At 67.8% G+C, this 53,371-nt stretch carries 42 protein-coding genes and 1 tRNA gene (1 of these 43 cut by a window edge); 2 read left to right on the plus strand and 41 right to left on the minus strand.

All coding sequences use genetic code 11. The features are described 5' to 3' along the window. The 11 genes from gap to polA form a co-directional block, all read right to left on the minus strand. A protein-coding gene (gene gap / locus E3O42_RS14285; protein WP_104166280.1) for a type I glyceraldehyde-3-phosphate dehydrogenase crosses the window boundary here: on the minus strand, window positions 1-441 show its start. 564 nt of this gene lie to the left of the window's left edge; the window shows 441 of its 1,005 coding nt (coding positions 1-441); the start codon lies at window positions 439-441; the stop codon falls past the left edge of the window. 81 nt (window positions 442-522) lie between these two features. After that, on the minus strand, window positions 523-1,149 hold the full coding sequence (locus tag E3O42_RS14290; protein ID WP_134454566.1) for a superoxide dismutase: 627 nt from the start codon (window positions 1,147-1,149) through the stop codon (window positions 523-525). A 158-nt stretch (window positions 1,150-1,307) separates the two neighbouring features. Next, entirely contained in the window at window positions 1,308-2,288 is a 981-nt protein-coding gene (gene whiA / locus E3O42_RS14295) for a DNA-binding protein WhiA (protein WP_134454567.1), read from the minus strand. A 57-nt stretch (window positions 2,289-2,345) separates the two neighbouring features. Continuing rightward, on the minus strand, window positions 2,346-3,221 hold the full coding sequence (gene rapZ, locus E3O42_RS14300) for an RNase adapter RapZ (protein WP_134454568.1): 876 nt from the start codon (window positions 3,219-3,221) through the stop codon (window positions 2,346-2,348). 59 nt (window positions 3,222-3,280) lie between these two features. Then, entirely contained in the window at window positions 3,281-5,239 is a 1,959-nt protein-coding gene (uvrC, locus tag E3O42_RS14305; RefSeq protein ID WP_134454569.1) for an excinuclease ABC subunit UvrC, read from the minus strand. Window positions 5,240-5,251: 12 nt separating this feature from the next. After that, window positions 5,252-8,119 (minus strand): excinuclease ABC subunit UvrA, encoded by a 2,868-nt coding sequence (gene uvrA, locus E3O42_RS14310; RefSeq protein ID WP_241984845.1) that lies wholly within the window; start codon window positions 8,117-8,119, stop codon window positions 5,252-5,254. Between the two features lie 69 nt (window positions 8,120-8,188). Beyond that, complete coding sequence (uvrB, locus tag E3O42_RS14315; RefSeq protein ID WP_134454571.1) at window positions 8,189-10,252, minus strand: excinuclease ABC subunit UvrB; 2,064 nt, start codon at window positions 10,250-10,252, stop codon at window positions 8,189-8,191. 9 nt (window positions 10,253-10,261) lie between these two features. Beyond that, window positions 10,262-10,906 carry a dephospho-CoA kinase gene (coaE, locus tag E3O42_RS14320; RefSeq protein ID WP_134454572.1) on the minus strand — a complete coding sequence of 215 codons (645 nt, stop codon included), beginning with the start codon at window positions 10,904-10,906 and terminating at the stop codon, window positions 10,262-10,264. Window positions 10,907-11,010: 104 nt separating this feature from the next. Then, window positions 11,011-12,468, minus strand: coding sequence for a 30S ribosomal protein S1 (gene rpsA / locus E3O42_RS14325; RefSeq protein WP_134454573.1), 1,458 nt, complete (start codon window positions 12,466-12,468; stop codon window positions 11,011-11,013). 309 nt (window positions 12,469-12,777) lie between these two features. After that, window positions 12,778-14,454, minus strand: coding sequence for a DUF885 domain-containing protein (locus E3O42_RS14330; protein ID WP_134454574.1), 1,677 nt, complete (start codon window positions 14,452-14,454; stop codon window positions 12,778-12,780). Window positions 14,455-14,479: 25 nt separating this feature from the next. Beyond that, a complete protein-coding gene (polA, locus tag E3O42_RS14335) occupies window positions 14,480-17,170 on the minus strand; it encodes a DNA polymerase I (protein WP_134454575.1) in 2,691 nt (896 codons plus the stop codon). 70 nt (window positions 17,171-17,240) lie between these two features. Between polA and E3O42_RS14340 the strand changes: the two genes are divergently transcribed. After that, complete coding sequence (locus tag E3O42_RS14340) at window positions 17,241-17,678, plus strand: PaaI family thioesterase (RefSeq protein ID WP_134454612.1); 438 nt, start codon at window positions 17,241-17,243, stop codon at window positions 17,676-17,678. A gap of 91 nt (window positions 17,679-17,769) precedes the next feature. On the opposite strand, the gene E3O42_RS14345 is transcribed toward E3O42_RS14340, so the two are convergent. Continuing rightward, window positions 17,770-18,375: an ANTAR domain-containing response regulator gene (locus E3O42_RS14345; RefSeq protein WP_066595563.1), complete on the minus strand. Its 606-nt coding sequence runs from the start codon at window positions 18,373-18,375 to the stop codon at window positions 17,770-17,772. A 38-nt stretch (window positions 18,376-18,413) separates the two neighbouring features. Between E3O42_RS14345 and E3O42_RS14350 the strand changes: the two genes are divergently transcribed. Further along, window positions 18,414-18,499 (plus strand) — tRNA-Leu (locus E3O42_RS14350). Window positions 18,500-18,770: 271 nt separating this feature from the next. Here E3O42_RS14350 and pyk read toward each other — a convergent pair. The 29 genes from pyk to pyrR all read right to left on the minus strand — a co-directional run bounded on the left by pyk (window position 18,771) and on the right by pyrR (window position 53,120). Further along, the gene (gene pyk / locus E3O42_RS14355) at window positions 18,771-20,216 is read right to left on the minus strand and encodes a pyruvate kinase (RefSeq protein ID WP_134454576.1); all 1,446 of its coding nucleotides are present in this window, start codon (window positions 20,214-20,216) and stop codon (window positions 18,771-18,773) included. An 89-nt stretch (window positions 20,217-20,305) separates the two neighbouring features. Further along, on the minus strand, window positions 20,306-21,763 hold the full coding sequence (locus E3O42_RS14360) for a glutamate synthase subunit beta (RefSeq protein WP_134454577.1): 1,458 nt from the start codon (window positions 21,761-21,763) through the stop codon (window positions 20,306-20,308). After that, entirely contained in the window at window positions 21,756-26,333 is a 4,578-nt protein-coding gene (gene gltB / locus E3O42_RS14365; RefSeq protein ID WP_134454578.1) for a glutamate synthase large subunit, read from the minus strand. Before gltB ends, E3O42_RS14360 begins: the two co-directional genes overlap by 8 nt. Before the next feature lie 117 nt (window positions 26,334-26,450). Then, window positions 26,451-27,425 carry a prolipoprotein diacylglyceryl transferase gene (gene lgt / locus E3O42_RS14370; RefSeq protein ID WP_420897883.1) on the minus strand — a complete coding sequence of 325 codons (975 nt, stop codon included), beginning with the start codon at window positions 27,423-27,425 and terminating at the stop codon, window positions 26,451-26,453. Between the two features lie 109 nt (window positions 27,426-27,534). Continuing rightward, window positions 27,535-28,365 carry a tryptophan synthase subunit alpha gene (trpA, locus tag E3O42_RS14375; protein WP_134454580.1) on the minus strand — a complete coding sequence of 277 codons (831 nt, stop codon included), beginning with the start codon at window positions 28,363-28,365 and terminating at the stop codon, window positions 27,535-27,537. After that, entirely contained in the window at window positions 28,362-29,588 is a 1,227-nt protein-coding gene (gene trpB / locus E3O42_RS14380; protein WP_134454581.1) for a tryptophan synthase subunit beta, read from the minus strand. Before trpB ends, trpA begins: the two co-directional genes overlap by 4 nt. Further along, window positions 29,589-30,371 carry an indole-3-glycerol phosphate synthase TrpC gene (trpC, locus tag E3O42_RS14385; protein WP_134454582.1) on the minus strand — a complete coding sequence of 261 codons (783 nt, stop codon included), beginning with the start codon at window positions 30,369-30,371 and terminating at the stop codon, window positions 29,589-29,591. It abuts the gene before it with no gap. 4 nt (window positions 30,372-30,375) lie between these two features. After that, window positions 30,376-30,597 (minus strand): DUF6704 family protein, encoded by a 222-nt coding sequence (locus tag E3O42_RS14390; protein WP_134454583.1) that lies wholly within the window; start codon window positions 30,595-30,597, stop codon window positions 30,376-30,378. 57 nt (window positions 30,598-30,654) lie between these two features. Further along, window positions 30,655-31,266 carry a Trp biosynthesis-associated membrane protein gene (locus E3O42_RS14395; RefSeq protein WP_134454584.1) on the minus strand — a complete coding sequence of 204 codons (612 nt, stop codon included), beginning with the start codon at window positions 31,264-31,266 and terminating at the stop codon, window positions 30,655-30,657. Next, a complete protein-coding gene (locus E3O42_RS14400; protein ID WP_134454585.1) occupies window positions 31,267-32,790 on the minus strand; it encodes an anthranilate synthase component I in 1,524 nt (507 codons plus the stop codon). Next, window positions 32,787-33,164, minus strand: coding sequence for a phosphoribosyl-AMP cyclohydrolase (gene hisI, locus E3O42_RS14405; protein ID WP_134454586.1), 378 nt, complete (start codon window positions 33,162-33,164; stop codon window positions 32,787-32,789). Before hisI ends, E3O42_RS14400 begins: the two co-directional genes overlap by 4 nt. Beyond that, the gene (gene hisF, locus E3O42_RS14410; RefSeq protein ID WP_134454587.1) at window positions 33,161-33,925 is read right to left on the minus strand and encodes an imidazole glycerol phosphate synthase subunit HisF; all 765 of its coding nucleotides are present in this window, start codon (window positions 33,923-33,925) and stop codon (window positions 33,161-33,163) included. Before hisF ends, hisI begins: the two co-directional genes overlap by 4 nt. Before the next feature lie 2 nt (window positions 33,926-33,927). After that, window positions 33,928-34,767 (minus strand): ATP phosphoribosyltransferase, encoded by an 840-nt coding sequence (hisG, locus tag E3O42_RS14415; protein WP_134454588.1) that lies wholly within the window; start codon window positions 34,765-34,767, stop codon window positions 33,928-33,930. Between the two features lie 61 nt (window positions 34,768-34,828). Next, complete coding sequence (locus E3O42_RS14420; RefSeq protein WP_134454589.1) at window positions 34,829-35,092, minus strand: phosphoribosyl-ATP diphosphatase; 264 nt, start codon at window positions 35,090-35,092, stop codon at window positions 34,829-34,831. Between the two features lie 45 nt (window positions 35,093-35,137). Further along, window positions 35,138-35,803 carry a ribulose-phosphate 3-epimerase gene (rpe, locus tag E3O42_RS14425; RefSeq protein ID WP_134454590.1) on the minus strand — a complete coding sequence of 222 codons (666 nt, stop codon included), beginning with the start codon at window positions 35,801-35,803 and terminating at the stop codon, window positions 35,138-35,140. A gap of 36 nt (window positions 35,804-35,839) precedes the next feature. Beyond that, window positions 35,840-37,282, minus strand: coding sequence for an RsmB/NOP family class I SAM-dependent RNA methyltransferase (locus tag E3O42_RS14430; RefSeq protein WP_134454591.1), 1,443 nt, complete (start codon window positions 37,280-37,282; stop codon window positions 35,840-35,842). Then, window positions 37,279-38,196, minus strand: a complete 918-nt coding sequence (fmt, locus tag E3O42_RS14435; RefSeq protein ID WP_134454592.1) for a methionyl-tRNA formyltransferase — start codon at window positions 38,194-38,196, stop codon at window positions 37,279-37,281. Before fmt ends, E3O42_RS14430 begins: the two co-directional genes overlap by 4 nt. Further along, window positions 38,197-40,287 carry a primosomal protein N' family DNA-binding protein gene (locus E3O42_RS14440; RefSeq protein ID WP_134454593.1) on the minus strand — a complete coding sequence of 697 codons (2,091 nt, stop codon included), beginning with the start codon at window positions 40,285-40,287 and terminating at the stop codon, window positions 38,197-38,199. It abuts the gene before it with no gap. 66 nt (window positions 40,288-40,353) lie between these two features. Further along, complete coding sequence (gene metK, locus E3O42_RS14445) at window positions 40,354-41,547, minus strand: methionine adenosyltransferase (RefSeq protein WP_134454594.1); 1,194 nt, start codon at window positions 41,545-41,547, stop codon at window positions 40,354-40,356. 123 nt (window positions 41,548-41,670) lie between these two features. Next, window positions 41,671-42,936, minus strand: a complete 1,266-nt coding sequence (gene coaBC / locus E3O42_RS14450; protein WP_134454595.1) for a bifunctional phosphopantothenoylcysteine decarboxylase/phosphopantothenate--cysteine ligase CoaBC — start codon at window positions 42,934-42,936, stop codon at window positions 41,671-41,673. A 30-nt stretch (window positions 42,937-42,966) separates the two neighbouring features. Continuing rightward, window positions 42,967-43,224 (minus strand): DNA-directed RNA polymerase subunit omega, encoded by a 258-nt coding sequence (gene rpoZ, locus E3O42_RS14455; protein ID WP_066595628.1) that lies wholly within the window; start codon window positions 43,222-43,224, stop codon window positions 42,967-42,969. 138 nt (window positions 43,225-43,362) lie between these two features. Then, window positions 43,363-44,283 carry a guanylate kinase gene (gene gmk / locus E3O42_RS14460; RefSeq protein ID WP_134454596.1) on the minus strand — a complete coding sequence of 307 codons (921 nt, stop codon included), beginning with the start codon at window positions 44,281-44,283 and terminating at the stop codon, window positions 43,363-43,365. Further along, window positions 44,276-45,184: an orotidine-5'-phosphate decarboxylase gene (gene pyrF / locus E3O42_RS14465; RefSeq protein ID WP_420897884.1), complete on the minus strand. Its 909-nt coding sequence runs from the start codon at window positions 45,182-45,184 to the stop codon at window positions 44,276-44,278. The genes gmk and pyrF overlap by 8 nt, the downstream gene beginning before the upstream one ends. Next, on the minus strand, window positions 45,181-48,468 hold the full coding sequence (gene carB / locus E3O42_RS14470) for a carbamoyl-phosphate synthase large subunit (RefSeq protein ID WP_134454597.1): 3,288 nt from the start codon (window positions 48,466-48,468) through the stop codon (window positions 45,181-45,183). The genes pyrF and carB overlap by 4 nt, the downstream gene beginning before the upstream one ends. Beyond that, window positions 48,468-49,634: a glutamine-hydrolyzing carbamoyl-phosphate synthase small subunit gene (gene carA, locus E3O42_RS14475; protein ID WP_241984847.1), complete on the minus strand. Its 1,167-nt coding sequence runs from the start codon at window positions 49,632-49,634 to the stop codon at window positions 48,468-48,470. Before carA ends, carB begins: the two co-directional genes overlap by 1 nt. Window positions 49,635-49,637: 3 nt before the next feature. After that, window positions 49,638-50,258, minus strand: a complete 621-nt coding sequence (locus E3O42_RS14480; protein WP_134454598.1) for a PH-like domain-containing protein — start codon at window positions 50,256-50,258, stop codon at window positions 49,638-49,640. Further along, window positions 50,251-51,597: a dihydroorotase gene (locus E3O42_RS14485; RefSeq protein WP_134454599.1), complete on the minus strand. Its 1,347-nt coding sequence runs from the start codon at window positions 51,595-51,597 to the stop codon at window positions 50,251-50,253. Before E3O42_RS14485 ends, E3O42_RS14480 begins: the two co-directional genes overlap by 8 nt. Then, the gene (locus tag E3O42_RS14490; RefSeq protein WP_134454600.1) at window positions 51,598-52,548 is read right to left on the minus strand and encodes an aspartate carbamoyltransferase catalytic subunit; all 951 of its coding nucleotides are present in this window, start codon (window positions 52,546-52,548) and stop codon (window positions 51,598-51,600) included. After that, a complete protein-coding gene (gene pyrR, locus E3O42_RS14495) occupies window positions 52,545-53,120 on the minus strand; it encodes a bifunctional pyr operon transcriptional regulator/uracil phosphoribosyltransferase PyrR (RefSeq protein ID WP_134454601.1) in 576 nt (191 codons plus the stop codon). The genes E3O42_RS14490 and pyrR overlap by 4 nt, the downstream gene beginning before the upstream one ends. Window positions 53,121-53,371: the final 251 nt, after the last annotated feature.

Here is a 53,371-nt window from a genome sequence, read left to right on the forward strand (position 1 = left end):
GATGTCGAACTTCGCGGAGTCGTACGTCTCCTCGTTGACGCCCATGACGATGGTCGCAACGTCGCCGGTGGCGGGTGCGGAGACGATGACCTTCTTGGCACCGGCGGTGATGTGCTTGCGCGCATCGTCAGCCTTGGTGAAGCGGCCGGTCGACTCGATCACGATGTCAACGCCCAGGGCGCCCCAGGGGAGGTTGGCCGGGTCGCGCTCGGCGAGAACCTTGATCGGCTTGCCGTTGACGAGGATGGAATCGCCCTCGACGGAGACGGTGGCGTCCAGACGGCCCGTGATGGAGTCGTATTTGAGGAGGTGGGCCAGCGTCTTGGTGTCGGTGAGGTCGTTGACGGCGACAATTTCGATGTCGCTGCCCTGGGCCAGCGCGGCGCGCAGGTAGTTGCGGCCGATGCGGCCAAATCCGTTGATACCAATCTTTACAGACACAAATGACTCCTGTTATTGATGGCGCTTGACAGCGCCGGTGGTGGGAATGAAAAAAGCTAGGGGGTAAGAGTGAGGGCGAATCTAGGAGAGCAGGAGAAGGCCGTTGGTCTTCTCCCTGGCGGCGACGAAGCGCGCCTGGACGTTCTCCCAGTCGACGATGTTCCAGAATGCCTTGACATAGTCGGCGCGCACGTTCTGGTAGTCGAGGTAGTACGCGTGCTCCCAGACGTCGAGCATGAGGATCGGGACCGTGCCGGCCGCGAAGTTGGCCTGCTGGTCGAAGAACTGCTGGATGATCAGTCGCTGCCCGATGGAATCCCAGGCGAGCACGGACCAGCCGGAACCCTGCACGCCCAGCGCGGTCGCCGCGAAGTGGGCCTGGAACTTGTCGAAGGAACCGAAGTAGTCGTCGATCGCGCTGGCCAGTTCACCGACCGGCTTGTCGCCGCCGTTCGGCGACATGTTGGTCCAGAAGATCGAGTGGTTGACGTGGCCGCCGAGGTTGAACGCGAGGTCCTTCTCGAGCTTGTTGACATACACGAGACTGCCCGAGTCGCGAGCCTCCGCCAGCTGGGCGAGGGCGGTGTTGGCGCCCGTCACATACGCCTGGTGGTGCTTGCTGTGGTGGAGCTCCATGATGGTGCCGCTGATACTCGGCGCGAGCGCAGAGTAGTCGTAAGCCAGTTCAGGCAGGGTGTAATCGGCCATAGCTCGTATCTCCTCATTTTGTGGCAGCGACAAGATTTCTCTGGTCTTCTGCACTGTAAGTGACCTTTTTAGTCTACTCAGGTGAATAGGGGACGTTAGTCCCCTCTTGCCGGTGTGGAGGGCGCCGACTGAGGGCTGGGCGGGCCACCGGCGGCCGGTCAGACGTCGTCGAGATCGGCCGGCAGGTTCGCGTCGGTGCCGGGGATGCCGAGGTCGACGGCCTTCTTGTCGGCCATCGCCAGGAGGCGGCGGATGCGGCCGGCCACCGCGTCCTTGGTCATGGGCGGGTCGGCGTGGTGGCCGAGCTCGTCGAGGCTGGAGTCCCGGAACGACAGGCGCAGTTCCCCCGCGTAGCGCAGGTGTTCGGGAATGTCGTCGCCGAGGATCTCCATGGCCCTGTCGACGCGTGCACACGCCGCGACGGCCGCCTGGGCGGAGCGGCGCAGGTTGGCGTCGTCGAAGTTGACCAGGCGGTTGGCCGTGGCCCGTACCTCGCGACGCTGGCGCAGCGCTTCCCAGTTGAGAACGGTCTCCGCGGCGCCCATCTGCACGAGCATCGCGCCGATGGCGTCGCCGTCCCGGATGACGACACGGTGTACGCCGCGCACCTCTCGGGCCTTCGCGACGATGCCGAGGCGCCCGGCGGCTCCCACGATTGCCATGGCGGCCTCGTTGCCCGGGCAGACGACCTCGAGGGCCGCGGAGCGGCCGGGGTCGGTCAGCGACCCTGCCGCGAGGAAGGCGCCCCGCCAGACCGCGGCGATCTCCTCCTTGGAACCCGTCGTCAGGCGGTTGGGCAGGCCCCGGATGGGACGGCGGCGGGCGTCGAGCAGGCCCGTCTGCCTGGCGAGGGTTTCCCCGCCGTCGAGCACCCGCACGAGGTAGTGGTTGGTGCGGCGGAGCCCGGACGCCGTGATCACGGACACGTCACTGCGCACCCCGTACAGTTCGGCGAGGTCCTTGCGCACACGGCGGGCCAGCAGCGGGGTATCGAGTTCCGACTCGATGGCGATGCGACCGGAGATCATGTGCAGGCCGCCGGAGAAACGCAGGATCGTCGCCAGTTCGGCCGCGCGAACCGTGGTCTTCGAAACCTCGACGCGGGCTAGTTCATCTTTGACGTCGATGGTGAGTGCCAATCGTCATTCCATTCTGTTGTTCGGGCAGGCCGTCACGCTGGACGGCAGGCCGTGTCGTTATTCTCGTCCGAGGTCGCGGTGCTTGAGGCTCACCGCGACGCCGGGAAATTCTTGAAGCAGACCGGCGAGTTCCCTCGCCATGGCCACCGAGCGGTGCTTGCCGCCGGTGCATCCGATGGCGATGGTGGCATGACGCTTGTTCTCGCGCTGGTAACCGGCGAGAACCGGTTTGACGGCGGCCGCGTAGCTGGTGATGAACTCCCGCGCGCCGTCCTGGCCGAGCACGTACTCGCTGACCTCGGGGTCGAGGCCGGTGTGCGGGCGAAGTTCGGGGATCCAGAACGGGTTGGGCAGAAACCTGGCGTCGGCGACCATGTCGACGTCGGTGGGCAGCCCGTACTTGAAGCCGAAGCTCATCACGGTCAGGTGCAGCCCGGCGGCGTTCTCCGCGGCGAAACGCTCGGTGATCGTGGTGGCGAGCTGGTGGATGTTGAGATCTGAAGTGTCGATGACGATGTCGCAGGATTCCCGCACGACGGCCAGCCGGGTGCGCTCGGCGGAGATGCCGTCCAGGATCGTTCCCTCACCCTGCAGCGGGTGCGGTCGCCTGACCGCTTCGAAACGGCGAACGAGAACATCGTCGCGGGCTTCGAGGAAGATGACCCGGACCTGGGTGCCGCTGCGGAGCGCCTGGACGAGCTCCTGGAAATCGCCGAAGAAGTCCCGGCCACGGATGTCGACGACGGCCGCGATCTTGGGCAGGCTGGTGCCGGCCCGTCCGACGAGTTCCACCAGGGGGCGAAGCATCTGCGGCGGCAGGTTGTCGACCACGTACCAACCGAGATCCTCCAGCGCGTTCGCGACGGTCGATCGTCCGGCGCCGGACATGCCGGTAACGATCAGCATTTCCTGCTTTTCGGTCTCCGTGCTCATGCTGGATTACGCCTTCGGTCGAAGTTGGTGAGTGTCCAGCCTACCGACCGGGGGCAGGTTCAGGCGCGCAGGTGCCGGTGGATGCCCTCGGCGAGGGCCGGTCCGATGCCCCGGATCTCGGCGATCGAGTCCACCGACGCGTCCCTGAGGCGCGTGACAGACCCGAAGTGCACCAGCAGCACCTTGATGCGGGCAGGGCCCAGCCCGGGAATTTCTCCGAGGATGGTGTTGATGTCACGTTTACGGCGGGCGCGCTGGTGCGTGATGGCGAAGCGGTGCGCTTCATCGCGGATGCGTTGAATGAGGAACAGGGCGTCGCTGTTGCGCGGGAGGATCACCGGGTACTCGGAATCCGGCAGCCAGATTTCCTCCAGCCGTTTCGCGATGCCGCACAGGGTGATGCCCTGAACTCCGGACTCGCGCAGGGCACGTGCCGCCGCCGCAACCTGCGGTTGGCCGCCGTCCACAATGAGCAGGTTCGGTTGGTAGCGGAATTTCGCGCGTTTCGCTGCGCGGTCCGCTTCGTCGGCGGCGGGCGGGTCCCCACCGGAGGCCTCCGCGACGGTCAGGCCGTCGAGCGGGTTGGCCGGCACCGCGATGACGCCCCCCTTCGGCAGCGCATCCGGTGTTGCGTCGTCGGGAACCAGGTAGGCCAGCCGCCGGGTGAGGACCCGATAGAGCGAATCGGTGTCGTCGGTGGACTCCGGGACGCCGAACCGGCGGTACTCGTCCTTGCGCGGCAGCCCGTCCTCGAAGACCACCATCGACGCCACGATGTTGGTGCCGCCGAGGTGGGAGACGTCGTAACACTCCATGCGGAGCGGGGCGGATTCCATACCCAAGGCCTCCTGGAGGTCTTCCAGGGCCTTCGATCTGGCGACGAAGTCGGAGCTGCGCCGGGTCTTGTACAGCATGAGCGCCTGCTTGGCGTTCTGGGTGGCCGTGACCAGCAGGGCGGCTTTCTCGCCGCGCTGGGCCGCGACGAGCCGCACCTTGCGGTGGGCGATCTCGCCCAGCCAGCCCTCGAGGGCTTCGGCGTCGTCCGGCAGCTCCGGCAGCACGATTTCCCGGGGTGGCACGGCGTCCCCGGTGTAGGCGGTCTGCATGATCGAGTCGATCAGTTCGCTGATGCTCAGGTCAAGCTCCTTGTCGACGACCCAGCCACGCACACCGCGGATGCGCCCGCCGCGAACGATGAACAGCTGGACGGCCGCGGCGAGCTCGTCCTGTTCGATCGCGAACAGATCGATGTCGACGTTGTCGCGCAGAACAACGGCGCTCTTTTCCAGTACGGCGTTGAGCGCCTTCACCTGGTCGCGACGCCTGGCGGCGGTTTCGTAGTCCTGCGCCAGCGCGGCATCCTTCATCTGGGCCGTGAGGCTGTTGATGAGTTTGCGATCCTGGCTGCCCATGAAGCTCACGAATTCGTTGACGATTTTGCGGTGATCCTCGATGCCGACCTTGCCGGAGCACGGACCGAAGCACCGGCCGATCTGTCCGGCGAAGCAGGGCTTGCCGGACTGCATGGCGCGCTTGTAGTTGGCGTTGTTGCAGGTGCGGATCGGGAAGGCCTTGAGCATCAGGTCGATGGTCTCGTGCACGGCCCACACCTTGGGGTACGGCCCGAAGTAGCGGGCGCCCTTGATGCCGGAGGTGCGGGTCACGAGCGCCCGCGGTGCCTCGTCCGCCAGGGTCACCGCGAGATACGGGTACGACTTGTCGTCCTTGAACTGTACGTTGAACGGTGGGTCGAATTCGTTGATCCAGGTCCACTCGAGCTGCAGCGCCTCGATCTCGGTGCCCACGGTCGTCCATTCGACGCTCGTCGCCGTCGTCACCATCCGCCGGGTGCGTTCGTGCAGGCTGCTCAGCGGAGCGAAGTAATTGCTCAGCCGTGCGCGCAGGTTCTTGGCCTTGCCCACGTACAGCACCCGGCGGGAGGCGTCGCGAAACCTGTAGACACCGGGTCCGGTGGGGATCTCCCCGGGCTTGGGGCGATAGCTCAGAGCGTCAGACATGTTCTCCTGCGCCTACCGAGCGGCGAGGACCTCCTTCAGGAATGTACCGGTGTGGCTCTTCTTCACTGCTGCGACGTGCTCCGGGGTGCCGGTGGCGAGCACCTTGCCGCCGCCGGAACCGCCCTCTGGGCCCAGGTCGATGACCCAGTCGGCCGACTTGATCACGTCGAGGTTGTGCTCGATGACGATGACGGTGTTGCCCTTGTCGACGAGGCTGTTCAGCACCAGCAAGAGCTTGCGGACGTCTTCGAAGTGCAGGCCGGTGGTCGGCTCGTCCAGTACATACACGCTGCGCCCGTTGGAACGGCGCTGCAGCTCGGTGGCCAGTTTGACCCGCTGCGCCTCGCCTCCGGAGAGCGTCGTGGCGCTCTGCCCCAGGCGCACATAGCCGAGCCCCACCTCGACGAGGGTCTTGAGGAACCGGTGGATCGCCGAGATCGGTTCGAAGAACTCGGCCGCCTCGCTGATCGGCATGTCGAGGACCTCGGCGATGTTCTTGCCCTTGTAGTGCACGGTGAGGGTGTCGCGGTTGTACCGCGCTCCCCCGCACACCTCGCAGGCCACGTACACGTCGGGCAGGAAGTTCATCTCGATCTTGATGGTGCCGTCGCCGGAGCAGGCCTCGCAGCGACCGCCCTTGACGTTGAAGCTGAACCTGCCCGGCAGGTAGCCGCGGGCCTTGGCCTCCATGGTCTCGGCGAACAGGTTGCGGATCTTGTCGAACACACCCGTGTAGGTGGCCGGGTTCGAGCGCGGGGTGCGTCCGATCGGGGCCTGGTCCACGTGGATTACCTTGTCGAGCTGTTCGAGGCCGGTGACCTTCGTGTGCCGCCCGGGGAGCTTCCGCGCGCCGTTGAGCCGGTTGGCGAGGACCCTGTACAGCACGTCGTTGACCAGGGAAGACTTACCGGACCCGCTGACACCGGTGACCGCGGTGAAGACGCCAAGGGGGAACTTGACGGTGACCTTCCTGAGGTTGTTCGCTTCGGCGCCAACCACGGTGATCTCACGCTCGGGGTCCAGCGGTCGACGCGTCGTCGGGGTGGCGATCGACTTGCGGCCGGAGAGGTAGTCCGCGGTCAACGACTTCGTGTTGGTGAGCAGGTCGGCGTATGAACCCGAGTGCACAACGTGGCCGCCGTTGACGCCGGCGCCCGGTCCGATGTCGACGACCCAGTCGGCGGTCTTGATGGTGTCTTCGTCGTGTTCGACGACGATGAGGGTGTTGCCCAGGTCGCGAAGGGAAACCAGAGTCTCGATCAGGCGCCGGTTGTCGCGCTGGTGCAGCCCGATGCTGGGCTCGTCGAGGACGTAGAGCACCCCGGTGAGTCCCGAACCGATCTGGGTGGCCAGGCGGATGCGCTGGGCCTCGCCGCCGGAGAGGGTCGCGGCCGCGCGGGCCAGGCTGAGGTAGTTCAGTCCCACCCGGAGCAGGAAGTCCAGGCGCACCTTGATCTCGCGCAGCACCTGGGCGGCGATGGTCTTCTCGCGCTCGGTGAGTTCGAGCTTGTCCATGAAGTCCCGGGCATCCGAGAGGCTGAGCCGGCAGATGTCGGCGATGCTCATGTCGTGCACGAGCACGGCGAGCACCTCAGGCTTGAGCCGGGTGCCGTCGCAGACGGGGCAGGCCACCTCGCGCAGGTATTCTCCCCATCGCTGGCGCTGGGTGTCGGTTTCGGCCTGCAGGAATTGCCGCTCGATGTAGGGCACGACGCCTTCGAAACCGGAGGTGTAGCTCATCTCCCGGCCGTAGCGGTTCTTCCACTTGACCTTCACCTCGAAGTTGTCGCCGCGCATAACCGCGGTGCGCACCTCGGCGGGGAGTTTCTTCCACGGTGTTTCCAGCGAGAACTTGAGGTCGCGGGCGAGCCCGTCGAGGAGCTTCTCGTAGTACTGGAAGAGGCCCTTGCCCTGGGTGGTCCAGGGCAGCACGACACCCTCGGCGATGCTCAGGGCCGGGTCGCCGAGGAGCAGGTCCTCGTCTACCGACATGCGGGTACCCAGGCCGGAGCATTCGGGGCAGGCGCCGAACGGCGCGTTGAACGAGAAGGTGCGCGGTTCGATCTCGGTGAGCTGCACGGGGTGGTTGTTCGGGCAGGAGAGCTTCTCGGAGTAGCTCTGCCAGGCCTCGTCGCCGGTGAGGTCGACGAAGTTGACCTGCACCAGGCCGTCGGTGAGCTTGAGCGCCGTCTCCAGGGAGTCGGTCAGACGGCTCAGCAGGTCGGGGCCCGCGACGAGCCGGTCGACGACAACGGAGATATCGTGCTTGAGTTGCTTCTTCAGCGTGGGCGGTTCGTTCAGCTGGATCTGGGTGCCGTCGACCAGCGCCCGGGAGTAGCCGCCGGCGGCGAGCTCCTTGAACAGGTCGACGAACTCGCCCTTCTTCTGCGAAACGATCGGGCTGAGGATCTGGTAACGCACACCGGTCTCCAGCTCCATGAGCTGGTCGGCTATCTGCTGCACGGTCTGCGACTGGATGACCTCGCCGCAGACGGCGCAGTGCGGCACACCGATACGCGCCCAGAGCAGGCGCATGTAGTCGTAGATCTCGGTGATGGTGCCCACGGTGGACCGTGGGTTGCGGTTGGTGGACTTCTGGTCGATGGACACGGCGGGGCTGAGCCCCTCGATGAAGTCGACATCGGGCCGGTCGACCTGCCCGAGGAACTGGCGCGCGTACGCCGACAGGGATTCGACGTAGCGCCGTTGGCCCTCCGCGAAGATCGTATCGAAGGCGAGCGATGATTTGCCCGACCCGGATAGACCTGTGAACACCACGAGCGAATCGCGGGGGATGTCGAGGTTGACGTTGTGCAAGTTGTGCACGCGTGCACCACGGACGCTGAGTTGAGAGCCCTGCTCTACCTTGGAAATTGACACCATTCGAGTCTATGCAGTGCCACCGACACTGCAGTGCCACGGGAGCCGCCTGGCGATCCCGGCGGCCGGTTAGGTCAGGTGGCCTGCCTTCTCCATCTGCCGCAGCTCCCGCTTGAGCTCGGAGACCTCGTCCCTCAGCCTTCCAGCCAGCTCGAACTTGAGTTCGCCGGCGGCCTCGAGCATCTGGGCGTTGAGGTCGGCGATGATCGATTCGAGGTCGTTGGCGCCGTTCGCCGCCAGGCCCTGGCGCATCGATGGGGTGGGGCTGCGCCGCCGGGCGTCGCGGCCTGCCAGTAGTTCGGCGGTGTCGGCCTCCTCGCGGGCGAGCACGTCGGTGATGTCGGCGATGCGTTTGCGGAGCGGCGTGGGGTCGATGCCGTTGAGCGTGTTGTACTCCACCTGCTTCTCCCGCCGCCGGTCGGTCTCGTCGATGGCCCTGGCCATCGAGTCGGTGATCCGGTCGGCGTACATGTGCACCTCGCCGGACACGTTGCGGGCGGCACGGCCGATGGTCTGGATGAGAGAGGTCGAGGACCGCAGGAACCCCTCCTTGTCGGCGTCGAGGATGGCCACCAGGGACACCTCCGGCAGGTCGAGGCCCTCCCGGAGCAGGTTGATGCCCACCAGCACGTCGTACAGGCCCTGACGCAGCTCGGTGAGCAGCTCCACCCGGCGCAGGGTGTCGACGTCGGAGTGCAGGTACCGCACCCGCACGCCGGCCTCGGTGAGGAAGTCGGTGAGTTCCTCGGCCATCTTCTTGGTCAGGGTGGTGACCAGCACCCGCTCGTTGAGTTCGACGCGCAGGCGGATCTGCTCGAGCAGGTCATCGATCTGGCCGGCGGAGGGCTTGACGACGATCTGCGGGTCGATCAGCCCGGTCGGGCGGATGATCTGTTCGACGATGCCGTCGGCGATGCCCATCTCGTACTTGCCGGGGGTGGCGGAGAGGTAAACAGTCTGGCCGACCCGGGCCTTGAACTCGTTCCACTTGAGCGGGCGGTTGTCCAGCGCGCTGGGCAGCCGGAAGCCGTGCTCCACCAGGGTGCGCTTCCGCGACGAGTCGCCCTCGAACATGGCGCCGATCTGCGGCACCGTCACGTGGGACTCGTCGATGACCACGAGGAAGTCGTCGGGGAAGTAATCGAGCAGGCAGTGCCCGGGCTCCCCCGCGCTCCGCCCATCGATGTGCCGGGAGTAGTTCTCGATGCCGGAGCAGAACCCGATCTGTTCCATCATCTCCAGGTCGAAGGTGGTCCGCATCCGCAGGCGTTGCGCTTCGAGCAGCTTGCCTTCGCGTTCCAACTGGTCCAGGCGCTCGGCGAGTTCCTCCTTGATCGTCACCATTGCCCGCTGCATGACGTCGGTGCTGGCCACGTAGTGGGAGCCGGGGAACACCGACACAGCGTCGAGCCTGCGCACAACATCGCCGGTGAGCGGATGCAGGCTGTAGAGCGCCTCGATCTCGTCCCCGAACATCTCGATGCGGATGGCGAGCTCCTCGTACATCGGGATGATCTCGATGGTGTCGCCACGCACCCTGAAGTGGCCCCGGGAGAAGTCGACGTCGTTGCGCTGGTACTGCATGGCCACGAACTTGCGGATGAGCCAGTCCCGGTTCACCTTCTGGCCCACCTGCAGCGCCACCATGGCCTCCAGGTAGCCCTCCGGCGTGCCGAGGCCGTAGATGCAGGACACCGTGGACACGACGATGACGTCTCGCCGACTGAGCAGCGAGTTGGTGGTGGAGTGCCGGAGCCGTTCGACCTCCTCGTTGATCGAGGAGTCCTTCTCGATGAAGGTGTCGGTCTGCGGCACATAGGCCTCTGGCTGGTAGTAGTCGTAGTACGACACGAAGTACTCGACGGCGTTGTTCGGCATCAGTTCGCGGAACTCGTTCACGAGCTGCGCGGCCAGGGTCTTGTTGTGGGCGAGCACCAGGGTAGGGCGCTGCACCTGCTCGATCAGCCAGGCAGTGGTCGCGGACTTTCCGGTACCGGTGGCGCCGAGCAGCACGATGTCCGTTTCACCGGCGTTGATGCGGCCGGTGAGTTCGGCGATGGCGCCGGGCTGGTCGCCGCTGGGGGTGTACTCGCTCACGACCTCGAAGGGATGAACGGCGCGGGTAGGTTCCATGCCTCCAGTCTAAGGAGAGCCACCGACACTGGAGTCGGAGTGGGCCTGGCGGTGGTGCGCGCGAAGCTTCAAGTCCCAGAGCCGGTCGACCTGGGCCAGGGTGTCGTCGAGGGAGCCCATCGAGTCGATCACGACGTCGGCGACTGCGAGACGGTCGGCGTCGCCGGCCTGCGCGCTGATCCGGCTGCGGGCGTCCGCCTCCGGCATGCCGCGCAACTCCACCATGCGGCGCACCCGGGTCTCGGAATCGGCGTGGACGACCACGATCAGGTCGAAGGGATGGCCGACGGAGGCCTCGACCAGCAGGGGGACGTCGTAAACGACGACCGCATCAGGGTCGGTCCGCTCGGCGACGGCGATGGCCGCACTGGAGAGCGCCCGCACGGCGGGGTGGACCACGTTGTTGAGCACGCTGAGCGCGGTGGGGTTGCCGAACACAATCGAGCCCAGGCGCGCACGGTTGAGGCTGCCGTCCTCGGCGATGACCTCCGGTCCGAAGATGTCAGCGATATGGGCCAGCGCATCCGTGCCCGGCGCCACGGCGGCCCTGGCGAGCTGATCGGCGTCGATCACCACGGCTCCGTGTTCGGCGAATCGCTTCGCCACGGTGCTCTTGCCCGATGCGATCCCGCCGGTCAATCCAATCAAGTACACCGCCCCATGCTAACGGAGGGGCGCTCGTCAACCGGAACAGGCCGGACCCCGAAGGGCCCGGCCTGTACCGGTCCCGGCTCGCGCCGGGCAGGTGATGCTGATTACTAGTTGTTGCTGGAGAGCTTCTCGCGCAGGGCGGCAAGCGCCTCGTCGTCGGCGAGCGTGCCGGCTCCGGCAGCCTCGCTGGTGAACGAGTTGCCCGCAGCAGACGCGACATCGCCGGGGGCGATGATCTCGTCGTTCGCGGAAGCGACCTGCTTCTTGTGAGCCTCCCAGCGAGCCTGGGCTGCAGCGTAGTCCTGCTCCCACTTCTCGCGCTGGGTCTCGAAGCCTTCGCGCCACTCGTTGGTCTCCGGGTCGAAGCCCTCGGGGTACTTGTAGTTGCCCTGGTCGTCGTACTCGGTGAGCATTCCGTAGAGTGCCGGGTCGAACTCTGTGCCCTCGGGGTCGACACCATCGTTGGCCTGCTTGAGGCTCAGCGAGATGCGGCGACGCTCCAGGTCGATGTCGATGACCTTGACGAACACCTCGTCGCCGACCGAGACAACCTGCTCGGCGAGTTCGACGTGCTTGCCGGACAGCTCGGAGATGTGAACCAGGCCCTCGATGCCCTCTGCAACGCGAACGAACGCGCCGAAGGGGACGAGCTTGGTGACCTTACCCGGTGCAACCTGGCCGATGGCGTGGGTGCGGGCGAAGACCTGCCACGGGTCCTCTTGAGTTGCCTTAAGGGACAGGGAAACGCGCTCGCGGTCCAGGTCGACCTCGAGGATCTCGACGGTGACTTCCTGGCCGACCTCGACGACCTCGCTGGCGTGCTCGATGTGCTTCCAGCTGAGCTCGGAGACGTGAACCAGACCGTCAACGCCACCCAGGTCGACGAACGCACCGAAGTTGACGATCGACGAGACGACGCCCTTGCGGACCTGTCCCTTCTGGAGGTTGTTGAGGAAGGTGGTGCGGCTCTCGGACTGCGTCTGCTCGAGCAGGGCGCGGCGCGACAGGACGACGTTGTTGCGGTTCTTGTCGAGTTCGAGGATCTTGGCCTCGATCTCCTGGCCCAGGTACGGGGTCAGGTCGCGAACACGGCGAAGCTCGATGAGCGATGCCGGCAGGAAGCCGCGCAGGCCGATGTCGACGATGAGCCCGCCCTTGACGACCTCAATGACCGAACCGGTGACGACTCCGTCGGATTCCTTGATCTTCTCGACGTCGCCCCATGCACGCTCGTACTGAGCGCGCTTCTTCGACAGGATGAGACGGCCTTCTTTGTCTTCCTTCTGAAGAACGAGTGCCTCGACCAGGTCGCCGACCTTGACGACCTCGGAGGGGTCGACGTCGTGCTTGATGGAGAGCTCGCGGGAGGGGATGACACCCTCGGTCTTGTAGCCGACGTCGAGGAGAACCTCGTCGCGGTCGATCTTCACAACGGTGCCCTCGATGAGGTCGCCGTCGTTGAAGAATTTCAGAGTCTTTTCGACCGCGGCAAGGAAGTCTTCAGCAGATCCGATGTCGTTGATGGCGACCTGCTTGGGTGCCCGTTCGGTCGTTGCGATTGTCATGTAGTAGTTGCTCCAGGATGGACATATTCGGGCCAGAAGGGACGGTCGTGCGATACAAATTCAGGGTCCGCGACTGGCAGCGGCTAATTCGTCACAAGCGTGACAGTAAAGCTTAGCTGTTTCGGGCGGGCCCCGGCAACCCGTTTCCGGCGACGGTGCACAGGCAGTTCACACTGGTTCGACCGGGTATCGAAACGACCCCGAGTACTCCTAGACGGTGCCGACGAAAGGCAGGGTACCGGTGACTCGTGGATGCAGTCCCGTCAGGTCGCCGCCGCGACCTCGCACGGCGAGAGCCTCGGCACCGGGCTAACTCTGCAGCGCCGATTCGAGGGTGTCTAGGCCGACCCCGCCGAGGTCCAGGGCGCGGCGGTGGAACTCCTTGATGTTGAAGGCCGTTCCCTCTCGTGCCTGGGCGTCGTCGCGCAGCCGTTCCCAGATGCGCTGGCCGACCTTGTACGACGGTGCCTGACCGGGCCAGCCCAGGTACCGGTTCACCTCGAACGTGACGAAGCCCTCGTTCATGTTCACGTTCCTGGCCAGGAAGTCGAAGGCGTAGTCCGCGGTCCAGGTCTGCGACCCGTCCGGCACCTTCTTGCCCAGGTGCACGCCGATGTCCAGCACCACGCGGGCGGCACGCATCCGCTGCCCGTCGAGCATGCCCAGCCGGTCGGCCGGATCGTCGAGGTAGCCCAGCTGTTCCATCAGCCGCTCGGCGTACAGCGCCCAGCCCTCGGCGTGCCCGGAGGTGCCGGCCAGCTGGCGACGCCAGGTGTTCAGGGTCGCCCGGTTGTACACCGCCTGGCCGATCTGCAGGTGGTGTCCGGGGATCCCTTCGTGGTACACCGTGGTGAGCTCGCGCCAGGTGTCGAATTCGGTGACGCCGACGGGCACCGACCACCACATCCGGCCGGGGCGGGAGAAGTCGTCGGTGGGCCCTGTGTAGTAGATCCCGCCCTCCTGGGTGGGCGCGATCATGCACTCCAGGCGGCGTATCTCCTCGGGGATGTCGAACTGGGTTTCGCCGAGTTCGGCGATCGCCCTGTCGCTGGTTTCCTGCATCCAGCGTTGCAGGGCGTCGGTGCCGTGCAGCTTCCGGGCCGGGTCGGTGTCCAGGTACGCGATCGATTCGAGGACGGTGGCGCCGGGCTTGATCTGCCTGGCCACGCTCTCCTGTTCCTCGGTCATGCGGGCGAGTTCCTGGATGCCCCACTCGTAGGTCTCGTCGAGGTCGATGGTGGCGCCCAGGAAGCTCCGGGAGCTCAGCGCGTAGTGCTCGCGCCCGACGGCATCCTGCTCGGTGGCCCGCGGTGCGAGCTCGTCGGCGAGGAACGTTGCCAGCCGTTCGTAGGCGGAGGCCGCCGCACCGGCCCCGGTGCCGAGGTCGGTGGCCAGGGAGGCCGGCAGTGAACCCTGTTCCAGGCCGGCCTCGGCGACGAAGTGGTTGAAGAACCCGTCGTTGGCGGCGTTGCGCCTGGCCTGGCCGAGCACCTCTCGCACCTGCCGGAGGGCCGGCGTGATGCCCTGCTCGATGCCCAGCCGCAGGGTCTCGATGTAGCCGGTGATGGCCGCCGGCACGGCGTCCAGGCGTGCGGAGATGTTGCGCCAGTCGTCGACCGTGCCGGTGGGCATGAGATCGAAGACCTCACGGATGCCCTGCGCGGGTGAGGCGATGACGTTGAGGTCGCGCAACTGCAGCCGGGCCTCGGAGCTCTCCAGGTCCAGCGCGAGGGTGCTGCGCAGATCCGTGCGGGTGACCCGGTCCACGTCGTCGACCGGGGCGGTGTCGTCCAGGCGCCGGATGGTGCCGGCCGCGGCCTGCACGTACGCCGCGTGCCCGTCCGGCGAGTAGTCAGCGAGGCCGGAACCGTCGGCGGACCGACCGATGTAGGTGCCCACCGTGGGATCGAGCGACACCAGGGTGTCGACCCATTCTTCGGCGATCTGGTCGATGGGGGTGGGCGTCCGGCCTTCGTTCAGAGTCATCCTCCGAGCCTAGGACATGGCCTCGTCAGTGCGCGGCGGCGTCCCAGTTGGCCCCTCTGCCCACCTGCACGTCCAGGGGCACGAGCAGATCGGCGGCGGACTCCATCCGCTGGGTGACCACGTGCTGCAGGGCGTCCCACTCCCCCGGTGCCACCTCGAAGATCAGTTCGTCGTGCACCTGCAGCATCATGCGGCTCCGCAGGTCCTGCTCGCGCAGGTCGTCGGCGATGTTGTTCATCGCGATCTTCATCAGGTCGGCGGCCGAACCCTGAATGGGTGCGTTCAGCGCCGCCCGTTCGGCGTTGTCGCGCAGCACCCGGTTGGGGCTGTTCAGTTCGGGGAACGGCCGGCGCCGGCCGAAGATCGTCGTGGTGTACCCGTCGACCTTGGCCTGCTCGACAACCCGGCGCAGGTAGTCGCGCACGGCGCCGAACCTCGCGAAGTAGTCGGCGATGAGCTGCTTGGCCTCGCGCGATTCGATGCGCAGCTGCTTGGACAGGCCGAAGGCGCTGAGCCCGTAGGCGAGGCCGTACGACATGGCCTTGACCTTGTTGCGCATCTCCCCTGTCACCTCTTCCGGAGCCACGCCGAAGACCCTCGCGCCGACGAATCGGTGCAGGTCTTCGCCGGCGTTGAACGCTTCGATGAGGCCGGCGTCCTCGGAGAGGTGCGCCATGATGCGCATCTCGATCTGCGAGTAGTCGGCAGTGAGGAGGCTCTCGGAGCCGGACCCGGCGTGGAACGCGGCCCGGATGCGGCGGCCCTCCTCGGTGCGGACGGGAATGTTCTGCAGGTTCGGGTCCGTGGAGGAGATCCGGCCGGTGGCGGTGCCGATCTGCACATAGGTGGTGTGGATGCGGCCGGTGTCGTCGATGGCCCTGTCCAGTGTTTCCACGATCTGACGCAGCTTCGTGGCGTCCCGGTGCTTCAGGAGCAGGTCGAGGAACGGGTGCGGGTTGCTGGCCTGCAGGTCGGCGAGTGCACCGGCATCCGTGGTGAAACCGGTCTTGTTGGCCCGGGTGCGCGGCATGCCCAGCTGGTCGAAGAGCACCTCCTGCAGTTGCTTGGGCGAGCCGAGGTTGACCTCGCGGCCGATCTGGGCATAAGCGCCGGCCGCGAGCTCCGCCGCGGTGTCGCCCAGCTGCACCGACAGCGCCGCGAGTTCGGTGTGGTTGACGGCCACACCGGCCAGTTCCATGCCGGCCAGCGTCATCAGGGTGGGCATCTCGATGTCGGTCAGCACGGTCAGGGAGCCCTCGTCGAGCAGCCCGGCCAGGGTGGCGGCGAGGCGCACCGTGTACCAGGAGTCCACGGCGACCCCGCCGGCGACGCTCTCATCGGGCACCAGCTGGTTGGGGTCGACGACGGGCAGCGTCTCGTCGAGGTAGCGCGTGACGAGGTCGGCCAGGGTCTTGTCCGGGCCGCCCGGGCGCAGGAGCCAGCCGGCCACCAGGGTGTCGATGGCCAGTCCGGACAGGACCAGGCCGGCCCGGGTGAGGGCCTTCACCTGCGGCTTGGCGTCGTGCATGACCTTGGGGCCGGGCCCGGCCAGCCACTCTTCGAGCGGCAGGTAGTCGGCACGCTGGGGCTGCCAGGCCACGGTCGCGGTCTCGGTGACGGTGGCGAGACCGAAGCCGATGGGCAGGCCGTCCAGCACCTCGACGGTCACGGAGATGGCCGTTCCGGCCGCGGTCATCCGGTCCAGCCAGGTGGCCAGTTCCTCGTCGAGCAGCTCTCGTTGCACCGGCGCCTTCGCCGCCACCTGGGCCTCCGGGACCGGGACGACCGCGCTGGCGGGGCCGGTGCCGATCCCGTTCCCGTCGCCGTTTCCTTCGAGCTTGATGACCCGGTCGAGCAGGGTGCGGAATTCCAGGCGCCCGAAGACGTCGCGCACGGCGTCCTCATCGATGGGGCCGCGCACCAGGTCGCCGAGTTCGACGGGCAGCTCCAGGTCGGTGACCAGCCGGTTGAGCCGGCGATTGCGGATCGCGTTGTCCTTCTGCTCGCGGAGGTTGGCACCCACGACCCCGGTGATCTCGTCGGCGTGTTCGAGGATCGCGTCCAGGCTGCCGAACCTCTCCAGCCACTTCACGGCGGTCTTCTCGCCCACCTTGCTGATACCGATCAGGTTGTCACTGGTCTCGCCGACCAGGGCGGCGATGTCCGGGTACTGCTCGGGGGCGATGCCGTACTTCTCGCGCACCTTGGCCGGGTCGTACCGGGTGAGCGCGGACACGCCCTGACTGGCCGGGTAGAGCAGGGTGACGGTCTCGTTGACCAGCTGGATGGTGTCCCGGTCGCCGGACACCACGTACACGTCATAGCCCTCGGCGGTGCCGCGCACCGACAGGGTCGCGAGGATGTCGTCTGCCTCGTAGTCGTCCTTGGTGAGGGTGGTGATGTTCATGGCCTTGAGGGCCTCCTGCAGGAGCGGCACCTGGCCCTTGAACTCCGACGGCGTGACGGCCCTGGTGCCCTTGTACTCCGGGTAGTCCCTGGTGCGGAATGAGTACCGGGAGATGTCGAACGCCACGGCGATGTGGCTCGGATTCTCGTTGCGGATCAGGCTCAGCAGCATTGACAGGAACCCGTGGATGGCGTTGGTGTGCTGCCCGTCCCTGGTTTGGAAACTGTCGATGGGCAGGGCGTGAAAGGCCCGGTAGGCCAGCGAGTGGCCATCGATGATCATCAGGGTAGGCTTTTTTGATTCCGACACAGTCCCAGCCTACAAGCCGCCTCTGGTGGGGCTGAGCCGAGCCACGAGGGTGACCATGACCGAGAACGACATGCCCGAGAGCACAACGCCCGAGACCACCGACTTCCTCGCCTGGACGAAGGCGCGCGGCGCCGGCGACCTGGCCGACAAGATGGGCATCGAGTTCACCGAGTTCTCGCTCGAGAGGGCGGTGGCGCGGATGCCCGTCGAGGGCAACACCCAGCCGGCGATGCTGCTGCACGGCGGCGCCTACGTGGTGATGGGTGAGTCGCTCGGATCGATGTCGGCCAACCTGCACGCCGGTCCGGGCAAGCTCGCCGTGGGCATCGAGATCAACGCCAGCCACACCGGCTCGGCCACTTCCGGCTACGTCACGGCCGTGTGCACCCCGATCCACCTGGGCCGCACGCTCACCACCCACGAGATCGTGGTCACCGACGACGGGGGACGGCGCTGCTCGACGATCCGCATCACCAACCTGATCCTCGACCAGCCGGCAGCGAGCTGATCCGCCAGGTCTGAGCGCGAAAAAGCGGGTCCCTCACCGGAGGGACCCGCTTTTTTCGTGACGGTGGTGGCAGCGCTATTTCTTAGCAGCGCTATTTCTTGGCAGAGAGCTGTTCGATGATCGCCTGGGCGACATCGTGCATGGTCAGGCGGCGGTCCATGGACGCCTTCTGGATCCAGCGGAAGGCCTCGGGCTCGGTCAGGCCCATCTTCTCGTTGAGGAGGCCCTTGGCCCGGTCGACGAGCTTGCGGGTCTCGAAGCGTTCGACCAGATCAGCGACCTCGGCCTCGAGCGTGATGATCTGGCTGTAACGCGAAAGGGCGATCTCGATCGCGGGCAGCAGGTCGTTCGGCGTGAACGGCTTCACGACATACGCCAGCGCGCCGGCCTCGCTCGCGCGCTCGACCAGTTCCTTCTGGCTGAACGCCGTGAGCAGCACGACGGGGGCGATGTGCGCCTTCGTGATGCGTTCCGCGGCTGAGATCCCGTCGAGGTGGGGCATCTTGACGTCCATGATCACCAGGTCGGGGCGGAGCTCGGTGGCCAGGGCCACGGCGGTCTCGCCGTCACCAGCTTCGCCCACCACCTCGAATCCGTTGTCTCGGAGGATCTCGACGATGTCGAGCCTGATGAGGGATTCATCCTCCGCTACGACGACGCGGCGGGGGGGTACTGGAGTAGTCTCTTGGTCGGTCACAGCCAAAAGCCTACGGTATTCTGGAGCAGGTGATGTGAGCCGGTGTGGCGGAATGGCAGACGCGGAGCACTCAAAATGCTTTGTTCGCAAGGACGTGTGGGTTCGAGTCCCACCACCGGTACCACCTCACCGCATGCCCGTTGCCCGGTTCCACCGGCGGCGGGCATGCGGTGTTTCTGGCCTCTGCCTTCCCGGCAGCCGGGCGCACGGCGCCCGCGCACGCCCTTGTCAGCGATCGTTCGCGTCATCCGGTGGGGTGGCCGCGGCGCGGGCGCACAGGCGCCCATCGGCCGTGCACGGCCGCTCAGCGCGCTCTGGTCGCGGGGACGACAACAGCCCCGCGGATTTCTCCGCGGGGCTGCCTGACGGCACGAGACGTGTCGCCTGTCTGTTGCTTACTGCTGGGCGTACGCCGGAGCGACACCGTTGTGGGCGTCACCGATGCGGTGAACCCGGATGTCGTTCGTCGAACCCGCGATTCCGGGAGGGGATCCGGAGATCACCACGACCTTGTCGCCGATCTCTGCCAGGCCCTGGCCGAGCAGGATGTCGTCGACCTGACCGAACATCGAGTCGGTGTGGGTCACCCGGTCGACCAGGTACGTCTGCACGCCCCAGGTCAGCGCGAGGCGACGACGGATGCTCGCCTCGGGGGTGAAGGCGAGCATCGGGATCGAGGAACGCAGGCGCGACATGCGACGCGCGGAGTCTCCGGATTCGGTGAAGATGCAGAGGTACTTGGCCTCGACGAATTCGGCGACCTCGATGGCGGCCAGTGTGATGGCGCCGCCCTGGGTGCGCGGCTTGTTGGTGAGCGGTGCGATCCGCTCCAGGCCGTGCTCCTCGGTGGAGGCGACGATGCGGGCCATCGTCTGAACGGTGACCACCGGGTACTCACCGACGCTGGTCTCGCCGCTGAGCATGACCGCGTCAGCACCGTCGAGCACGGCGTTGGCGACGTCGGACGTCTCAGCGCGCGTGGGAACGGGGCTGTGGATCATCGATTCGAGCATCTGCGTCGCGACGATGACCGGCTTCGCCATGCGGCGGGCCAGTTCGACGGCGTGCTTCTGCACGATCGGCACGGCTTCGAGGGGAAGCTCGACGCCCAGGTCGCCACGGGCGACCATGATCGCGTCGAACGCGTCGACGATGCCCTCGAGGGCCTCGACGGCCTGCGGCTTCTCGATCTTGGCGATGACGGGAACCTTGCGGCCCTCTTCGGCCATGATCTCGTGCACCCGGTCGATGTCGGCCGCATTACGCACGAAGGAGAGCGCGATGAGGTCGGTGCCCAGGCGCAGGCCCCAACGCAGGTCGGCCTCGTCCTTGACGGACAGGGCAGGCACGTTGACGGCAACGCCGGGCAGGTTGATGCCCTTGTTGTTCGACACCGGGCCGGCGACGATGACCTTCGTGGTCACGACGGTGCCGTCGGACTCGACGACCTCGACCTTGACCTTGCCATCGTCGATCAGGAGGAAGTCCCCCTGCTTGACGTCGTTCGGCAGGCCCTTGTAGGTGGTGCCGGACAGTTCCTTGGTGCCGAGGATGTCCTCGGTCGTGATCTTGAAGATGTCGCCGACGGCGAGGTCGTACGGGCCGCCCTCGAACTTGCCGAGACGGATCTTCGGGCCCTGCAGGTCGACCATCACGGCGACGGCACGGCCGGAGTCGTTGGCTGCCTTCCGGATGTTGGCGTATACGCCCTCGTGCACGGTGTAGTCACCGTGGCTCAGGTTCATGCGGCAGACGTCTACGCCGGCGTCGATAATGGCGCGGATCTGTTCGTAGCTGGATGCTGCCGGCCCGAGGGTGGCGACGATTTTCGCGCGTCTCATACTGGTGGATCTCCGGTTTCCGCGCCGGTGTGGCGCATTGGTGCGTTCAGTTGGGTGGAGAGAATGGGCGGCGAAATCAGTTCGTTCGCTCAGATGGCAAACGAATGATCCGTCGGCTTCACCGGGGCGGGCAGTTGAGTCTCGCCTTCGAGATACCGATCGACGGCTGCCGCGGCAGCGCGTCCTTCGGCGATAGCCCATACGATGAGCGACTGACCTCGGCCTGCATCTCCGGCAACGAATACACCCTCGTGGCTGGTCTGGTAATCACTATCACGGACGACATTACTCCGGTCGTCGAGCGGCACATGCAGCTCATGGGTCAGCTCCGTGCTGTCGGGACCGGTGAATCCCAGTGCCAGCAACACCAGATCAGCGGGAATCTCGCGTTCGGTACCCGCTTTGGGCACCCGTCGGCCGTCGAGATATTCGGTTTCGGCGACACGGATGGCGCGCACCTCGCCGGCGTCGTTGGCCAGGAACTCGATGGTGGACGCGAGGTACTCCCGGGTGCCGCCCTCTTCGTGAGCGCTGGAAACCTCGAACAGTGTCGGCGACATCGGCCAGGGCTGGTGCTCAGGGCGGCTGTCGCCGGGCTGCTTGCCGATGGCGAGGTTGGTCACCGAGGCGGCGAGTTGACGGTTCGCGGTGCCGATGCAGTCCGCACCGGTGTCGCCGCCGCCGAGAACGACGACGTGCTTGCCTTCGGCGAGGATCTGGTTGTCGACGGTGTCGCCGGCACCCACCTTGTTCTGCTGCACGAGGTATTCCATGGCGAAATGCACCCCGGGCAAGTCGCGTCCCGGAATCGGCAGGTCGCGGGGCACCATGGCACCGGTGGCGATGACGACGGCGTCGTATCGGGCCCGCAGGTCGGTCCAGGTGATGTCCACCCCGATGTTGACGCCCGCGCGGAAGCGGGTGCCCTCGGCGGTCATCTGGGACAGACGCAGGTCGAGGTGCTTCTTCTCCATCTTGAAGTCCGGGATGCCGTAGCGCAGCAGGCCGCCGATGCGGTCGTCGCGTTCGAACACGGCGACGGTGTGGCCGGCCCGGGTCAGCTGCTGGGCGGCGGCGAGGCCGGCCGGTCCTGAGCCGACGACGGCGATGGTCTTGCCGGTGAGCCGGCCGGGCGGCTGGGGGGTGACCCAGCCCTCGGCGAAGGCCTGGTCGACGATCGAGACCTCGACCTGCTTGATGGTCACCGCCGGCTGGTTGATGCCGAGCACGCAGGCAGACTCGCAGGGGGCAGGGCAGAGCCGGCCGGTGAACTCGGGGAAGTTGTTCGTCGCGTGCAGCCGTTCGATGGCCTGCCGGCCCTCGCCACGCCAGGTGAGGTCGTTCCACTCCGGGATCAGGTTGCCCAGCGGGCAGCCCTGGTGGCAGAACGGCACGCCGCAGTCCATGCAGCGGCCCGCCTGCCGCTTGAGCACGGCGGAGTCGCCGGCTTCATAGACCTCTTTCCAGTCCATCAAGCGGATGGACACCGGACGACGGGCGGGGAGTTCCCGATCCGTGGTCTTCAGGAATCCCTTCGGGTCAGCCATTGGTTACCTCCAAGATGCGGTTCCAGACCACGTCGCCGTCGGGGTCGAGCCCCTCGGCCACGGCGCTCTGCCTGGTCGCCAGGACGGCCGCGTAGTCACGCGGCAGCACCTTGACGAAATTCTTCATTGTCGTGTCGCGGTCGGCGAGGAGCCGCGCGGCCAGAACAGAATCGGTCTGTTCCAGGTGCTGTTCCAGCAGGTCTCCGACGATTTCGATGTCGGCGCTGCCGAGTGGCAGCAACGTGAGTTCGCCGGAGTCCAGCGAGTCACGGTTCACGAGCTCTGGGCGCAGCCGGTAGACGTACGCGGTTCCGCCGGACATTCCAGCGCCGAGGTTACGGCCGGTCTCACCGAGGATCACGGCGAGTCCACCGGTCATGTACTCGAGGGCGTGGTCGCCCACCCCCTCAACCACGGCGGTCGCACCGGAGTTACGCACCAGGAAGCGTTCACCGACGATGCCGCGGATGAACATGCTGCCCAGCGTGGCGCCGTAGCCGATCACGTTTCCGGCGATCACGTTCTCCTCAGCGGCGAAGACGCTGCCCCGGTCGGGGCGCACGATGATCTGCCCGCCGGAAAGGCCCTTGCCGACGTAGTCGTTGGAGTCGCCCTCGAGGCGCAGGGTGATGCCGCTGGGCAGGAACGCGCCGAGGGACTGCCCCGCCGACCCGGTCAGGGTGACGTCGATGGAGCCGGCCGGCAGGCCGTTCTCTCCGTGCCGCAGGGTCACCTGGTGGCCGAGCATGGTGCCGACGGCGCGTTCGGTGTTACGGATCGGGAGCGCGATCGTGACCTGGCCGCCGTGCTCGAGCACGTTGGCACTCTGCCTGATGAGCTCGACGTCGAAGTGCTCGTCGAGTTCGTGCTCCTGCTCCCGGCTGGAGCGCCGGGGCTCGCCGGCGGAGAAGTCGGGGCCGACCAGGATCGGCGCCAGGTTGAGCCCGGACGCCTTCCAGTGGTTGAGGGCGCCGTTGACGTTCAACAGCTCCTTGCGGCCGGTGACCTCGTCGAGGCTCCGGAAGCCGAGCTCAGCGAGGTACTCGCGCACCTCCTGGGCGATGAACTCGAAGAAGTTCACCACGTAGTCGGCCTTGCCGCTGAAACGCTTCCGCAGCTCGGGATTCTGGGTCGCGACGCCGACGGGGCAGGTGTCCAGGTGGCAGACCCGCATCATGATGCAGCCCTCGACGATGAGCGGAGCGGTGGCGAAACCGAATTCTTCCGCACCGAGCAGGGCGCCGATGACGACGTCCCGGCCGGTCTTGAGCTGGCCGTCGACCTGCAGCACGACCCGGTCGCGCATCCCGTTGAGCATCAGGGTCTGTTGGGTTTCGGCCAGGCCGAGTTCCCAGGGTGTGCCGGCGTGCTTGAGCGAGTTGAGCGGGCTCGCGCCGGTGCCGCCGTCGTGTCCAGAGACCAGGATCACGTCGGAGAGTGCCTTGGCGACACCGGCAGCGACGGCACCGATACCGGACTGGCTGACCAGTTTGGTGTGGATGCGCGCGGTCGGGTTGGCCCGTTTGAGGTCGAAGATCAGCTGCTTGAGGTCTTCGATCGAGTAGATGTCGTGGTGCGGGGGCGGCGAGATCAGGCCGACGCCTGCGGTGGCGTGCCGGGTGCGGGCCACCCACGGGTAGACCTTGGTGGGCGGCAGCTGGCCGCCCTCCCCCGGCTTGGCGCCCTGGGCGAGTTTGATCTGGATGTCGTCGGCGTGCGTGAGGTACATGCTCGTGACGCCGAACCGGCCTGACGCGACCTGCTTGACGGCGCTCCGCCGTCTCGGGTCGAGCAGGCGGTCGAGGTCTTCGCCGCCCTCACCGGTGTTGGACTTGCCGCCCAGCCGGTTCATGGCGATCGCGAGGGTCTCGTGAGCCTCCTGCGAGATGGAGCCGTAGCTCATCGCGCCGGTGGAGAACTTCTTCACGATCGACGCGACCGATTCGACCTCATCGATCGGAATCGGCTTCCGCTGCCCGATGTTGAACGCGAACATGCCGCGCAGCGTCATCAGGCTCTCCGACTGGTCGTCGACGAGCTTGGTGTATTCCTTGAAGATGTCGTAGCGGCGGGTGCGGGTGGAGTGCTGCAGCCTGAAGATGGTCTCCGGGTTGAACAGGTGCGGGGAGCCGCCCCGGCGCCACTGGTATTCGCCGCCGGTGGCAAGACGTTCGTGCACGGTGACCGCGGCATCCGAGGGGTAGGCCCCGGCGTGGCGTTCGAGGTTCTCGGCTGCGATCACGTCGATCCCGACGCCGCCGAGCTTGCTCGTGGTTCCGGTGAAGTACTGGTCGATGAACGCCTTGCTGAGCCCGACGGCCTCGAACGTCTGCGCGCCGGCGTAGGAGGACACAGTGGAGATGCCCATCTTCGACATGATCTTGAGCACGCCCTTGCCGAGCGCCTTGATCACGTTCTTCACGGCCTTCTCCGGCGTGACGGTGGTGATGAAGCCGCTGCGCACGAGGTCCTCGCAGGTCTCCATGGCCAGGTACGGGTTGACGGCGCTGGCGCCGTATCCGATGAGGAGTGCCACGTGGTGCACCTCGCGCACGTCCCCGGCCTCCACGACGATGCCGACCTTGAGGCGGTTCTCGGTGCGGATGAGGTGGTGGTGCACGGCCGCGATCATCAGCAGCGACGGGATGGGCGCCAGGTCCTTGGTGCTGTCCCGGTCGGAGAGCACGATGAAGAGCGCGCCGTCCTCGATGGCCGCGTCGACCTCATGGCACATTTCCTCGACCCGGTTGGAGAGCGCGCTGGGGCCGTCGTCGAACCTGTAGAGACCGCGGATGGTGGTGGTGGTGCGGCTGCCCGGCGACGTGTCGATGTGCTGGATTTTGGCCAGCTCGTCGTTGTCGATCACCGGGAAGTCGAGCACGACCTGGCGGGCGTGCTCCGGCCCGGCGGCAAGCAGGTTGAGTTCTGGGCCGAGGCCGAGCTTGAGGCTGGTGACGACCTCTTCCCTGATCGAGTCCAGCGGCGGGTTCGTCACCTGGGCGAACTGCTGGGTGAAGTAGTCGAAGAGCAGACGCGGGCGTTCGCTGAGCACCGCGATGGGGGTGTCGCTGCCCATAGCGCCGAGCGGTTCTGAGCCGTTGCGGGCCATCGGGGCGAGCAGGATGCGCACCTCTTCTTCGGTGTACCCGAAGGTGCGCTGGCGGCGTACCACGGATGCCGGCGGGTGCACGATGTGCTCCCGCTCCGGCAGGTCCTTGAGGTTGATCCGGCCGGCGTCGAGCCAGGAGCCCCAGGGCTCGCTGGCAGCGAGGTCGCCCTTGATCTCCTCGTCTTCGATGATGCGGCCGGCCTCGGTGTCGACGAGGAACATCTTGCCTGGCTGCAGGCGGCCCTTGCGCACAACACGGGCGGGGTCGACGTCGATGACGCCGATTTCGCTGGCGAGCACGACGAGTCCGTCGTCGGTGATCACGTAGCGACCGGGACGCAGGCCGTTGCGGTCCAGGGTGGCGCCGACGAGGGTGCCGTCGGTGAAGACGATGGCGGCGGGGCCGTCCCACGGCTCCATCAGCATCGAGTGGTACTCGTAGAACGCGCGACGGTCACGGTCAAGGTCTGGCTGGTTCTCCCACGCTTCCGGCACCATCATCATGACGGCGTGGGGCAGGGACCGGCCCGACAGGCTCAGCAGTTCGACGACCTCATCGAATGACGCCGAGTCGCTGGCGCCGGGAGTGACGATCGGGAACAGCGGGTTAAGGTCGCCGAGCAGCTCGGATTCGAGCTGCGACTGGCGGGCGCGCATCCAGTTGCGGTTGCCCTGGACGGTGTTGATCTCGCCGTTGTGCGCGATCATCCGGAACGGCTGGGCGAGCGGCCAGGACGGGAAGGTGTTGGTGGAATACCGCGAGTGCACCAGCGCCAGCTTCGAGGTGAAGCGTTCGTCGGACAGGTCGGGGTAGAACGGCTCCAGCTGGAGGGTCGTGACCATGCCCTTGTACACGATGGTGCGGCAGGACAACGACGCGAAGTAGGTCTCCACCTCGCGTTCGGCGCGCTTGCGCAACCGCACGGCCTGGCGGTCCAGGTCGATGCCGGCCACGGGTAGGCCGTCATCGGCGGTGCGGATGCTGGACACGTACAGCTGCTGGATGGCGGGCATCGCGGCGCGTGCCAGGTTGCCGACCTCGTCGGGGCGCACCGGAACCTCGCGCCAGCCGAGAACGCTGAGGTTCTCTTCCCTGGCGATGGCCTCAATGGCACTCTTGACCGTGCTGCGGGCGGTGGGCTCGGTGGGCAGGAACACGTTGCCGACGGCGTACCGGCCGGCGTCGGGCAGGGCGAACGTGGAGACGGCGCGGAAGAAGTCGTCGGGGATCTGGGTGACGATCCCGGCTCCGTCGCCCGTTCCGGCGTCGGAGCCGACGGCACCGCGGTGCTCGAGGTTGCGCAGCGCGTCGAGCGCCCGCGTGATGATGTCGTGTCCGGCCGTCCCCCGCAGGGTGGCGACCATGGCGAGACCACAGGCGTCGCGTTCGTCGTGCGGGTTGTAGAGCCCCTGGGCTGGGGGCACAGTACTGAACCGGGAGAAGAGGGGTTGCTGCGTCATAAGACCGTCCTCACAGAATGACTGGCAGGTGGGGACGACGTTGGCCCGCGGGAAGAAGAGAAGCCACTCCGCCCGAAATGGAGGGCGGAAACCGTGGACCGGGTGGGATGACCGCGGTTAGGGGCGGGAGTCGGTGGTGCTTGTGGCGTCGACGTCGCGTGATTCAACGGGTTCATCAGCCTCATTGCCGTGATCCTCGAAAACGGAATCGGTTTCACCAAATTCTACCTCAGGGTCGGCCGGCTTCCACTCGCGTCCGGGCAGGTACGGGCTCAGTTCGATCCCGGTGTGGCGTCGGCTCTGCACGAGGATGATGACCAGCCCGATCGCGACGGCGAACAGCGCGGCCCAGACATTGGTGCGCAGACCGAAGAAGATCTCGCTCGGGTCGACGCGGATCGATTCGAACACGCTGCGACCCGCGCCGTACCAGATCAGGTACACGCCGAACGCGGTGCCCCAGCGCAGCCGGAACGTGCGTTCGAGGATCAGGATGACGGCGACGCCGACCAGGTTCCAGACGATCTCGTACAGGAAGGTGGGGTGGAAGAGGGTGCCGACGGGCAGGCCGACGGGGTACGCGGCGTTGTCGGGCGAGATCTCCAAGCCCCACGGCAGCGTCGTGGGCAGGCCGAACAGTTCGTGGTTGAACCAGTTGCCGAGACGCCCCATGGCCTGGGCGAGCAGCATTCCCGGTGCCAGGGCGTCGGCGAACGACCAGAAGCGGATGCCGGCGCGCCGGGTGCCGATGTACGCGCCGACGGCGCCGCCGAGCAGGGCGCCGAAGATGGCGATGCCGCCCTTCCAGACCGCGAAGACGTCCCAGAGGTTCGCTCCGTCGTAGAAGTAGTCGTTGGGGTGGGTGAGCACGTGGAAGATCCGGGCTCCGACGATGCCCAGCGGCACGGCCCAGAGGATGATGTCCAGCACCACGCCCGGCTCGCCGCCGCGCTTCGTCAGCCGCCGCGAGGTGACGGCGGTGGCCAGGAAGATACCGATCAGGATGCAGATCGCGTACGCGTGGATGCGGAACGGCCCCAGGTCGAAGAAGCTCCACTCAGGGCTCGGAATGCTCAAGGGAAACGACACCACAACAACCTTTCATCGTGACACGGTGGTCACTGGGAGCCGGTCGATCGACCGCCTCGGACAATTTACCCTATTGGGTCTGGGTTAAACGGCGCGGGTTAGGCGGCGAGGGTTAGACGGCAGCGCGGATGTCGCGGGCGCCGGCGGCCAGTTCGGCCGCGAGGGTCGAGACGGCTGCGACTCCCCCGTCGGCGAGTGCCTTCACCAGCGCGGACCCGACGATGGCACCGTCGGCGTACTCCAGCACCTCGCGCACCTGGGCGGGGGTGGAGATTCCCAGGCCGACGCAGGCGCTGGTGGATCCGGCCTCTCGCAGGCGGGTGACGAGCACCCTGGCGGCCGAGTCCACATCGGACCTGGCTCCGGTGATGCCCATTGTGGAGACGGCATAGACGAAGCCACGGCTGCGGGTGACCGCCTGGACCAGGCGTTCATCCGAGGATGACGGAGCGGCCAGGAAGACCCTGTCGAGGCCGGCGCGCTCGCTGGCGTCCAGCCAGCTTTGCGCATCGTCGGGGATCAGGTCGGGCGTGATCAGCCCGGCTCCCCCGGCGGCGGCCAGGTCGTCGGCGAATCTGTCGATCCCGTACTGCAGCACGGGGTTCCAGTAGGTCATCATCAGCACGGGGGTGTCGACCTGGGCGGTGATCGCGGCAACGGCCTCGAAGCCGTGCCGCAGGCGGAAGCCGTTGGCCAGGGCCTGCTGGGTGGCCGCCTGGATGACCGGGCCGTCCATGACGGGGTCGGAGTACGGCAGGCCGAGTTCGATGATGTCGACCCCGCTCTGCGCTATCGATACTGCGGCGTCGATGCTCTCGGACAGGGTGGGGAACCCGACCGGCAAGTAGCCGATCAGGGCGCCGCCACCGGCGGCACGGCGGGCAGCGATCGTCGCCTCGACGGTACTTGTGTAACCGGTGCCGGGGGTGCTGGTGTTCGTCACAGTTGCTGCGCTCCAGCGTCGAGAAGGTCGAAGTAGCGGCCGGCGGTTTCCATGTCCTTGTCGCCGCGGCCGGAGAGGTTGACAAGGATGATCGAGTCCGGGCCGAGCTTCTTGCCCAGCTCCAGGGTCCCGGCCAGGGCGTGCGCCGATTCGATCGCGGGGATGATGCCCTCGGTGCGGCTGAGCAGCCGCAGCGAGTCCATGGCCTCGGCGTCGGTGACGGGCAGGTAGGTGGCCCGGCCGATGGCGGCCAGCCAGGCGTGCTCCGGACCCACGCCCGGGTAGTCCAGCCCCGCCGAGATCGAGTGCGACTCGACGGTCTGTCCGTCTTCGTCCTGCAGCATCATGCTGCGTGCGCCGTGCAGCACGCCGGGGCGTCCCTTGGTGAGAGTCGCGGCGTGCCGCAGGCCCTCGATGCCTTCGCCGCCGGCCTCGTAGCCGTACAGGGCAACCTCGGGGTCGTCGAGGAAGGCGTGGAAGATGCCCATGGCGTTCGAGCCGCCGCCGACGCACGCCGTGACGGCGTCGGGCAGCCGACCGGTGAGGTCGAGCACCTGCTGCCTGGCTTCTTCGCCGATGATCTTCTGGAAGTCCCTCACCATGGCGGGGAACGGGTGCGGGCCGGCAACGGTGCCGAAGACGTAGTTGGTGGTCTCCACGTTGGTGACCCAGTCGCGCATCGCGTCGTTGATGGCGTCCTTGAGGGTGCGTGAGCCGGTCTTCACCGAGACGACCTCGGCGCCGAGCAGCCGCATGCGGGCGACGTTGAGCGCCTGGCGCTCCGTGTCGACCTCGCCCATGTAGACCACGCAGTCCAGCCCGAAGAGGGCTGCGGCGGTCGCCGTGGCGACACCGTGCTGCCCGGCGCCTGTTTCGGCGATCACGCGCTTCTTGCCGATGCGTTTGGTCAGCAGCACCTGACCGAGCACATTGTTGATCTTGTGCGAGCCGGTGTGGTTGAGGTCCTCGCGCTTGAGGATGATGCGGGCACCGCCGCCGTGTGCGGCGAAGCGGGGCACCTCGGTGATGAGTGACGGCCGGCCGGTGTAGCTGCGGTGCAGCTCGGACAGCTCGGCGGCGAACGCCGGGTCGGCCTTGGCGAGGGCGTACTCGGCCGACAGCTCGTCGAGCGCGGCGACCAGGGACTCCGGAACGAACCGGCCACCGAAGTCGCCGAAGTAGGGCCCGGACTGGGCGCGAAGGGAAGGTTTTGCGCTGGACATCTATACCGCCAGGAATTCGTTGAGGGTGAGAATGGGGTCGCTGGTGACGAGGGCTTCACCGACCAGGACGACATCGGCGCCTGCAGCACGGTAGTGGGCAACGTCGGCGGCGTTCTTGACCGCGGACTCCGCCACACGCACGACGCCGGCGGGGATGCGGTCGGCCAGGCTCGCGAAGAGATTCTGGTCGAGTTCGAAGGTGCTGAGGTTTCTGGCGTTCACGCCGACGAGATTGGCGCCGACGTCCAGCGCCCGCTCGACCTCATCCGCGGTGTGCGTCTCCACCAGCGGGGTCATGCCCAGCTCGAGCACCAGGCTGTGCAGGGTGCTCAGGGTGACCTGGTCGAGGGCGGCGACGATGAGCAGCACCAGGTCCGCTCCCGCGGCACGCGCTTCGAGTACCTGGTAGGGGGTGCCGATGAAGTCTTTGCGCAGCACGGGGATCGAGACCGACGCCTTGACCTGTTCGAGGTCGGCGAGCGAGCCGAGGAACCGGCGGCCCTCCGTGAGGACGCTGATCGCGCTGGCGCCGCCGAATTCATAGGACACGGCCAGCGCGGCCGGGTCGGTGATCTCGGCGAGGGGACCACGGGACGGGCTGGCGCGCTTCACCTCGGCGATGATCTTCACCCGGTCGGAGGGAGCAAGGGCGTGCAATGCGTCCAGGGCCGGAGCCTGGGCGAGCGCATCGGCCTCGAGAGCCGCCAGCGGGCGGTCCTTCCTGCGGGTTTCGGCGTCGGCGAGCGAACCGCCGAGAAGTTCTGCTAGTAGGTCGGAGGGCACTGAATCAGTGGCTTCCGTCGACCGAGGCCGCGCCGTAGCCCGCCTTCGCCATGATCCAGCCGGCGACAAGGCCGACCAGGAGCAGGACGGCGGCAGCCCAGACGAGCCAGACGAGCTCGAAGAAGAACGCGACGGTGCCGATGCCGAATGCGATCAGCATGATGGTGACTGCGGTCCAGGCCGCCGTCGAATGGCCGTGGCCGGGGTCTGCCGACTCGAAGCTCATGGTTCTCCTAAGGTCAATGGGCGTGCGGGACAATTCTAGCTTGCCGGGTAAGCCAGGTCAGACGGTCGGGTCGTCGCCCCTGGTGAGGCCGTCCCAGTCGTCGACGGCGTCTCGGGGGCGGTCCTGGCCCGTCGTGGCATCCGTCACCGGCTCCAGACGGGTGCTTTCGTAGCGTTTGGTCGGTCCGGGCCAGCCCCGGGCCGTCAGGCACACGGCGAGGCCGACGAGGAGCATCAGGATACCGGCGGCGAGGGCCAGGAACGGCCAGAAGGTCAGCGCGGCGCTGCTCACCGCCGCGCGGGTGGAGTCGACCCCGGCGATGCCGGTGGCGGCCGTGACCGCCGCGGCACTCGCGCCGACCGGGTCGGCAAGGGCCAGGGCTGCCGAGAGGATGACGCTGACTCCGAGGAGCATTTCGAGCAGGCCGAGGATAATGCGGATGACCACACCGGCGATGGTGAGCGCTCCGGCCAGGGCCAGGCCGGCCAGCGCCAGGGCGGTCAGGCCCGGCGCGGCGATGCTGCCGGTTACGTCGAGGACCTGCTGGGTGGTGCCGTCCGCGGCGAGGCGCACGGTCGCCCAGACCTGGGTCCAGGCCAGCAGTGCGAGGCCGCTGGCGGCGATCACGGCCAGGATCAGGGTCGGCTTGATGCGGCGCGGTGCGGCCATTCAGTACACCCGGGTCATCGCGTTGGCCACGGCGACGGCGCGCAGCGGGGCGGCGGCCTTGTTCTGGGACTCCTGGAATTCCGATGCGGGATCGGAGTCGGCGACAAGACCGCCGCCGGCCTGCACGTAGGCGACCCCGTTCATGATCGTCGCGGTGCGGATAGCGATGGCGAGGTCGGCGTCGCCGGCGAAGCCGAAGTAGCCCACCACGCCGCCGTACACGCCGCGCTGGGCCGGTTCGAGGGAGTCGATGATCTCCAGCGCCCGTGGTTTCGGCGCGCCGGAGAGAGTGCCGGCCGGGAAGGTGGCCCGGAAGACGTCGATCGCGGTCATCTCCGGCAGCAGGTCGCCCTCGACAGAAGAGACCAGGTGCATGATGTGGCTGAACCGTTCGATGCGCATGAACTCCGTCACCTCCACCGACCCGGCGCGGCAGACCTTGAGCAGGTCGTTGCGGGCCAGGTCGACCAGCATCAGGTGCTCGGCGCGCTCCTTGGGGTCGCCGGCGAGTTCGGTTTCGAAGTCGGCGTCGGCGTCAGGCGTCGCCCCGCGGGGCTTCGACCCGGCGATGGGGTGGGTGAAGACCCGGGTGTTCGCCACCTTCACCAAGGCCTCGGGTGAGGACCCGACGATCGAATACGGCTCTCCCGTGGTGGATTCGAGGCTGAGCAGGTACATGTACGGGCTCGGGTTGAGGCTGCGCAGCACCCTGTAGACGTCGATCGGGTCCGCGGTGCACTCCTGGTCGAAACGCTGGGAGATGACGACCTGGAAGACGTCGCCGTCGACGATGTGCTGTTTGGACGTGCCCACCGCGGCGAGGAAGTCCGCCCGCTCGGTGCGGTGTCGCGGGGCGGCCGGGGTGGACAGGTCGACCTCGGAGACGAACGCCTCCGCCGGCTGGGTGAGCCGGGTCTGCAGGGCGTCGAGGCGCGCCTGGGCGGCCGGCCACAGGGCATCCGTGGGGTCGGTGCCGTCGTTGAGCACGTTGGCGATGAGCTGCACGGTGCCGAACTTATGGTCGATGACGACGAGGTCGGCCACGAAGCTGAACGCCTGGCCCGGCACGTCGTAGTCGGCGGGCGGGCGGTTGGGCAGCCGCTCGATTTGGCGGATGGCCTCCCAGCCGATGAAGCCGACCAGGCCGCCGGTCAGCGGCGGGTGCTCGGGCAGCCGCGGCGTCTGCCAGCGCTCGTAGAGGTAGGCCAGCGCGTTCAGCGGTGCACGGTCGTTGGCGCCGCCGAAGGCGCGTTCGGCGGAGACACCGTAGTCGAGCCAGGCGGTGTCGTCGCCGGACTGGGTGAGCACGCCAAACGAGGACACCCCGACGAACGAGAACCGCGACCAGATGCCGCCCTGCTCGGCGGATTCGAGCAGGAAGCTGCCGGCGGTGCCGCTGGCCAGCTTGCGGTAGATCCCCACCGGCGTCTCGCCGTCGGCGAACAGCTCCCGGATGACCGGGATCACTCGGTGCTCGCCGAGGAGGCCGATGAAGGTCTCCAGGGTCGTCGAGCCGGCGCTCATTGCTCGGCCGGGCTGGTCATATCGGCCCCGGTCAGGCCGGTCACGTCGATGCCGCGACCGTCGAAGCAGGTGTGTGTGCCGGTGTGGCAGGCCGCGCCGATCTGCTCGACCTGCACGACGAGGGTGTCGGCGTCGCAGTCCAGGGCCGCAGAGCGCACGTACTGGGCGTGGCCGGAGGTGTCGCCCTTGCGCCAGTATTCCTGTCGGCTGCGCGACCAGAAGGTGACGCGTCCCTCGGTGAGGGTGCGGCGGAGGGCTTCGCGGTCCATCCAGCCCAGCATCAGCACCTCGGAGGTGTCCCACTGCTGGATCACGGCGGGCAGCAGTCCGTTGGCGTCGAAGCGGGCAGAGTCCAGAGCGGCGTCGACGTTCATCGGCGCACCACCATTCCGGCGTCGGCAAGCTCGCGCTTGACGTCGCCAATCGTCAGGTCTCCGCTGTGGAACACGGAGGCGGCCAGTACGGCGTCGGCTCCCGCGGTGATCGCCGGTGGGAAGTGTTCGACCCGGCCAGCTCCCCCGGACGCGATCACCGGGACGGAGCTGAGCTCGCGCATGATCGTGATCAATTCGAGGTCGAAGCCGGCCTTGGTGCCGTCGGCGTCGATGCTGTTCACCAGCAGTTCGCCGGCTCCCAGCTCGATCGCCTGTCGGGCCCAGGCGAGGGCGTCCAGGTCGGTTTCGGTGCGGCCGCCGTGCGTGGTGACCACAAAACCGGACGGCATGCGCTCGCTGCGCTTGACGTCGAGCGAGAGCACCAGCACCTGCGCGCCGTACCGGTCGGCGATCTCGGAGATCAGGGCGGGCCTGGCGATGGCGGCGCTGTTCACGCCGACCTTGTCGGCGCCGCTGGCCTGCAGCCTGGCCACGTCGTCGACGCTGCGGATGCCGCCGCCGACGGTGAGCGGGATGAAGACCTGCTCGGCGGTGGCGCGCACCACGTCGTAGGTGGTCGAGCGGTCGTCCACCGTCGCGGTCACGTCGAGGAAGGTGAGTTCGTCCGCGCCCTGCTCGTAATAGCGCTTGGCGAGTTCGACGGGGTCGCCGGCGTCGCGCAGGTTCTGGAAGTTGACGCCCTTGACGACGCGGCCGTTGGCCACGTCGAGGCACGGGATCACGCGAACGGCGAGGCCCATGGTTACAACCGGGCGTTGTGGATCGAGGTGACGAGGATGGCGCGGGCGCCGAGTTCGTAGAGCCGGTCCATCACGCTGTTGGTGTCCAGGCGCGGGATCATGACGCGTACGGCTACCCAGCTCGGGTCCCGCAGCGACGAGATCGTCGGGGACTCGATACCGGACGCGGCCTGGCAGGCGGCGTCGAGGTTGTCCACGTGCACGTCGTAGTCGACCAGCACGTACTGGCGGGCCACGAGCACGCCCTGGAGTCTGCGCAGGAGGGTGTTGATTCCCGGGTTCTCGTTCTCGGAGGTGATGAGCACCGCGGTCGACTCGAGGATGACCGGTCCGAAGATCTGCAGGCCGGCCTTACGCAGGGTGGAGCCGGTGGAGACGACGTCGGCGACGGCATCCGCCACGCCCAGCTGCACGGCGGACTCGACGGCGCCGTCGAGGGTGACCAGGTCGACGGTGACGCCGTGGCCGGTCAGGAAGGTGCCGACCAGGCCTGGGTAGCTCGTGGCGACGCGCAGGCCCTCGAGGTCGGCGAGTTCGCTGAAGCGGCCGGCGGGCCCGGCGAAGCGGAAGGTGGAGTCGCCGAAGTCGAGGCTGGCTATCTCGCCGGCGGTCGAGCGGGAGTCCAGCAGCAGGTCACGGCCGGTGATGCCGACGTCCAACGCGCCGCTGCCGACGTAGGTGGCGATGTCGCGGGGACGCAGGTAGAAGAACTCCACGTCGTTGTGCGGGTCGGACACGACCAGGTCGCGGGGGTCCCTGCGGCCGTTGTAGCCGGCTTCCGACAGCATCTGGGCGGCGGTCTCGGCGAGGGAGCCCTTGTTGGGCACAGCGATTCTCAACATGTCAATCTTTCCAAAGGGTGGGACGTGCCAAAGGGCGGGTGGGTTTCGCGAGGTGACGACATCACAGATGTCGGTAGACGTCCTCGGGGGAAAGCCCCTTCGCCACCATCAGGACCTGCAGGTGGTAGATGAGCTGCGAGATCTCTTCGGCGGTTTCGGTGTCACTCTGGTACTCGGCGGCCATCCAGACCTCTGCGGCCTCTTCGACGATTTTCTTGCCGATGGCGTGCACGCCGGCATCGAGTTCCCGGACGGTTCCGGACCCAACCGGGCGGTCAATGGCCTTCTGGCTCAGCTCAGCGAACAGGTCGTCGAATGTTTTCACCTGTACAGGTTACCGGTCCGACAGGCTCCCCGGGCGCGGACCGGCCTAGTGGGCGTGCGAGTGCAGCTCGGCGGCCGAGCGCAGCCGCTCGATCTGCCCGGCCGGGTCGCCGTTGAAGACGCTGGATCCGGCGACGAAGGTGTTGGCGCCGGCAGCGGCGGCCTGCGCGATGGTGTCCTCGGTGATGCCGCCGTCGACCTGCAGCCAGACGTCGAGGCCCTTCTCGCGCACAGCATCGGCCAGGAGGCTGAGCTTGGGCATGGTCGAGGCCAGGAAACTCTGTCCGCCGAAGCCCGGTTCGACGGTCATCACCAGCACCTGGTCGAATTCGTCGAGCAGGTCGAGGTAGGGCTCTACCGGGGTGCCGGGTTTGAGGGCGATGCCGGCCCTGGAGCCGATGGCGCGCAGGCGCCGTGCCAGGGCGACGGCATCCGTGGCCGCCTCGGCGTGGAAAGTCACCGAGTAGGCGCCGGCCTCGGCGTACGCGGGCGCCCACCGGTCGGGGTCCTCGATCATCAGGTGGATGTCCAACGGGATCGGGGACACCTGCAGCAGACGTTCCACGATCGGAAGGCCGAGGGTGAGGTTCGGCACGAAGTGGTTGTCCATGACGTCGACATGGGCGAGGTCGGCGGTGCTGATGCGGCCGAATTCCCTCTCCAGGTTGGCGAAGTCTGCGGCCAGAATGCTCGGGTTGATCCGGGTAACCATGGTTTCACCCTACCGAACCACGGCCGCGCCGGCCGTTCAGTCCGGCTGCCGCTCCAACAGGGTGATGAACATGGCGTCGGTGCCGTGCCGGTGCGGCCAGAGCTGCACGCTGCCGGGATCGCCGGCCAGGTCCAGCGGCTGCACGGCCAGGCCCTGCAACACCGCGGCGGTGTCCATTGGCGCGATCTTGTCACCCCAAGCCTTACGGGCCGTCGCCACGATCCCCCGGGTCTCGGCGATGTGCGGCGAGCAGGTGACGTAGGCCAGGATGCCGCCGGGCTTGAGCGCGCCGAGCGCCGCGTGGATCAGGGCGGACTGCAGGTCGGAGAGCTCCGCGACGTCCTTGGGCTGCTTTCGCCAACGCGCCTCAGGGCGGCGGCGCAGGGCGCCGAGCCCGGTGCACGGGGCGTCGAGAAGGATCCGGTCGAAGACCTCTGGCTGGTCCTCGCCGACCCAGGTGCCGTCCATCTCCCAGACGGGCACGTCGGCGGGCACGGCGGCCAGCGCTGCCCGCACCAGCTGCGCCCTGGCCGGGACGACCTCGTTGGCGACGAGGGTGGCGCCGCCGTTCAGGGCCTCGGCGGCGAGCAGGGCGGCCTTGCCGCCGGGTCCGGCGCACAGGTCGAGCCAGCGTTCACCCTCCACGATCGGGCGGGCGCGGCTCAGGGCGAGGGCGGCGAGCTGGGAGCCCTCGTCCTGCACCCGCAGGCGTCCCTGGCTGTCCTTCATCAGGTGGTGCGGGTCTCCCCCGGCGAGGACGAAGCCCGTTGGCGAGAAGGCGTTGGCATCGCCCAGCTCTGCTGTGGCCTCGGCGAGCCCGGGCAGCGCCACCATGTTGACCCGCGGCGCGGCGTTGTCGGCGGCGAGGAGCTCCTCGAGTTCGCCCTCACGACCCTCCTGGCGCAGGGATTGCCGGAACGCGCGCACCACCCAGACCGGGTGGGAATACAGGGCGGCGATGGCGTCGTCCGGCGACGTGGTGTCGGCGAGGATGCGTTCCCGCCACTCGTCGGCGCTGACCCGGGCGATCGCGCGCAGCACACCGTTGGTGAAGCCCGTCGCGGAGCGGGAGCCCACCTGGCGGGCGAGCTCGACGGATTCGTTGACGGCGGCGTGGGTGGCGACGCGGGTGGCCAGCAGCTGGTGCGCGCCCAGCCTGAGCACGTCGAGGATGGCAGGGTCGATGGCCGTGACGGGCCGGCCGGCGGCCTCGGCGATGACCCTGTCGTAGAAACCCTGCATGCGCAGGGTGCCGTAGGTGAGCTCGGTGGCCAGCGCGGCATCCGCCGTGTTGAGTGCCGCCCGCTGGATGCGGGTGGGCAGCAGCAGGTTCGCGTACGCGTCCGATTCGCGGACGGCCGCGATCACCTCGTAGGCGACCCGGCGGGCGGGCTGCACGACGTTCGGCCGTGCAGCGTTCTGCCGTGCAGCGTTCGGACGTGCAGCGTTCGGGCGGGTGTCGCCCCGGCGTTCGCTCATGACGCGATCACCTCGGTTGCTGCCACTCCGCGCCACCAGTCGATTGCTTTCATTGGGGTTTTTCCTGACGGTTGAACGGTGATGAGTTCGAGCGGCTCCGTGCCGGTGCCGATCAGAATGCGTTTGTCGATTTCGGTGATGTGACCGGCGGTGAGGCCGGGTTGCCCGTGTGCGGGGGCCACGTCGTGGAGTTTGAGCCTGGCGCCGTCGATCTCGGTGAAGGCGCCGGGTTCGGGGGTGACGCCGCGGATGATGGCGTGGATCCTCTCGCCGGGCAGCGTCCAGTCCACGCGTGCGTCGTCGAGGCTGAGCTTGGGGGCGAGGGTGACCTCGCCGCTCTGGTCGGTGGCCCGGATGCTGCCGGCGGCGATGTCGTCGACGACGTTCCGAAGCAGGTCGGCGCCGCTCTGACTGAGGCTCTCCAGCAGGATGCCCGCCGTGGCGTGCCGACCGATGGGCACCGCGAGCTCGGCGAAGACGGCGCCGGCGTCGAGTTCGGCGACGAGCTGGAAGACGGCGGCGCCGGTCTCGGCGTCCCCGGCCATGATCGCGCGCTGCACGGGCGCCGCTCCGCGCCAGCGGGGCAGCAGGGAGAAGTGGAGGTTGATCCAGCCCAGGCGGGGCGCTGAGAGCAGGGGCTCTCGCACCAGGCCGCCGTAGGCCACGATCACGCCGAGGTCGGCGTCCAGGGCCGTGATGGCCGCGGTCGCGTCGGCGTCGAGCCGGTTGGCCTTGATCACGGGCAGGCCGAGGTTCTCGGCGGCAGCGGCCACCGGTGACGGCGTGAGCACGCGCTTGCGGCCGAGTGCGGCATCCGTGCGGGTGACCACAGCGGCGATCTCATGGTCTGAGGAGGCCAGGAGGGTCAGGCTGGGCACGGCAACCTGCGGGGTCCCGGCGAAGACGAGTTTCATTTACAGCAGCTCCGGGTCGTCGAATCGTACTCTGAGTGTAGGCGCAGGGCGGAACGCGGCGCCCTTGGGCTTGCGTCGGCTGGCCGCGTTGCGCACGATCGCGGCCTTGAGGGTGCGCGCAACCTCGTCGCCCAGCGGATAGCCGAAACGCACGATGGCGCGCACCAGCGCGGGCCCGCCGGGTTTCTGGCCGGGGCCCTCGGGGTCGTGGCTGACCGGCCCGAGAACGTCGAGACCGGGCAGCTCGGCCAGCGACTCGATGGCGGTCTCCACCTCGGCGCTGGTTCCGGTGACGGAGGCCACCCGCACCGCCGGCGGGAAGCGCAGCTGGCGGCGGTCGGCGAGTTCGGCGGCGGCGTACGGCCCCGGTTGCCAGGTGTTGAGGGCGTGGGCGAGGGCCCCGCCCACTCCGGCGAGCATGACGGAGGCGCCGGGAGCGGCCAGGGCGGCGGCGTTGGCCCACCAGCGCAGGCAGTCCTCCCCCACCCGCAGGGACTCGCGGGCGAGCATCCGTTCGCCGTCGAGCAGCAGGATCGCGCTGTAGCCGTTGCGGGGTATCGGTTCGGCGCCGCGGGTGGCGATCACCAGGGCAGGCTCCGGCCCGATGGTCTGCACGGTGTGCTCGCCGTCGGCGACGATCACCCGGGAGCCGGGAAAGGCCCGGCCGAGCTCCTCGGCAGTGCGCCCGGTGCCGACGGTGACCACGCGCAGGTTTGTGGCCTCGCAGTGCGAGCAGTGCCAGCCGGCGGCGAGGTGGCCGCACCAGCGGCAGGCGGGGGTGGCGTTGGCGTTGGCGAGGGCCAGCGGTCCCTGGCACTGAGTGCAGCGGGCGGATTGGCCGCAGGAGCGGCAGGCCAGCATCGGTGCGTAGCCGGGGCTGGCGACCTGCACCAGCACGGGGCCGCTCTTCACGGCTTCCTTCGCGGCGAGCCAGGCCGCTGACGGGATGCGGGCGGCCCTGGCCTGCGCATCGGGCTCGGACTGGAAGGTGGTGGGGATGACCCTGGGGTGGCTGTCGCGGGTCGGGCGCACGGCACGCAGCCAGCCGATCCCGACCAGTCGTTCGGTCTCGACGCTCCGCGAGTGGCCGATGAGGACGAGCGCGCAGTCGGCGGCTTCCCGGCGGATCAGGGCGGCGTCGCGGGCGTGCACGTAGGGGCTGAGCTGTTCGCCGTAGAGCGGGTCGCCGTCGTCCCACAGCACGATCAGGCCGAGGTCGTGGGCGGGGGCGTACACGGCGGAGCGGTTGCCGAGGATGATCCGCGGTCGGCCCTCGAGCAGGGTGAGGAAGCCGCGGTAGCGGTCGGGATTGCTCTGCCTGGCGTCGACGCGGACGACGTCGTCCGCGGGCGCCAGCGTGGCGAGGGCGGCCTGCAGCTGGTCCTGGTCGCGGAAGTCCGGTACCACGAGGATGCTGCTCTTGCCCTGCCGGAGCGCCGACACGGCGAGTTCGGCCATGGTGATCGCCCAGGTGCCGACGGTGCTGCCGCCATCATCCGGTCCGGCCAGGCGGATCAGGCTCGGCACCGCGGCGATACAGACGCGCAGCCGATCGGCCACGATGGTGCCGAGGGTTTCGGGCGGGTACTCGGCGAAACCGGGTTCGGCCAGCGTGGTGGCCGCTTCCGCGGCCGGAGCCTCGGGTGAGACGGCCCGCGCGGCCAGCCAGGCCTTCTCCACGCGCACCGCACGGGGCGGCACGGCCAGACGAACGATGTCGCTTGCGTTGCCGGCGGCCCGGTCGGCCAGGCGTCGGGCGAGCTGCCAGATGGGTTCGGTGAGCACGGGCACGGCAGACACTATCGAGTCGACCGGGCTGAGCTTGCCGCTGTACCCGGTGTCGGCACCACTCGAGCCGATGCCGTCAAGGGTCGCCGCCTCGGCCGTCTCCGCGGCTGCCTGCTGCGGGTCGATCAGCTCGATCAGGTAGCCGTCAGCCACCCGGTTGGCCGAGCGCAACGGAACCCGCACCCGCACTCCCGGCTGGGCGAGGTGGGCCAGCTCGTCGGGAATGGCGTAATCGAAGAGATGGTCGAGCTGCGGCAGGGGCGAGTCGATCAGCACCCTTGCGATGAGGCCGGTGCGAGTCATCTGCGGCCTCTCTCGTTTACTAGTCTCGGGGTTTATGCGGCTCGAGGGGTCGCGCGTCTCAACGGTTCAGAGTCCTGCTGCGCTTCTCAGGTCGTCGACCCTGTCGAGTCGCTCCCAGGTGAATTCGGGCAGTTCCCGACCGAAGTGGCCGTAGGCCGCCGTCTGGGCGTAGATCGGCCGCAGCAGGTCGAGGTCGTGGATGATCGCGGCGGGGCGCAGGTCGAAGACCTCGCGGATGGCGGCGGTGATGTCCTTCTCCGGCAGGGCGCCGGTGCCGAAGGTTTCCACGTACAGGCCCACCGGTGAGGCGGTGCCGATGGCGTAGGCCACCTGGATCTCGAGGCGTTCGGCCAGTCCGGCCGCAACGGCGTTCTTGGCGACCCAGCGCATGGCGTAGGCGCCGGAGCGGTCGACCTTGGACGGATCCTTGCCACTGAACGCGCCGCCACCGTGCCGGCTGGATCCGCCGTAGGTGTCGATGATGATCTTGCGTCCGGTGAGGCCAGCGTCGCCCTGCGGGCCGCCGATCTCGAACCGGCCGGTGGGGTTCACCAGGGTGCGCAGGTTGCTCGCGTCGAGGTCGACACGCTCCAGCACGGGCTTGATGACGAGTTCGGCGATTTCGGCGCGGAGCTGCTCGGTGCGCACCGACGGGGAGTGCTGGGTGGAGAGCACGACGGTTTCGACGGTGCGGGGAATGATGCCGTCGTAGCCGATGGTGACCTGGGTCTTGCCGTCGGGCCTGAGGTAGCTCAGTTCCCCGGACTTACGAACCTCGGCCAGGCGTTCGGCCATGCGGTGTGCGATCCAGATCGGGATCGGCATCAGCTCGGGGGTCTCGCGGGTGGCGTAGCCGAACATGATGCCCTGGTCGCCGGCGCCCTGGCGGTCGTAGTCGTCGACGCTGTCCTGCTCCCGGCTCTCGTAGGCGTCGTCGACGCCCTGGGCGATGTCGGGAGACTGCCCGCCGATGGAGATCTCGACGCCGCAGGAGCGGCCGTCGAACCAGACGTCCGAGGAGTCATAACCGATGTCGGTGATGCACTTGCGCACGATCGAGGGGATTTCGACGTACCCTGCCGTGGTGACCTCACCGGCCACGTGCACGAGGCCCGTGGTGACGAGCGTCTCCACCGCGACCCGGCTGTGCGGGTCTTCGGCCAGGAGGGCGTCGAGGATTGTGTCAGAGATCTGATCGCAGATCTTGTCCGGGTGGCCTTCGGTGACCGACTCCGAGGTGAAGAGGCGAAGATCGCTCATCGGGGTTCGTCTCAATTCTTGGGGTAAATGTGCTTCGGTTGACTGGTGTGCGGGTGCGAACAGGTCTGATCGAGCAGGCCTGATTGAGCACGCCTGATCGAACAGGGCCCCGGCGACGCCGGCTCAGGAGACGGGTGCGTCCACTCGGGCGGCGTCGATGGTGGTGCCCAGGATGCTGTCGAGAATACGGTGGGCCACCGACAATTTCGTCCCGGCGGCCTCCAACACTATATCTCCGGCGCCGTCCAGCACCTCGATTTCGTTACGTTCGGTGGCGAACCCCTGGGTCCAGCCGACCCGGTTGAGCACCAGGAGGTCGCAGCCCTTGCGGAGGATCTTGGTGCGGCCGAGTTCGCGGCGCGCCGTGTCGTCTGGTTCGGTTTCGGCAGCGAAGCCCACGATCACCTGGCCAGGGCGCCGGTCCTGCACCAGTCCGGCGAGCACGTCGGGGTTCCGCACCAGGTCCAGGGTGACCCGGTCCCCCGCCACATCCTTCTTGATCTTGCCGGACTGTACCGCCGTCGGCCGGTAGTCCGCGACGGCGGCGGCCATGATGACGATATCGGCGGATGCGGCGGCGTCCCGCATCGCCTGCTGCAGCTGCACGGTGGTGCTGACGCTGTGCACAGAGATGCCGGGCGGGGTGGCCACCTCCAGGTGCGCTGCGACCAGGGTGACGACAGCTCCCCTGGCGAGGGCGGCTTCGGCGAGGGCGACGCCCTGGCGTCCGCTGGACCGGTTGCCGAGGAAGCGCACGGGGTCCAGAGGTTCCCGGGTGCCGCCGGCGCTGATCAGCACGTGCCGGCCGGACAGGTCCGGAGCCGGAACGCTGGCGGGGGTGTCCGCACGGTGGGCGGCGAGGGCGGCCAGGGCAGCGTCGACGATGGTCTCGGGCTCTTCCATCCGGCCCGGGCCGGAATCGGAGCCGGTCAACCGGCCGATTCCTGGCCCGACGATGGTGACGCCGCGCTGGCGCAGCGTGGCGATGTTGGCCACCGTGGCGGGGTTGTTCCACATCTCCGTGTGCATGGCCGGCGCGATCACGAGCGGGGCGGTGCTGGCGAGGATGGTGTTGCCCAGAAGGTCGTCGGCCAGGCCGAGGGCGATCTTCGCGATGCTGTTGGCGGTGGCTGGGGCGATCACGATGAGGTCGGCGGACTGGCCGATTGCCACGTGTCGCACCTCGGCGACACCCTCGTACAGGTCGGTGTGCACGGGGTTGCGGGAGATCGCCTCGAGCGTCGGCCTGCCGACGAATCGCAGTGCGGCCTCCGTGGCGACCACGTGGACGTCGTTCCCGAGCAACACAAAAGCGCGCACGACGTTGACGGCCTTATAGGCAGCGATGCCGCCGGTTATCCCGACGACGATCGTGCGACCAGTCGACATCCTGCGCGCTTACGTGAGTGCTGAGCCGAGTTACTCGACGATGGGCTTCGAGGTGAGCTTGTCCTCGTTGATTTCGCGCAGCGCGACGGAGAGCGGCTTGTCGTCGACGGTGGAGTCGACGAGCGGTCCGACGTTGTCGAACAGGCTGCCTTCGTGAAGGTCTGCGTAGTAGTCGTTGATCTGGCGGGCGCGCTTGGACGCGAAGATCACCAGGGCGTACTTGGAATCGACCTTGGTGAGCAGGTCGTCGATGGGCGGGTCAATGATGCCAGTGGGCTTGTTGGGCACGCTGTCACACTCCTTCATGCTGTTCAAGCAAAATGTACGGGCTGCGCGGTGTCACTCCATAGGTTTCCGTGGCCGGAAACCGAACATTAACCACGATGATGCGTCTATTCGACGCGAGGAATTCAAGTGCAGCGGGCGCTACGACTGCGCCGATGCCTTGCGAATCTGCATCAAGTCTACGACTTCTTCGGCCGCTTCGGCCACGTCGCTGTTCACAACGCGATAATCGAACTCGCCCTGGGCAGCCAATTCAAGCTTGGCGGTCTCCAAACGGCGGCTCTGTTCGGCCGAATCCTCGGTACCGCGGCCGATCAGTCGGCGCACCAATTCGTCCCAGGTGGGCGGCAGCAGAAACACCAGGCGGGCCTCCGGCATTGCCCGGCGCACCGAGCGGGCACCCTGGATGTCGATCTCGAGCAGAACGCTGTTGCCGTCTGCGATGGCCGCCTCGACGGGGCCGCGAGGGGTGCCATAGCGGTAGGCGTTGTGCACCGTGGCGTACTCCAGGAGTTCGCCGGCCTCGATCATCCGGTCGAACTCGGCGTCGTCGACGAAGAAGTAGCTGACGCCCTCAACCTCGCCGGCGCGGGGCGCCCTGGTGGTCGCGGACACCGACAGGTGCACCTCGGGGTGGTGCTCGCGGATGTATGCGGCGACGGTGCCCTTGCCGACCGCTGTCGGTCCGGCGAGGACGACGAGCCGGGAGTCGGCCGAGCCCCTGCGAGCGGTGGGCCGGGCGGCGAGGAAGTCGCGCAGCCGGTCGCGCTGGTGCTTGCCGAGGCCACCCAGGCGTTTGGACGGCGAGATCTCCAACCGGGTCATGATGCGCTGCATCTTGGTCACCCCGATGGCGGGGATACTCACGAGAAGCTCGGTCACGCGCAACCGGCCTTCGACGCCATTCGGTTCCTTGACGGCGGCGGCGAGCACGTCGAGCGAGGTGCGTTCACCGGCCGCGACCTGTGCTTTCACGGCGGCGCGGGCTCGTCGAGCCGCTACGGCGGCGCGGGAGGCCGCGACGCGGTCGACGTCGGGTGGGGTAGGGCGATTATCAGCCACGGGTCGCTCCAGCTTCGGTTACTCGGCGGGTTATCTCATCGGCCACCTGGGCGGGACCGGCGGATAAAACGCTGCGCGATTCACTCACGATAACGCCTTGAGCGTATCCGCCAAACAAACCGGCCAGATCGGTGGGATTCGCACCCTGGTGGCCGAAGCCCGGGGCGAGCACCGGAGTGACGACCGCGGCGGCCGGGGCGTGGATGTCGATGCCGAAGTCGGCGAGGGAAACCGTGGCCCCGAGGACAACTCCAATCGAACCGAACGCGCCGCTGGGCGCCTGGCCGGCATTGATGGCGGCGACCTGGTCGAGCACCGACGCGGCGACAGAACTGCCCGCCTGCGCGCCCTGCGCGAGGACGGCCTGCTGCAGGTGGGCGGCCTCCGGGTTGGAGGTGGCGGCGAGCAGGAACAGTCCCTTGCGGTTCTCCGCGGCGGCGGTCATGGTGCTGGCGAGCGAGCCGACCCCCATGTACGGGTTCACCGTGATGGCGTCGACCTCGAGCGGCGAGCCCTGGCTCAGCCAGGCCTGGCCATAGGCTTCGACGCTGGTACCCAGGTCGCCGCGCTTGACGTCGGCGATGACCAGGAGGCCCGCCGCCCGCGCGTCGGCGAGGACCCGTTCCAGTGCCAGGTATCCGGCAGAGCCGAACCGCTCGTAGAACGCCACCTGGGGCTTGACGATGCCCGCGCGTCCCGCGACGGCGGCCACGACCGCCCGGCCGAAGCTCTCGGCCCCATCGGCGGTGTCGGGCAGGCCCCAGTCGCTCAGCAACCAGGAGTGCGGGTCGATGCCGACGCAGAGCCGGCCGAACCGGGCGAAGGCGCCGTGCAGGCGTGCGCCGAAGGTGTCGGCGATTTCGACCGGTTCGGCTGGAGTCTCGGCGTCGGCTGGAGTCACAGTGCCGCCGTCCGTTTCGTCGCGTACTCCTGCAGGCTGGTGACCTCGAAGCCGGTGCGGATCGAGTCGATCGACGCGACGGCGGCGCTCAGCTCGGCGATGGTGGTGAACAGGGGCAGGTCGCCGGCGACGGCTGCGGCGCGGATTTCGTAGCCGTCGGCGCGTGCGGTGCGACCGTTCGGTGTGTTGATCACGATCTGCACCTCCTCGCGCCGGATCAGGTCAACGACGGTGTCCACGGACTCATCGGCCTTTTCACTGAACTTTGCCACCACTGTGGCCCCGATTCCGTTCCGCTGCAAAACTTCGGCGGTTCCCTCGGTGGCCATGATCGTGTAGCCCAGCTGCGAGAGGCGCAGCATCGGCAGGATCACGGCGCGCTTGTCCCGGTCGGAGACCGACACGAAGACCGTACCGGTGAGCGGGATACCGCCGTAGGCAGCCAGCTGGCTCTTGGCGAACGCCCGCGGGAAGTCGCGGTCGATGCCCATGACCTCGCCCGTGGAGCGCATTTCCGGGCCGAGCACCGAGTCGACGATGAGGCCTTCCTTGGTGCGGAACCTGTTGAACGGCAGCACGGCTTCTTTCACGGCGACCGGCGAGTCCATCGGCACCCTGGAGCCGTCGATCAGCGGCAGTTTGCCGTCGGCCTTGAGCTCGGCGATGGTGGTGCCCACCATGATCAGCGAGGCGGCCTTGGCCAGCGTGATGCCGAGCGCCTTGGCGACGAACGGCACCGTGCGGGATGCGCGCGGGTTGGCCTCGAGAACGTAGAGCACACCCGCGCCGATGGCGAACTGCACGTTCAACAGGCCGCGCACGCCGATGCCCTGGGCGATGGCGAGGGTGGCGTCGCGCACCCGGTCGATCTCGGCGCGGCCCAGGGTGACCGGCGGCAGGGTGCAGCTCGAGTCGCCGGAGTGCACGCCGGCCTCTTCGATGTGCTCCATGACGCCGCCGATGTAGAGCTCGTGGCCGTCGTAGATGGCGTCGACGTCGATCTCGATGGCGTCGTCGAGGAAGCGGTCGACCAGCAACGGGTGCGACGGGCCGATGATGCCCTGGCCCTGCATGCGGGTGAAGTAGTCGGCAAGAGAGGCGCTGTCGTAGATGATCTCCATGCCGCGGCCGCCGAGTACGTAGCTGGGGCGCACGAGCACCGGGTAGCCGATCTCCTCGGCGACGACGACGGCGCCGCTATAGTCGATCGCCACGCCGTTGCGCGGCGCGAGCAGGCCGGCGTCGGCGAGGATGCCGCTGAACAGTCCGCGTTCCTCGGCCAGGTCGATCGCGGCCGGCGAGGTGCCCAGGATCGGGATGCCCGCAGCCTCCAGGCCCTTGGCCAGGCCCAGCGCCGTCTGGCCGCCGAGCTGCACGACCACGCCGACGAGCTCGCCGCTCTGGCTCTCGGCGTGGATGATCTCCAGCACGTCTTCCAGGGTGAGCGGCTCGAAGTAGAGTCTGTCGCTGGTGTCGTAGTCGGTGGAGACCGTCTCGGGGTTGCAGTTGATCATGATGGTCTCGTAGCCGGCCTCGGAGAGGGCGAATGAGGCGTGCACGCAGGAGTAGTCGAACTCGACGCCCTGGCCGATCCGGTTCGGACCGGAACCGAGGATGACGACCTTCTTGCGGTCAGAGGGGACGACCTCGGTCTCCTGGTCGTAGCTCGAATAGTGGTATGGGGTGAGGGCGGGGAACTCGCCGGCGCAGGTGTCGACGGTCTTGAACACCGGGCGTACGCCGAGGATGTGCCGGACCTTGCGCACATCCGCTTCGCCGAAGCCGCGGAGTTCGCCGATCTGGGCGTCGGAGAAGCCGTGGTCCTTGGCGGTGCGCAGGATCTCGGTGTCGAGGGTGGCCGAGGCGGCGACGGCATCGGCGATCTCGTTGATGAGCACGATCTGGTCGAGGAACCACGGGTCGATCTTGGTGGCTTCGAAGAGCTGCTCGATGGTGGCGCCCTTGCGAAGCGCCTGCTGCACCGTGACGATGCGGCCATCGGTGGGGACCTCGGCGATTTCGAGGAGTTCCTCGACGGTGCGGGTCTCCGTGCCCCAGTGAAAGGAGGAGCCGCGTTTTTCGAGCGAGCGGAGCGCCTTCTGCAGGGCGGAGGCGTAGTTGCGGCCGATAGCCATGGCCTCGCCGACTGATTTCATGGTGGTGGTCAGGCGCGCATCGGCCTTGGGGAACTTCTCGAACGCGAACCTGGGCACCTTGACAACGACGTAGTCCAGGGTGGGCTCGAAGCTGGCCGGGGTGACCTTGGTGATGTCATTGGGGATCTCGTCGAGTCGGTACCCGAGGGCCAGCTTCGCTGCGATCTTGGCGATCGGGAAGCCCGTCGCCTTGCTGGCCAGCGCGGAGGAACGCGACACCCGCGGGTTCATCTCGATGACGATGATGCGGCCGTTGGCCGGGTCGATGGCGAACTGGATGTTGCAGCCACCGGTGTCGACGCCGACGGCGCGGATGATGTCGATGCCGATGTCGCGCAGCTTCTGGTACTCACGGTCGGTGAGGGTGAGCGCGGGGGCGACGGTGATCGAGTCGCCGGTGTGCACGCCGACCGGGTCGACGTTCTCGATCGAGCAGACGACCACCGTGTTGTCGGCGGTGTCGCGCATCATCTCGAGCTCGTATTCCTTCCAGCCGAGGATGGACTCCTCGAGGAGCACCTCGGTGGTCGGGCTCTGGTGCAGGCCGTCGCCGACGATACGGTGGAGATCGGCTTCGGTGTACGCGAAGCCGGAGCCGAGGCCGCCCATGGTGAAGGACGGGCGCACGACGAGCGGGTAACCAAGGTCTTCGGCGAAGCCGACGGCCTCCTCCACGGTATGGGCGATGTAGGACTTGGCCACGTCGGCACCGGCGTCGAGCACCAGCTGCTTGAAGATCTGGCGGTCTTCACCCTTGTTGATGGCTTCGAAGCTGGCCCCGATCAGCTCCACGTCGTACTTCTCGAGGATGCCGCGCTCGTGCAGGGCGATGGCGGCGTTGAGGGCCGTCTGGCCGCCCAGGGTCGGCAGGATCGCATCCGGGCGCTCCTTGGCGATGATGGTTTCGAGGATCTCCGGGGTAATCGGCTCGATGTAGGTCGCGTCGGCGAAGTCGGGGTCGGTCATGATGGTGGCCGGGTTGGAGTTGACCAGGATGACCCGGACGCCCTCCTCGCGGAGGACCCGGCAGGCCTGGGTACCCGAGTAGTCGAATTCGCAGGCCTGGCCGATCACGATCGGGCCGCTTCCGATGACGAGGACGCTGTTGATATCGTCGCGCTTGGGCATTACTTGGCGTCTCCTGCTCCGGCGGCCGCGTGCGCGACCACCACATCCCTGAACCTGTCGAAAAGGTAGTTGGCGTCGTGCGGGCCGGCCGCGGACTCCGGGTGGTACTGCACCGAGAACGCCGGGATGTCCAGGCACCTGATGCCCTCGACGACCTGGTCGTTGAGGCTGTAGTGGCTGACCTCCACGCGGCCGAATCCGGTCGTGGATTCGCTGATGCCCTCGATGGGCATGTCCACGGCGAAGCCGTGGTTCTGCGAGGTGATCTCGACCCGGCCGGTGGCCTTGTCGAGCACGGGCTGGTTGATGCCGCGGTGGCCGAACGGCAGCTTGTAGGTGCCGAAGCCGAGTGCGCGGCCCAGCAGTTGGTTGCCGAAGCAGATGCCGAAATACGGCACGCCAGCGCGCAGTACCTCCTGCAGCAGGGTGACGTGGGCGTCGCTGGCGGCGGGGTCGCCTGGTCCGTTAGAGAAGAACAGCGCGGACGGATTCAGCGACAGCACGTGCTCGGCGGTGACCGACTGCGGAAGCACGAAGACCTCGAAGCCACGCTCGGCAAGGTAATTGACGGTGGAGGTCTTCACACCGAGGTCGAGTACCGCGACGGAGCCGATCCGCTCACCCTGCGCGGGCACGGAATACGGCTCGACGGTGGAGACGTCGTCGGAGAGGTTGCGGCCGCGCATGCTGGCCCCGCCGCGCACGAGTTCGAGCTGTTCGCCCTCGGAGCTGTCGTATCTTTCGCCGGAGAAGATGCCGCTGCGCATTGACCCGAGCGAGCGGATGTGCCGGGTGATGGCGCGGGTGTCGACGCCGCTGATACCCACGACGGCGTTCGACTCGAGGTCGGCATCGAGGGTGCGCTGGGAGCGGAAGTTCGACGGTACGCGGGCGGGCTCGCGCACCACGAAACCGGAGACCCAAATCCGGGAGGATTCCATGTCTTCGTCGTTGGCGCCGGTGTTGCCGATGTGCGGCGCGGTCATCAACACGATCTGGCCGGCGTAGGACGGGTCGGTGAGCGTCTCCTGGTAGCCGGTCATGCCGGTGGCGAAGACGATCTCGCCAAGGGTCTGGCCGAGGCTGCCGTAGGCACGTCCCACGTATCGGCTTCCGTCTTCGAGGACGAGCACGGCCGGAGCCGGTGTGGTTGTTGGGTAGCTCACGGGCTACACCTCACTTTCTTCGGTGCCGAGTTCTGTAGTGCCGAGTTCTGTATTGCCAGGTTCTGTATTGCGAGGTTCTGCTCTGCGAGGTTCTGTGGCGAGGGATCTGATCGCCTCGTTGATCGCCCGGCGATCGACGGGGTCGCTGAAGCGGAAGTAGCTGTCGACGCCGGCCGGCGCCTCGGCGCCAGTCGTGTCGCTGCCTGTGTCGGGACCGGGTGTGTTCAGCCGCCAGCCGAGCAGCAGCAGGCCGCCGGGTTCGACGGCCCTGTCGATGGCCACGGTGGCGTCTGCGACGAGCTGCACGGCATCCGCCGGGATGAATAGGGCTGGCGAGCCGGCGAGTTCGAGCAAGACGCCCTGCTCGGTAACGGTCACGCCGCCGCGGGCGCGGAAGCCGAGTCCGGGGATGTTCAGGCGCTCCAGCGGTGCGTTGCGCGGGGTGGTGGCCACGTACAGGGCTGCGGCGGAGGCCAGCTCACGACCATGATCGGCGGGCTGCGGGTAGCCGGCGGGCAGGGCGGCATCCCGCTTGGTGCGCCGGCGCCAGGAACGCAGCATCAGGCCCAGCACGGCGAGCAGGACCAGCGCCGTGATGATCGTCGCGACGGTGCGGCTACTCATTGCTGCCCCCTACGAGGTCCGCGCGAGCGGCGTCGATCTGCGCCGTGCTGCGCAGCACACCGTCGAGCACGGTGGCGTAGCCGCGGTGGAAGGTGGCCAGCACCTGGCCGGGCAGCGTCATCTCCAGGTAGGGAGAGTTGACGCCCTTGCCCATCAGGTTCGCGCGGCCGAACACCCGGCGGGCGCTCGGATCGTACAGGGTGAGTTCGGCGGGGGCGCCGACAGCGAGCTGCTGGCCCTGGCCCTGGATGCGGCCGATGCGGGCCGGGGTCGTCGACATCACCCGGACAAGGTCTTTCCAGTTGAGGAACCCGGTCTCCACGACGGCGGCGTGGGCCACCGACAGGGCGGATTCGAGGCCGACCATGCCGTTGGCGGCGGCGTCCCATTCACAATCCTTGGACTCCACAGGGTGCGGTGCGTGGTCGGTGGCGATGATGTCGATGGTGCCGTCGGCCAGGCCCTGGCGCAGGGCCTCGACGTCTTCCCGGCGGCGGAGCGGCGGGTTCACCTTGTAGCGGGCGTCGTAGCCGGCCACGAGTTCCTCGGTGAGCAGCAGGTGGTGCGGGGTGACCTCAGCGGTGACGTTGATGCCTCGGGCCTTGGCCCAGCGCACCACGTCAACGGCGCCGGCAGTGGACAGGTGGCAGACGTGCAGGCGGGAGCCCACGTGTTCGGCCAGCAGCACGTCGCGGGCGATGATCGATTCCTCGGCGACGGCCGGCCAGCCGGTCAGACCGAGCTCGCTGGACAGGGCGCCCTCGTTCATTTGCGCGCCCACGGTGAGGCGCGGTTCCTGGGAATGTTGGGCGACGACTCCGTCGAAGGCCTTGACGTACTCGAGGGCACGGCGCATGAGCAGCGGATCCGAGACGCAGAAGCCGTCGTCGGAGAAGACCCGCACGTTGGCGCGGCTGGCGGCCATGGCGCCGAGTTCGGCGAGCCGAACGCCCTCCAAGCCCACGGTGACAGCGCCGATCGGCTGCACGGTCACGTATCCGGCGCTCTCCCCCAGCGCGAGGACCTGCTCGACGACGCCGGCGGTGTCCTGCACCGGCGAGGTGTTGGCCATGGCGAAAACCGTGGTGAACCCGCCGATGGCTGCGGCCTGGCTGCCGGTGAGCACGGTTTCGCTCTGCTCGTAGCCGGGCTCGCGCAGGTGGGTGTGCAGGTCGACCAGGCCGGGGAGGGCGATCAGCCCGTCGGCGTCGATCACGGTGGCGCCGGCATCCGACAGCTTGGTGCCGGTGCCGGTGATGACACCGTCGGCCAGCAGCAGGTCGGTGGTGGTTCCGTCGCTCAGCTGGGCTCCGCGCACAAGATAGCGTTCGCTCGACATCTAGGAATCCTCTCGGTCGCCCGATAACAGCAGGTACAGGGCAGCCATGCGCACTGATACCCCGTTTGCAACCTGTTCGCGCACGGTGGACCGGTCGGAGTCGGCCGCGGCGGAGGAGATCTCCAGGCCGCGATTCATCGGTCCGGGGTGCATGACAATGCTATGCGACGACAGCCGGGAGAAACGCTCGTCGTCCAGGCCCCAGCGGCGGGAGTATTCGCGGCTGTTCGGGAAGAACGCCGCGTTCATCCGCTCGGCCTGGATGCGCAGCATCATCACGACGTCGGGTCCGGCGTCGATCGCCGCATCGAGGTCGTAGCCGATGGTGGCCGGCCAGGCCGACGTGTCGGCGGGCACAAGGGTGGGCGGGGCGATGAAGGTGACGTGGGCGCCGAGGGTGTCCAGCAGCCACAGGTTGGAGCGGGCCACCCTGGAGTGCAGGATGTCGCCGACGATGGTGACGGTGACCCCGTCGAGCCCGCGGCCCCGGGAGGCGGTGCCGTGCAGGCGGCGGCGGATGGTGAAGGCGTCGAGCAGGGCCTGGGTGGGGTGTTCGTGGGTGCCGTCGCCGGCGTTGATGATTCCCGCATCGATCCAGCCGCTGCCGGCCAGTACCTGAGGGGCGCCGGAGGCGGGGTGCCGGATGACGACGCCGTCCGCGCCCATCGCGGCGAGGGTCTGCGCGGTGTCCTTGAGGCTCTCGCCCTTGGAGACGCTGGAGCCCTTGGCGCTGAAGTTGATCACGTCGGCGCTCAGGCGCTTGGCGGCGGCCTCGAAGGAGATGCGGGTGCGGGTGGAGTCCTCGAAGAAGAGGTTCACCACGGTCTTGCCGCGCAGGGTCGGGAGTTTCTTGACCTCGCGGTTGGCCACATCCGCCATGTCTTCGGCGATGTCGAGCAGGGTGATGGCCTCGACGCGGCTGAGCGACTTGGTGGAGAGCAGGTGCCTCATGATTCAGTGCCTCCGTCCGTGCTGCCTCCGTCGATGCTGCCTCCGTCGATGCTGACGAATTCGTCGCCGTCGACCTCGGTGACGTGCACGTTGATGCGTTCGTGGGAGGCGCTTGGCAGGTTCTTGCCCACGAAGTCGGCGCGGATCGGCAGCTCGCGGTGGCCACGGTCCACCAGCACGGCCAGGCGCACGACGCTGGGGCGTCCGTGGTCACCGAGGGCGTCGAGGGCGGCGCGGATGGTGCGGCCGGAGTAGAGCACGTCGTCGACGAGCACCACGGTCGCGCCGTCGATGCTGCCCGGTACCTGGGTGGGTGCGGGGGTGCGGGTGCGGGTGTGCGCGAGGTCGTCGCGGTACATCGTCACGTCGAGGGACCCGACGCGCACGGCGGCGGACGCCGGTTCGATGCGCTGGATGATCTCGGCAATGCGCTTGGCGAGGGCCACTCCCCTGGTGGGGATGCCCAGAATGACCAGGTTCTCCGCTCCTCGATTGGACTCCAGGATCTCGTGCGAGATCCGAGTCAACGCTCGAGTGATGTCAGCCTGGGTGAGCACGGTGCGCTCCGTCAAACCGACCTCCTTTCCCGTCTCACAGGACGGCTCTTAAAGTAGGTCTTAGGTACCCTTAGACCCTAGCATCCTCGCCCCCTCCCCCTGGCTCGCAAGCCGTGAGCGTGATTCCGCGAACTGTGAGTTAAGCCCCAGAATCTTACGGCAAAGTCAAGCGGTCTAGGCAACGCTGGTGGTTTGTGCTGCTTTGAGCAGCTGGGCCAGCCGGTTGGCTGGGGTTTCGAGTCCGAGGGTGGGTCGGGGCCGGCGGT

The sequence above is a fragment of the Cryobacterium adonitolivorans genome (assembly GCF_004402695.1).
GTDB classification, from domain to species: domain Bacteria; phylum Actinomycetota; class Actinomycetes; order Actinomycetales; family Microbacteriaceae; genus Cryobacterium; species Cryobacterium adonitolivorans.

Coding starts and splice junctions, on each gene's coding strand:
- carB (WP_134454597.1), bottom strand. CDS start 48,468: ATGCCCAAGCGCGACGATATCAACAGCGTCCTCGTCATCGGAAGCGGC.
- hisI (WP_134454586.1), bottom strand. CDS start 33,164: ATGAACGTCGACGCCGCTCTGGACTCTGCCCGCTTCGACGCCAACGGA.
- uvrB (WP_134454571.1), bottom strand. CDS start 10,252: ATGGAACCTACCCGCGCCGTTCATCCCTTCGAGGTCGTGAGCGAGTAC.
- rpe (WP_134454590.1), bottom strand. CDS start 35,803: ATGGTTACCCGGATCAACCCGAGCATTCTGGCCGCAGACTTCGCCAAC.
- E3O42_RS14290 (WP_134454566.1), bottom strand. CDS start 1,149: ATGGCCGATTACACCCTGCCTGAACTGGCTTACGACTACTCTGCGCTC.
- rpsA (WP_134454573.1), bottom strand. CDS start 12,468: ATGACAATCGCAACGACCGAACGGGCACCCAAGCAGGTCGCCATCAAC.
- E3O42_RS14440 (WP_134454593.1), bottom strand. CDS start 40,287: ATGACTCGCACCGGCCTCATCGCAAGGGTGCTGATCGACTCGCCCCTG.
- uvrC (WP_134454569.1), bottom strand. CDS start 5,239: ATGTCTGACGCTCTGAGCTATCGCCCCAAGCCCGGGGAGATCCCCACC.
- E3O42_RS14390 (WP_134454583.1), bottom strand. CDS start 30,597: ATGAGCTTCGAGTCGGCAGACCCCGGCCACGGCCATTCGACGGCGGCC.
- E3O42_RS14480 (WP_134454598.1), bottom strand. CDS start 50,258: ATGAGTAGCCGCACCGTCGCGACGATCATCACGGCGCTGGTCCTGCTC.
- E3O42_RS14340 (WP_134454612.1), top strand. CDS start 17,241: ATGCCCGAGAGCACAACGCCCGAGACCACCGACTTCCTCGCCTGGACG.
- coaBC (WP_134454595.1), bottom strand. CDS start 42,936: ATGTCGACTGGTCGCACGATCGTCGTCGGGATAACCGGCGGCATCGCT.
- E3O42_RS14485 (WP_134454599.1), bottom strand. CDS start 51,597: ATGTCGAGCGAACGCTATCTTGTGCGCGGAGCCCAGCTGAGCGACGGA.
- rapZ (WP_134454568.1), bottom strand. CDS start 3,221: ATGAGCACGGAGACCGAAAAGCAGGAAATGCTGATCGTTACCGGCATG.
- E3O42_RS14400 (WP_134454585.1), bottom strand. CDS start 32,790: ATGAGCGCCGGCTCGACGACCCTGGAGACCTTCATCGGCCTCCTCGGC.
- pyk (WP_134454576.1), bottom strand. CDS start 20,216: ATGAGACGCGCGAAAATCGTCGCCACCCTCGGGCCGGCAGCATCCAGC.
- E3O42_RS14395 (WP_134454584.1), bottom strand. CDS start 31,266: ATGGCCGCACCGCGCCGCATCAAGCCGACCCTGATCCTGGCCGTGATC.
- trpB (WP_134454581.1), bottom strand. CDS start 29,588: ATGTCCAGCGCAAAACCTTCCCTTCGCGCCCAGTCCGGGCCCTACTTC.
- fmt (WP_134454592.1), bottom strand. CDS start 38,196: ATGAAACTCGTCTTCGCCGGGACCCCGCAGGTTGCCGTGCCCAGCCTG.
- hisG (WP_134454588.1), bottom strand. CDS start 34,767: ATGTTGAGAATCGCTGTGCCCAACAAGGGCTCCCTCGCCGAGACCGCC.
- E3O42_RS14490 (WP_134454600.1), bottom strand. CDS start 52,548: ATGAGGCACCTGCTCTCCACCAAGTCGCTCAGCCGCGTCGAGGCCATC.
- E3O42_RS14430 (WP_134454591.1), bottom strand. CDS start 37,282: ATGAGCGAACGCCGGGGCGACACCCGCCCGAACGCTGCACGTCCGAAC.
- hisF (WP_134454587.1), bottom strand. CDS start 33,925: ATGGGCCTCGCCGTTCGCGTGATCCCGTGCCTCGACGTGGCCAACGGC.
- E3O42_RS14330 (WP_134454574.1), bottom strand. CDS start 14,454: ATGACTCTGAACGAAGGCCGGACGCCCACCCCCATCGACCAGATCGCC.
- metK (WP_134454594.1), bottom strand. CDS start 41,547: ATGAGCGATCTTCGCCTCTTCACCTCGGAGTCGGTCACCGAAGGCCAC.
- gltB (WP_134454578.1), bottom strand. CDS start 26,333: ATGACGCAGCAACCCCTCTTCTCCCGGTTCAGTACTGTGCCCCCAGCC.
- E3O42_RS14360 (WP_134454577.1), bottom strand. CDS start 21,763: ATGGCTGACCCGAAGGGATTCCTGAAGACCACGGATCGGGAACTCCCC.